The following is a 57,671-nucleotide window of genomic DNA, read 5'->3' on the forward strand; positions in this document are numbered from 1 at the left end:
GATTTGACACAACCATTGCAAGTTGGTTGGGTTTCAACTATCTATCATTTATGGCAATATTCCTAAAGAAAATGAAAAGCAAAAAGTTTAAATGACCTCAATAAATAAAAAAAACACCTGTTCAAATGTATTTCGAACAGAGCTGAAATGTAGTAATAATATGGCCCAAAAACCAAGCATCCCAAAAGGCACCAGAGACTTTAATCCAGAACAAGTTGCCAAACGTAATTATATTTTCAATACCATTCGTAATGCTTTTGAAACTTTTGGATTTCAACCTATTGAGACGCCTAGTTTTGAGAATTCAGATACGCTAATGGGAAAATATGGAGAAGAAGGCGATCGTCTAATTTTTAAGATTTTAAATTCTGGCGATTATTTATCTAAAGCAAATGAGCAGGCTTATCGTGAAAAGGATTCTAATGCTTTAATATCTAGTATTTCTGAAAAAGCCCTGCGCTACGATTTAACCGTTCCCTTTGCCCGTTACGTGGTACAGCATCAAAACGAGATTGAATTTCCTTTTAAACGTTATCAAATACAACCTGTATGGCGTGCCGATAGGCCTCAAAAAGGACGTTTTAGAGAATTCTTCCAATGTGATGCCGATGTAGTGGGAAGTTCTTCGCTTTGGCAAGAGGTTGAATTTATACAACTTTACGACACGGTTTTTTCAGCATTAAAACTAGAAGGGGTTAATATAAAAATCAATAACAGAAAAATATTATCTGGTATTGCAGAGGTTATTGGAGCTTCAGATAAATTGATCGATTTTACGGTGGCACTTGATAAGCTTGATAAAATAGGCGAGGAAAAGGTAAAGGAAGAGATGTTGTCCAAAGGCATTCCTCAATCGGGTATTGATAAATTAAAACCTTTGTTTACATTGTCAGGGTCTTTTGAGTCTCAAATAAACGGTTTAAAAGGTATTTTAGAGGCGTCTGAAGAAGGTCAAAAAGGTATTGAGGAATTGGCTTTTATAAACTCGGCCATTTCAGCTTTAGGACTCACAACGGCAACAGTTCAATTAGATGTTACCTTAGCCCGTGGCTTAAATTATTATACAGGTGCTATTTTTGAAGTTTCTGCCCCAGAATCTGTACAAATGGGCTCCATTGGCGGTGGGGGCCGATACGACGACTTAACGGGTATTTTCGGTATGAAAGATGTAAGCGGTGTAGGGATTAGTTTTGGTCTAGACCGTATTTATTTGGTTTTAGAAGAATTGAACTTATTCCCCGAAGCTGTTAGTAGAAATATTGAGGTGCTTTTTATAAATTTTGGAGATAAAGAAGCACTTTTTAGCTTAAAAGCTATTAAACAACTACGTTTAAAAGGCATTAATGCAGAACTGTATCCCGACGCAGCTAAAATGAAAAAACAAATGAACCATGCTAATAAACGAGCTATTCCTTTTGTAGTTTTAGTAGGTGAGGAGGAGTTGAATTCTAATACCTACACCTTAAAGAATATGGTTTCTGGCGACCAGTTAAACGTGACGTTAGAGGCTTTAGTAGATAAAATAAAAACGTTCTAAAATTTAATTTAGGACGTTTTTTAGAGTGTTATTTTGGAAGGTTTAAAAAAATAAGCCCAACCTAACTAAAAGCAAAATATCATTTTGGATAGCGTTGCTTGATGTTTCTAATCAAATCTTCTAACCCGTTCAATTTTAATTCATACACTTGTTTCAGCATATCGCCTAGCTTTCCTTTAGGGAGTCCTTTGTTATGATACCATACCACATAATATTCTGGCAAATCGATTAAATAACGGTCTTTGTATTTACCAAAAGGCATCTTGGTATGTGCTAAACTTATTAAAAAATCTTTATCGGGGCTCATTCAATTCAAAGGTTTAAATTTTGATGGTTTCTACAACGCATGATTAAACATAACATAACAACGGTTTTTATGTTTAATCACGCTTAATAGAAGCATCTTTTTGTTAAAACTTAAGGATGCAATAGTTTTTATTCTACTTCTACAATGCTTAAATCGTGGTATTTTACTAAATAGACCGAGTCGTTATAATAGCCTCCAAAAGGTTTCTTTTTATACGCAAACTTGTTTTCAACATACTTTGTAAGTGGCGATTGGTTAACAGATAAGTACATGTCATCTGATGTCACTAAGCGCAACACAACATCCATGGTTAGATCAAAACCTTTTACAGCTCTGCTGTTTGGTGTCGAGTTGTACATGCTCTCATATTTTTTTATGAATGAATTGGCTTCTTCAGAATTATACGGTTTTGAAATTGTAGCATAATGAAAACTAAGGCTTGATAAATGGTCATTAGAAATTTCATCACCTTCAAAAGCGCTATTGAAATTGGTTGTTACTAAAACAATGTCAACCTTAGATCTTCCTGTGTTTTTGTTTTCACTCTGAATTAAAGAATTTAAGATACTGGAAACATTGGAGGCTAAACCTTCACTAGCAGTTTCAATAAATACAACGTTTTTTCCAGGTTTTAACGAGCCTCTAATATCTTCTATCATAATGTAATATTGGTCTTTTCCATTTTTATCTTTTCTGGAACGCACTTGTTTGGCTTGGCTAAAATGCTGTAAAATATAACTTGCTGTAGTGGCATGTTTGGTATCGGAAACAATAATAATATTATTTACCGTAGAATCCGATTTCACAAAATTAATAACCTTTTCTTTTAATAGATCGTTTGAGGGTTTGGCTTGAAATACATTATCATAAAGATTTAGGTTTTCACCAATAGGTGAAATTATAGGTGTGTTGGTTTTTTTTAATTCTGAAGCAGCTCGGTTAAAAGTATTAGGCGTTAGGGGGCCGATTACCGCATCCACATCGTCAAAATTATTAGTATTTAAAATAGTCGAAACTTCATTCGCATCATATTTAGTATCGTAAACATCTACCTTTAAAGAAATGCCTAAGGCTTTTAAAGAATCAATGGCTACCAAAACACCTGAATGAAAATCTAAAGAAACATCTAAATAGGGGTCTTTGCTTATTTGGTCGCTTATCCCTAACGAAGAATCCATATCGACACGATTGAGCCTAAAAGGCAGCATAAGCGCAATATGCTTGTTTTTGTAAGTTTTTATTTCTGTAGTTAAATCGACTTTTTTTGCAGTTTCCTCAAGACTTGATGCGACTTTGGAAAAAGGTGTTTTTAACACCATACCTACTTTAAGTCCTGTTTCTTTAAGTTCTGGGTTTAAAGATTCTAAAGTCTCTTGGTCGATGCCCAACTTAAGTTTTAATCTATAAAAGCCTTCTTTGGGCAATACTTTATAATAGCTGTATTTTTCGTCAACTTCTTTCTCTTCTTCTGTTTTTATATTGGGTACTTTTAGCATTTGGCCTTCTCTAAGAGCCTCACCCATATCGGGGTTTAAGTCTTCCAATTCTTTTACAGTAATGCCAAATTTATAAGCTACTCGCCATTTCCCTTCTTTTGATAAGACCTTATACATTTTCGTTGACTCTGTTTTTTTAACAACCTCGGTTATTTTAAAAACAGGAATTTTTAATTTATCTCCTTTTCTAAGCGGATTGGCATATAAAAAGGTGTTGTATTTTTTTATTTCATCCTCCGCAATATCATACTCCTTAGCCAAGCTATAAAGGGTTTCTTTTCTGCCCGTTTTATGGGTTTTAAAACCTTTTAATTCTTTTGTGGTGCTTACTTCTTCTGGTTTTGAGGCCTTGGATAGCGGAATAATTAAAATGGTATTGGGCTTGAGCTCTTTTCTAGCATCTGGATTTAGCTTGTAGATATCGGCAGTGGATATAAAATAACGTTTCGCTATCGCTTCAATGCTTTCTCCTTTTTTTACTTGATGCGTACTGAAGTTTTGTGCCTGGATCGATTGATAACCAAATGCGAAAACCAAAATTAATACTAAAAAAAATCTGTTCATAATGTAGTGGTGTGCTGGATATAAAAATATAAAATACTATGGATTAAACTATATACGTTTTTTTTCTAAGATAAAGATGATTGCTATAGAATTAAACTTCCATTTTTAGTGTTAGCATATAGTATGCCAAAAAAATATTCCAAAAACATCCTGTACTATAATGGACAAGGATGTTTTTGGATTGTTTAAAAAAAGAAAAAAACACGTACTATTTACTCACTTTATTATAAAGCCCTTTTAAGGCTTTTTTTTATAAGGCTTAAAAAGGAACAGGGGCTTATTCCCATTCAATTGTAGCAGGTGGTTTTGAACTAATGTCATAAACCACTCGATTAACGCCTTTTACTTTATTAATGATATCGTTTGATGTTTTTTGTAAGAATTCATACGGTAAATTTACCCAGTCTGCGGTCATGCCATCGGTACTTTCAACAGCTCTCAGTGCCACACATTTTTCGTATGTCCGCTCGTCGCCCATAACGCCTACACTGTTAACAGGGAGCAACATAGCGCCCGCTTGCCACACCTTATCGTATAAGCCCCATGCTTTTAAGCCATTAATAAAAATAGCATCTACTTCTTGTAGGATGCGTACTTTTTCTGCTGTAACGTCACCTAAAATACGAATTCCTAATCCTGGTCCAGGAAAAGGATGACGTCCTAAAAGTTCAGGATCTATTCCTAAAGTAGTTCCTACTCGGCGTACTTCATCTTTAAAAATTGCACGAAGCGGCTCTACGATTTTAAGTTTCATAAAGTCGGGTAAGCCCCCAACGTTGTGATGGCTTTTTATAATGGCAGAAGGGCCTCCCGTTGCCGATACGCTTTCAATAACATCAGGATAAATAGTACCCTGCGCCAACCACTTCACATCTTCTAGCTTATGGGCTTCGTCATCAAATACTTCTATAAATGCATTGCCTATGGCCTTTCTTTTTAATTCGGGGTCTTCGATACCTGCTAGGGCATCTAAAAAACGCTTGGAAGCATCTACCCCTTTTACATTAAGGCCCATCCCTTTGTATTGCTCTAAAACGCTTTCGAATTCATTTTTACGTAGTAAGCCGTTGTTTACAAAAATACAATACAGGTTTTTACCTATGGCTTTATTGAGAAGAACTGCTGCAACGGTAGAATCTACGCCGCCTGAAAGCCCCAATACAACCTTGTCGTTTCCTACTTTTTCTTGAATGGCCTCTACAGTTTCTTCAACAAAAGATAATGGTGTCCAGTCTTGATTTAGGTTCGCGATGTTTACTAAAAAGTTTTTCAACAATTGTTTACCATCTGTGGAATGATATACTTCTGGATGAAATTGAATGGCATAGGTTTCTTCACCTTCAATTTTATAGGCAGCATTTTCAACATCATGTGTACTGGCTATTAAAACACCACCCTCTGGTAAATGCTTGATTGTATCGCTATGGCTCATCCAAACTTGGCTGCCCTCTTTAATGGTATCAAATAGACCCTCGTCTTTTTTAATAAAGGATAAGTTTGTACGGCCATATTCCCTTGTATTGGATGGGGCTACTTCTCCACCCGAAAAATGTGCTAAATATTGTGCTCCATAACAAACCGCAAGCATGGGCTTTTTTTGCCGTATTTCAGATAGGTCTGGATGTAAAGCGTTTTCTCCTCTTACGGAAAACGGACTACCAGAAAGAATTACCGCTTTGTAATCTGCTATGTTTGACGGAATTTTGTTAAATGGATGTATCTCGGAGTAAATGTTGAGTTCCCTAACTCTACGCGCAATAAGCTGTGTATATTGCGATCCGAAGTCTAAAATAAGTACTTTATCATGTTGCATGCGCAAAAATAGCAATTGATTTTAGATAGACGAATGACCACTGCCTGTTTTTTTTGTTTTTTTGTGATTTTTCACATCAAAAGCATAAAAACCCCTTAATTTACAGGATTGGCATCTCGGGGGGGACTTTTCAGAACAATTTGAAAAGATGCTAGTATGCCCAGTTTTTATACTGAGGGTATTGCCATTTAACACCTCTAGTTAAAAGAAGAGGGGTGTTTTGTAATTTTGTTAGAGTTTAATAATAACAAACGCTTGGTTTAAAGGGTTTAAGTTTTCTATAAGGGTGGGGACTAACCGGCTTCCATGTTCGAGGTAAAACTCTGAGAAGTTAGCATTTCGTTCTTGAAGGCTTTGGTTGGGAAACAATTCATTTTGAAGGTCTGTCATTCTTAAAACCTGATCGGACAACTTTCTTTTTTGAGCAGTAAGCAATCGCTTTTCAAGATGTTCTAGTCCCTTTAATTGTTTGGTTTCTTGAGCTTTTACAGCTCCAATAAAAGAGGCATCCGTCTGTTCTGCTAATTCATATATATGGTTAAACTGCTGTTTTAAGTGTGCTTTTTGTTTAGAAAAGTCAATATCGATATTTGAAATTTCTCTTACTTTCTTGTTAATGAAGGCATTGTGCTTTAAAAAGAGGTCTTCGTTGGAAATAGAAAGGTTTTGAAGCTTTTCATTCTGCTTTTTCGTTTCGATTAATGCCGAATTACGTAAAAGCAATACAGGAAAAGGGATTTTTACATTATTAAAATAATCTTTTAATTGAAACCAGTATGCCAACTCACCGCCACCGCCAATATAGCATAGATTAGGTAAAATCACTTCTTGGTACAAAGGCCGCATAATGACATTGGGTGAAAAACGTTCTGGCTTGTCATGAAGGTGTTTTAACATCTCACTCTTGCTCCATGATAGCTTTGTATTGAGAACTTTATAAAAGTTGTCTTCAAAAACAATACGTTCCCTTAAGTGATCATCTAAATAAAACAGATTGATTTCTCTAGGGTTCACTTGTGCTGTATAGCCTTCTTTTAAAAGAGCTTTACTTGTCTCCGTTACGGTATTAAAAGAGGTTTGGTGCAAGAGCTCCTCTTCCATAAACGGTATAAACTGTTTTTTTAGCTCTGGATCATGGGCATCTAGGATAACCAGCCCGTGATCCTGGAACAATTCGTTTGCCAAAAACCGTGTGGCTTCGGCCAGATTATCATGCTCTAAATACGATTTTTTAAATAAGGATTTTATATATTCTGCATTAGCACTACCACCCAAATCTTTCGAAAATAATTCGAAAACAGGTTCTAAATCTTCCGTAGACAAATCGCCAACAGCCCCTTTTGATTTCCTATTCCAACGGATTTTCTTTCCTTTAAAATTAAAGAAATTGATTTCTTCAAAGTCATGGTCTTCCGTAGCCATCCAATATATGGGTACGAAATCAAATTCAGGATGTTCATTTTTTAACGTTTTGGAAAGGTTTATGGTAGAAACTATTTTATAAAGAAAATATAAGGGGCCCGTGAATAAATTTAATTGATGCCCTGTAGTAATGGTAAAGGTGTTCTCCGATTGTAAACGATTAATGTTTTCAAGCGTTAATTTAGAAGCGTCTAGGCTCTGATACTGTTTTGTTAAAACAGAAACTAAGGTTGTGCGGGTTTTGTTTTGAAATGATTGCTTTTTTTCTTCCATCTGAAATTTAAAATTCTCAAGAGAAGGAAAATGGCTATAAAAAGGTTTCAACGGGCTTTTTTCATCTAAATAATCACAGATGAGCGATGAGAAGTATCCGGTTTTCCTAAATGAAATAAAATCTGTAGGCATAGTGCTTTATAAATTTATGTAAAGATAATGCCTTTTATAAAATTTTAGCGTATCAGATTTTTTTAGTATTTTTTTAACTAAAGCGTATTTTAAATAGTTTTGTTTTTCTAAGAAATTATTGGTATCTTACATAGGGTCAGGTTGTTAAAGTGTTGTGTTATGAAAAGCCTATTTGTTAAACAAAATATAAGAATATATTTCTTTTCAATCTGGATATTATGTGTGTTTTTTGGGTACCAAAATATTAACGCTTTGCAGGTGGTTTCTGTACAGGATACCATAACGTTTACAGAATTAAAGGGTACGGTATTAGATGATCAAGACCAAAAACCATTGGTGTATGCCGACTTAAACCTTAAAGGCACGAACATCGGTACGATTACAAATGCTGAAGGGGAGTTTTTATTAAAAATTTTGACTAAACATCTAAATGGTATTCTTGTCATTTCCCATTTGGGCTATCACTCTATTAGTATAAAACTTTCTGAATTAAAGGAGGGTTCTAATACTATATATTTAAAAGAGGCCGTAACTACTTTAGGTGAAATACATTTGGATATCATGAAAGATCCAGAAGCTTTAGTTAGGGAAACTTTGAAGCGTAAAGCGGATAATTATTATAATCATCCAGCTATTATGATGGCATTTTATAGGGAAACCATAAAAAAACGAAATAGAAATGCTTCGCTATCAGAAGCTGTTGTTGAGGTTTATAAAGAACCTATAAAATCGAATAAGGACGATGCTATTAAGCTTATAAAAGCCAGAAAAAAGACCAATTACTCTCGTTTAGATACGCTTGCGTTAAAACTTCAGGGTGGCCCTTTTAGTAACTTATATACGGATATGATAAAGTATCCAGAATATGTTTTTAACCAAAGTAATTTATCAGATTATGTTTTTAAATATGTTCAAACTTTAAAAGCAGGTGCCAACGAAGTTTATGTTATTGATTTTGAGCAACGACCTGAAATAAAATATCCTTTGTATTATGGTAAGATTTATATAGATGCTAAATCCCTGGCTTTAACAAGTGCAATCTATAAACTAAACGTGGCAGATAGAGAATTAAGCAGTGAAATGTTCGTTAAAAAGAAACCCAATCGTGTGGATGCGTATCCTACAGAAGCGTCTTACCGGGTAGATTATAGAATTAAAGATGGCAAATGGTTGTTTGGATATAGCAATATAGCCCTAACTTTTAAAGTAAAATGGAAACGTAAATGGTTTAGCAATACTTACACGTTAAATAGCGAAATGGCTATTACAGATTGGGAACAAAATGTAACTGGAATAGATAAACCCAAAAAACGTTTAAAACCTACTATGATTTTAAGTGATGAAGTTTCAGGTTTTTCAGACCCCGATTTTTGGGGCGAATTTAATATTATAGAACCTGAGGCTTCTATAGAATCTGCTATTAATAAAATAAATAAACGGTTAATAAAAAATGGAACATAATGCCATAAACGTATTTGTAAAGGTTTTTTGTTTTTTTCTGTATGATATATGGTTAAAGAGAGTTGTTTAGCCATACAAAACAAAAGAGCACGAACATTTAAAATAAACAAGAGTGGGTAAGTGCATGATTAAAACAGATTATAAGTAAAGGTTTACAAATTTTTGTGTGTTTTTAAGTAATAAAGAACTGGATTGTAAATGAAAATTATTGAACTTTAAGAGGTCTATTCATTATAAAATTAGAGTAAGCTATTCTTCAATGATATAATGAATAGGCTTAAAGCGACCTCCATTACTATCTTCTGCAGAACAGGCTGTTAAAGCCACCAATAAATCCATTTGCGCTTCAAATTTGATATAGTCCCCACCTTTTGAAGTAGGTGGTAGCACCGATAATTTCCCTTTTTGGTCGAATTGTACATTCATAAAAATATTAAATGCTGTTGGAATGTCGTCCATGCTTAGGCCAAATGGTTTTAAATTGGTATAGAGGTTTTCTAAACAACTGGGGTGGTAGCCTTTATAGTTATACATAATTTCAAAAGTTTCCTTGCTACAAGGTGCCAATAAAAAATCGTTTCTACCATTGGTGTCTTCAATAATTTTAACCATTTTATTAGAACGGTTACTCCATAAGAAATGGCCTTTTGTTAGTAAAATGGATTCTTCGAAATCTAATGATTTTCCTGAAGATAATTTTTCATTTACATCATGGCTGTTAAAAAGCACCATGTCGCTTACTTGTTGTCCCATCGGATCAATAACCGTTAAAAAAGCTCCTTTTTTCAGTTTAAAAGCTTTTCCTGTTTGTTTTTCAATATGATGTATTGCTTTCATCTCAGTTCTGTTTTTTATGGAAAGGGCATTTCCAATCATTTTCTACTTGCCTTCCACTATATTGTTTGGCTTCAGTTTCTTTTCCAAAATCTCTTAATACGGGATTAATGTGCCCTTGAAGTTTTTTATCACGCAATCTAATTCTTTTTTTTACTTTTTCGTAAGCGCCCATATCACGTAATTTTTCAAACTGAAAATGTAAATTAAAAACAATGGTAGGGTAAGGGCTTTGTCTTGCTAATCGTGAACTATTGGGGTGTAGCCCTACAATGTAAAAGGGTTCACCCTTAATACTAAAACTAAAATCAGGGTCATTAGGATTATCACTTACCGTTTGTGCCCACTCACAATCGTCTAGCTCATGTAGCTTTTGAAGTGTATTCCATAGTGCTTTTTCAAACTGTATTTCAGAATCAAAAAAACTGTTTGGAAATACTGCAATAAACGATTCAAATGCATTAGAATCGAAATCATAATGGTTTAAGAACGTTTCTAAATCCTCTAGTAGTGCATGTAAACTTTCTTCTTTTTTAATACTGTCGTATATTTTTAAATGATAATTATCTGTTAGAAATACTGTTTTTGCCATAACACAAGGGTGCTTTTTCTTCAAGATAAAATCTTTATATTCCGCTTTAATAGAATCCATAGCTGGGGGAGCTTTTATGCTTTTCATATTCATAATCACTATATTATAGTTCTAATCCCTGATTTAAGATGTGGGGGTTCATTTTAACTCAAAACATCTTTGTATTAATTTCAAAATTATTAGTCATATACTAAACTTGATTATCCAATTGGTTTTTATTTTGTCTCATTTAAGTATTAAGACAGAAACTGTTTGTATAAGTCAGTATTTCGTTCGTACGGATTAATATGTGCAGTTGTTAAAATATAATTTTACTAACCTAATAATTTTATTATGACTTTACAGGACTCTTTTTGGTTAGTAATATCTGTTTTGGGTATTTATACCATCATCATTATCATAACACGGATTTTTGGCCTGAGAACATTTGCTAAAATGTCTAGTTTCGATTTTGCGTCTACAATTGCAGTGGGGTCGGTATTGGCCGCTATAATTTTAAATAATGATTATTCCTTGTTAAAAGGAGGAATAGTATTAGTTACCATTATAGGTTTTCAAAGTTTATTTACCTTTTTAGTTCGAAAAAACGAGGTTTTAAAAAAGCTTTTTACTAATAAACCACAGATTATTATGTGGGAAGGTAAAATTTTACATGAGCAACTTAAGCATTGCAATGTGGGTGTAGATGATTTATTGGCAAAATTAAGAGAAGCTAATGTACATCGTTTTGAAGAGGTAAAAGCTGTAGTTTTTGAAAGTACTGGCGATGTTTCGGTAATACATAACGATAGCAATAAAGAAATTGAGCAGCAATTACTCTTAGATGTGAATACAGAAAACATATGGGATAAAAGCTTATAAAATGAATAAACAACTTTTTTTTATAGCCCTTATTTGTGTGAAATTATATTATGAAATTTATTTTATGTACACCTGTTTAACAGAGTATTATTCTATGTAATTTTGAAGACATATGCGAATGGAAAAACAATATTTCAATATGTTGTTTTTACAAACAGCAACTAAAGTAAATATAGACTTATATGTTTGTTTCTGCACTGTTGATTATAGTTGGGTTTCTAGGTTTAATTTTTGGTGCTCATTGGCTTGTTGATGGTGCATCGGCTTTAGCTAAAAAGCACCATATTCCCGATTTGATTATTGGTTTAACTATTGTTGCCTTTGGAACTTCAGCTCCAGAATTGGTTGTTAATTTAGTAGCTTCTCTTGATGGATTTTCAGATATCGTTTTAGCCAATATAATTGGTAGTAATAATTTCAACTTGTTTATAATATTGGGTGTTACGGGATTGATATTTCCTATAGCCATACAGGCCTCGACCGCTTGGCGAGAAATTCCTATATCCCTAATAATAACAATAGTTTTATTCGGACTTGCTAATGATTTTTTTATTCATCAGAAATCAGAAATATCAAGACTTGATGGTGGTGTTTTACTTCTATCTTTCATCTGTTTTTTGTTTTATATATTGAAACAGCTGAAAAGGGATGGAATAGAGCCCCTTCATGATATACCAAAGTCAGCTATTAAAATTTGGAGTTTGATTTTAGTCGGGTTTATCGGTCTTCTTATTGGCGGGAAATTAGTAGTGGATAATAGTATAGGAATTGCTACAGATTTAGGGGTTAGCCAAAAAATAATTGGCTTAACCATCATTGCAGCAGGTACCTCATTACCTGAATTAATTACGTCTATTGTAGCTGCCCTTAAAAAGAATAGTGATATAGCCATAGGAAATGTTATTGGTTCTAATATATTTAATATTCTTCTTATACTTTCTATTAGTGCTTTAGTAAAGCCTATCACATATAATCGGATTTTTAATCAAGATTTAGGCATATTGATTGGGGGAACCGTTTTTCTATTAATTGCCATGTTTACAGGTAAGAGAAAAAAACTGGACAGGTGGGAAGCATTACTATTGGTTGGTTTTTATTTGATGTATACCGTTTATTTGGTTTCTAAAGAATTTTAAAGTTTCTTACAGTTAATTAATCAAAAGCTAAATTTGTGAAACCTGTAAAGGACCTCCTTGGGTTTCTAGTAAAAAAAAGCTTTAATGCAATAGTGTAAAACGTACTTCAACCTGTATGTTTTATGCTCCAAAATACCAATTCGCCAAAGAAAAATAGATTAAGACGCCACAAATATCTGCAATAGACGTAATTAATGGTGCGCTTGCTGTTGCAGGATCTAGTTTAAATTTAGTTAAGAGGAAAGGGAGTAGGAGTCCAATAATACTTCCGTTCATAACCGTTAGTACCATGGTAAGGCTTACTACCAAAACAATTTCTGGTGCCCGATAACTTGCAATGGCAGCCACACCTAAAGCCATTGTAATACCCAACAATAAAGACACCAAAATTTCTTTTCCTATTAATTTATACCAGTCCGAAAGTTGTACATCTCCTATCGCAAGTGAGCGTATCATTAAAGTGGCCGATTGCGAGCCTGCGTTTCCACCACTATCAATGAGTAAGGGCAAGAAAAACACCAAGGAAACCATAGATTCGATTACCCCTTCGTAATTGGAGATAGCTGCACCTGAAAATACGTTCATAAATACAAGTGCTACTAGCCAGACAATTCTATTTTTATATAATTTAAAAACCCTTTCTTTTAATGGATTGGCGATGGCTTCCTGAAAAGAACCGAATTTATGAAAATCTTCGGTGGTTTCTCTTTCTTCAACATCCATGATGTCATCAAACGTTACAATACCTAATAAAATCCCTTCTTCACTAACTACAGGTAAGGCAGCGCGATCGTACTTTTTGAATTTTTGAATAGCAGTCTCTTGGTCGTCCATAGCATTTAGCGCTACAAACCGAGAGTCCATTAAATCTTCAATTTTTTGAGATGGAGAGGCTAAAATTAGTTCTTTTATTCTTATGTCATCAACCATTTTCCAGTCTTGGTCTACTATAAAAATAACATTTAAAGTTTCAGAATCTTTGCCGTACTTTCGAATGTGGTCAAAAGCTTCTAAAACTGTAAAACTAGATTGTATCGCTACAAACTCTGGTGTCATTAAGCGTCCAATACTATCCTCTGGATACCCAAGCAATTGATTGGTAATGTCTCGCTCTTCCTCAGAAAGGTGCTGTATTAATTGTTGGGCAATTTTACCAGGGAGTTCTTGAAAGAAAGCCGTTCTGTCGTCTGGTTTTATATCATTAAGTAGCTGTACAATACTTTGGGGTTTATGGGTTAACCCATTGATGATTTCTTCTTTTGTTTCATGTTTTAGGTTCCTGAAGACCCTTGTGGCTAGTTTACGGCTCAGGATTCTAAAAAGAATTATTTTTTGGTCTGTTTCTGGTGCGTTTTCTATAATTTCAGATACTTGGAAAGCATCCTTTTCATTTAAGCTCGTTTTTAATGTTTTCCATTGCTTCGTTTTTACAAGGCTTAGGTAATGAGTTGTTAAGTCCACCATAATTATTGTTTAATTCATGTCCTTCTATAAGCTCCAATAGATTAATTACAGGTGTTTTTAAAGCTTATAAATAAAATGTTTACATACCGTTTAACTGCAAAGGTAGTACTTAATGTAGGATGACACTTAAAAAATAATTTTAATGAAACCTTATCCTTTTTTAAGGAAAGCATTGATTTTAAGCTGAAGGAGGATTACCATCGTTAAGAAAGACACAAGAATGATTAAAACTAAAAAACCTATTTCAGAAGAAAGGGATGACAAATCCCCATCGTAAAAAGCAATTTTTCTAAATCCGCTTAAAAATTGGGTTACAGGAATAAACTGTGCAACACTAGTGATAGCATGAGGAATAGCCGATGTAGGCCATGTAAATCCACTTAATATAAAGGCAGGTGTTGAAATAACCATTAAAAATTCGGTAGCTTTTAATTGACTGGGAATTGCAATAGAAAAAAGCATTCCTATACATATGGATGCTAATGTTAGTAAAATTGTTAAAACCAACATGGGCAGATTAAAAATATCGGCTTCTACTCCAAAAAAAGGAAAAAGTGTACTAACCAATAGCCACATAAAAGGAAGCATTAACAAAAAAGGTGTGGCTTTTAATAGGATGTGGTAAAAAGAGGATTTGTTTTTCTTTACCAATGTACCAAAATAACCATCTTCAAAATCTCTTGAAAAAACTAGTGCCATTGCTAAAAAAATAATTTGCTGCATAATAGCGGCCAATAACCCAGGTAGCATAAAGGTTACGTAATTTCCGGTAGTATTGTACAGTTTATTGAAATTGATTTTAAAGCTTTCGAAAGAAGCCTTTGCTTGCGCCGGGTGAAGGCCTTGTTTTTTTAGTGCTTCTATTTCCATTCCTGCATTAAGTGTCATTAAAACCGTATTAATGTGATTGCTTGCGGTATTGGCATTTAAAATATTTGCCATATTTAAATCTACCCGAATTTCAGGATGTTTTTTTTGTAAAATGCTTTTTTCAAAATGGTTAGGCAGAGTAATTACAGCAGCATATTGTTGTATAGGCATTTCGCTTCGGATAGCAACATCTGTAGTGCGTACATCCATTACAAATAAGCCTTCGTTATCTTCAAAAGCATCGATAATCTTGTCCGATGTGGGGCTTTGGTCTTGGTCTACTATCACAATTGGCAAGTCTTTTACTTTTGCCTGCTGGTACACAAAACCAAATAAAATACCATATCCAATGGGAGCTCCAAAAAAAATAGCCATTAAAACGGAATTCGAAAAAATTCGTTTAAACTCTACTTTAAGTAAGGTTGTAAAATTTTTCATGGTTTAGTGTTTAATTAAAACAGTGGCGTTGATATAAAACGTTTGCTCCGATATTTTTGAAATAGGTACGACTTTTAATTCGTAAATAGATTCCGATAGCTTGTACAGGGGGGCTGTGCTGGTAATATCGGCATATTGGGCAAGCTGTTTAATGGCGACGATTCTAGCCTTAATGTCTTTTTTTGTATAGGGATTGACCAAAATGAGTTCTTTACCTTGTTCAAAATCATAAATCTTGGATTCTGGAATGGTAAATCTAAAATAAACACTGTTGGTTTTATATCCATGGAACAACGTATACCCAGGAGTAAGCAATTCGCCCTCTTCTAAACTTATGGTTTCAATAGACATGTCTGCTGGTGCTATTAAATATTGTTCGTTAAATGCAGACAACACTTCCTCTTTGGCTCCTAAGGCCCGGTCCAATTGTCCTTGTGCTTGTGCTATTTGTTCTGCTCGAACCCCCTTTCTTACCTCATCTTGTTTGGCCTGTAAGCTCGAGACCTGTGCTTTTGCCATGTCGAGTTTCATTTTAACCTCATCAAATTGCTGTTGCGAAACCAAAGAGTCTTGAAACATGGCTTGTAATCTGTTATACGATTGTTGGGCAAATTCTAGTTGTGCCTTACCAGAATTTAACTGCCCGTTAATTTGATTTAATTGCTCTAAAGTAGCGCCATTAAACGCCATGTTTAGCTGTCCTTTGGCTGCGGTAATAGCGCCATCGGCTTGCATAATCTTAGCGGTAACTTCCGGAAGGTTCATTAAAGCAAGCGTATCGCCTTTTTTTACGCTTTGTCCTTCTTCTACGAAAATTTTATCAATTCTTCCAGCCATTTTACTGCTTACCGATAGAGTTTCAAATTTTACTTTTCCTCTATAGGAGGTAATAGGGTCTTTTTTACAAGCATTTAAGACTAGCATTGCAAAACAACTCAAAAGTATAATTCTATATGTTTTCATGTTCTTGTTTTTTTTGTTTCATTAGTATTGGAGTAAGCCTTTAGCGTGAAGTAAACTGGTTACGGCGCGTCGTTCATTAAAGAAGGACTCTTGTAATTTAAACTGAGCTTTCTCCAAATCGTTTAAGGCATTAAGCACATCTGTAATAGACGCTAAGTTGTTTTTGAACTGTTTGTCTACCATCTCATAGGTATCGTTTGCTAATTCAATTTCTTTTTGCACTATTTTTGTGTTTTGTAACGCGGCTTGATAAGTGAGTTCTGCTTTCGAAATTCCTAAGGCAATCATTTCTTCTGCATTTTCTATTTTTTCTTTATATTTCTGAGTTTCCAATTGAAGTTTTTTACTTTTCAATTTAGACTGATTACCATCAAAAACAGTCCACTGTATTCCAGCACCAATAAACCACTTTGGGTCTAAAAGGGATAGGTCGTCTTCTATAAATTCATAATGTCCTTTTACCGCAACTTTAGGGATAAAATGACTTTTTTCCATTTTTGATTGATAGTGTGTGGCTTTTTCAGCTTCTTCCAGAGCTTTAACTTCATTGCGTTTTTCGATATTTAACCCTGTATCTATGGCGAAAGATTGTAGTAACGGGTCGAGCTCTTTTAAACGCGCTCTTGTTTCTCCGGTGAGTTGATGGAGTACTTCTATTAATAGGATGTTATTGTGTTCGAAATCAAGCTTTTTAGCGGCTAATTGCTGTTGTGCCAGTTCAATTTTTTTTCTGCTTATGGGTGTTGTTAAACCATTTTCAATGGCTTTTCTTATGTAAAATTCTTGCTCATTTAGATAGTGTTCTGATGCATCCAATACCTTTCTAGATGCTTTTACAAGGGCTAGTTTATCGTAAGTTTCTATAATTGTTAAAGCGAGTTTGTCTTTTTCGGCCAAACCTGCAAAATTTAAAGAGGCTTCCTTGTGCTTGCTGGCTTTTAAAGCGTTGCTGGCTTCTAATCCACTAAATAGCACCCAATCTAAATCTACAGAGGTTTTTAAAATATTCTTGTCTTGTAAGTTTGGAGCGTCTTGCAAAGGGATATTGTTGGGAAAAGCGGTGTTAAAAGGAAGTCCTATCGCATCTTTAATTATAAGTTTTTGGGTTTCTAATAATAAAGTCTGGGTGTTGTCATCAAACGTAATGTCGTCGTTTAAGCGCGTAAAGCTTCCGTTAAAGGTCACTTTAGGCAGGAATACAGATTTTGCTAACTTTTGGTCCAACTGAGCCTGTTCTGCTTCTATACGATTGTTATTAATAGTGTGGCTCTTATTTAGGCCTTTGTTAATCAATTCCTTTAATATCGGGTCTAGCTGCTGTGCTTTAAGTGATATAGGTATCGATATGATAAGCGCCATCAAGAGAATTGATAGGGGTATTTGGCTTATTTTCATTGTGATTTTTTTTTTTTTAAGATAATGCAAAGATCTTATTAAAAATAAGTTTTTCCTTTGATCTATATCAAAAAGTTAAAACTTTAGAAAACACGCTATAAATATTTTATAACCCGATGCTCTATTTATCAGTACTGTTTTTCCTGATTCGACTTAAAGTTTCTTGTGTCATTCCTAAATAAGACGCCATATGGCCCAAGGGAACATGATGTGCAATGTCTGGAAACTCGGTAAGCATGTAATCATAACGTTCTCTGGCCGTTTGAAACTGGACGGCATTCAGTTTATTAACCACTCGTGTAAGCATTTCGGTAGAAACCAGTCTGCCTAGTTTTTCCATTTTGGGATATTTGGCAAATAAGATGTCTATTTTTTCTTTAGAAATACTATATAAAATAGAATCTTCTAGAACTTCTAAATAGTATAAGCTAGGACTTTGTTGAAAAAAACTATCTACGCTAGACATAAACTTGCCAGTACCAAAAAACCATTGGGTTATTTCTTTTCCGTTCTCTTTAAGGTAGTAACTTCTACCCATGCCTTGCTTTATAAAATACAGGGTTTTGCAAATGTCACCTTGCCGAACCAATTGTTGGTTTTTCGGAACGTGTTCTTCTATAAAATGCGCGCGAATATCCTTTAATTCTATTTCTGTAAAAGGAACGAGATGTATTAGAAAATGAGTGAACTCCATGTTTTTTTAAGCATTCTAGTTTCTAATGCATTTTAATACACGAAATTACTTGAAATATTAGCTAGAAGCAAATTTAATACTATTTCTTAATTAAATGTTCACTATATGTCGAAACAGTCTTGTAATTTTTGAAAATTACAAGACTGTTTGTTATCTAATAAAGACTCTTATTATAAGCGTATTTGGCTACTTATTATCTTTAGGTTACAAATAAATTGCTATTTATTTAGACTTTGAAAAATCTGTTGATAATTTGCATTATTGGGGGCAATTTCTAAAAGTTTTCTGCCTGTATTATAAGCCGAATGGTCGTCTTTTAAATTAATTTCGCCCAGAAGCTTTACGTATAAGAGGTTTTCATTATCATGAAAAATAGTTAAGGCTTTGTTGAGCACTTCAACAGATTTTTTATACATGCCTTCAGCCTGTAGTTTTAAAGCATAATTATAATAAGCTCTTATGTTTTCTGGTTTTTTGTTAGAAGCCTCTCCTAAGTATTTTAAGGCATTTTTTGAATCTCCCAGTTCATTGTACAACAACCCTAACATATAATAAGAGTTACCGTAATCGGGTTCTTGCTCAATAACTTTTAAATAAAGCTCTTTCGCCTCTTCCATTTCGCCTTGTTTATAGAGCAATAAGGCTAAATTCATTCGGGATAAATTAAAAAGATTATCCATTTCAAATGCTTTTCTGTAGGCTTTAATAGCTAAGTCTGTTTCGCCTTTTATTTCATGGTACACCGCAATAGCGTGTTGTCCAGAACCAAAATCGGCTCCCATATCCAATTCTGTTAAGTATTCTTTTTCTGCTTTTTTAAATGCATTGCTATGGCTCATATCTGCCTTAATACTATTAAAATACTTTACTGCAGCTATTCTAACCATACGATTGGGGTCTTGTAATAAAGGTTCGATATCATTATAACGACTGGGGTCGTTTATTTTTTCAAAAGATCGTATGGTCTCACTTCTAACAAGAATTGAAGAATCCTTTAAAAAGCGCCTCAGATCGTTAACTTCATCTGGAGAAAGCGGGTTTTCGGTATAAAGAGACATAGCGGTTGCTCTTGCTAATTCAGGATAATGATCCTCTGATATTAGGGTTTTCCAAGCGCCTTGGTCGCCTTCATAACCTGCCAATAAATAATTTGAAAAATGATCAAGTCGGGTAGTGCCGTAATTTTCATTAACAAAGTCGCTGGCCCAAGTGGCACTTTTATCTGTATGGCAGCCATTACAAGCGTTTGGGGTGCCGTATTTCACAGTTTGATCAGGTCTTGGTACCCTAAAGCTATGGTCGTGTCTGAAATCATTGCCCATATAGAATTTCCCCGTCATGTGGCAGTTGATGCATTGTGCCCCTTGAGTGTTGTTTTCATGGAAATGGTGGGATGGGGTATCGTATTTGGGCTCATGACAGCTCATGCACAAGTTGTTCCCCGTTTTTTTGAGCTTCAAGGAATGTACATCATGGCAATCGTAACAGGCAACACCATGTTGGTACATTTTGCTTTGTACAAAAGATCCGTAAACATAATCTTCGTCTTTTATTTGTCCATCTAATTCATAGGTAGGGTAGGTATATAGGCTAGGGTTGTAATGATCTAAAAAATGACCGGTATAGTCAAATTTTTCTGTGAGCTGGGCTCTTCTGGAGTGGCATCTGGCACATTTTTGAACCAAGTCTTTTGAAGATTCATTGTTGCCCATATATAATTTAGGAGCTTCTGCATGGTCATCTGGATTCTTATAAAATGACACATGTTCACTAGCTGGGCCATGACAAGCTTCGCAACTAACGTTAATTTCACTATAAGTGGTATTGAACGTGCTGGTTTTCGAATCGTAATTTTTTACAAGGTTGGTAGAATGGCAATCGGCACACGCGGTATTCCATCGCATGGCACCCCCTGTCCAATTTATCCACTCGTCATGTGCTAAGTCTAAGTGAGGTTGGAGATGGAACCATTTGTTTTTTTCCGTGTCCCATGCCGTAATCAAACACTGGTAGGCACCATCAGGAAACTTTACAATGTACTGCTGCAAAGGAGCAATACCAAACGTGTAGATTATTTTATAATCCTGGTAGTCACCATTCTTATCTGCGGTATTGACATAAAAATCACCATCTTTTTTAAAGAAAGTGCTTTTTACCCCCATGTGTTCAAAAGTTGAATTATTAAAATCAGCTAAAATACTAGTAGAATCCGCTAATGCCATGGCTAGGTCGTGGTGAGAACCTTTCCAACTGTCGTATTCGGTTTTATGGCAATCGATACACGCCTCTTTTCCAACGAATGTAGCATGAACCTTATTATAGGCTGTTTCTTTTTTTGCTTGATACTTATCCTCTTTACAGGCAAAAGTTAAAAACACTAAAAATATAAAATAAGTGCTTTTTTTTAAAAGGCTAGGAGATTTTTTAATAAAGAGGTTTTTAAAAGAGATTATTAGGAAAAAGCGCATTAATAAGAGATTTATAAATAAAGGTTATTGCATTTTTTAAAAGTATTTGTTTTTTTGTGACTAAAAGCAAATTTTTGTCATGTGTTTTGTCGTTAAATTTTGTATAGTGCGCTATTTACAGCAAATAAACCTGGCCGCGATGTGGTTTTAAAGCATCTCTAATGGGTTTCATGGCAGCTTCATCCACCACTAAAAAAGCGATAGCATGAGAGTTATTTAGCGCTTCAGAACCCGTAATGTTAATATCAAGTTTTTCTAATAAGATATAGTCTTTTAAGTGGATTTCATGATGTTTTGCTATTTTAAGGCCGTCAGGGCCATAAAAATCCCATATAAGTTTTAATTTCCGCATATTTTAATAAGATTTTGATTTTCAAAACGAATGAAGCAAATATAAAGGATTTAGAAAAGGTAGTCGCTTAAATTAGAGCTACAAATGATTAAAAACGGGTATAATTAAATTTATTTTTTTTTCGGTAGTATAAGCAACTTGCATTATAACGAGATATTAGTATTTTTGCAAGAACCCAATAATGCTTTAATAGTTTTACATAAATGGATTTAAAATATATTTTAACATTTTTATTAGTATGCTTTTTGTTGCAAATAAAAGCGCAAACAGTTGATAAAACGGTGCTTTTTACTATTGATGATGCGCCTGTTTATACTTCAGAATTTCTTAGGGTTTACAACAAGAATCTTGATTTAGTACAAGATGAGTCTCAAAAAGATGTAGATGCATACCTAAGCCTTTTTATTAATTATAAATTGAAGTTAAAAGAAGCAAGAACTTTAGGCTTAGATACAAATAGTACGTATTTAAATGAGCTTGAGAGTTATAGAAAGCAATTGGTGAAGAGTTTTTTAACAGACTCTAAGGTAACCGATGCCTTGGTAAAAGAAGCCTATGAGAGGATTTCCCATGAGGTTAACGCTAATCATATTTTGGTTAGAGTTTCAGAAAATGCAAGTCCGAAAGATACATTAGAAGCATATAATAAGGCAATTAAGTTACGGGAACGGGCTTTAAAGGAAGGGTTTGAAGTTGTTAGAAAAGACGTTCACAATGGCCAAACTGTTTTTGGAGAAGTTTTGGGATACTTTAATGGATTTAAAATGGTGTATGAATTTGAAGATGTAGCTTATAATACAGAAGTAGGCGCAATTTCTATGCCTTTTAGAACCCGATTTGGATATCATTTTATAAAAGTATTTGATGTTAGAAAATCCAGGGGAGAAGTTACCGTAGCCCACATTATGATTAACAAGGTACAGGCCGATACTACCGCGGGCACAGCGAAAAGTAGAATTAATGAGATTTATAAAAAAATACAGCAAGGTGAGGATTTTGAGTCTTTGGCTAAACAGTTTTCAGAGGATAAAAACTCTGCCGTTAAAGGAGGTATAATGCCTGCTTTTACAGGCGGACAATTAAGTGCTCCAGAGTTTGAAGATGCTGCTTTTAGCTTGAAAGCGAAAGGAGATGTTTCGGCGCCCGTGCAATCTAAATTTGGGTGGCATATTATTAAGTTATATGATAAAAAGGCCATGCCAGCTTTTGAAAATATGGTTTCGGAACTGGAAACTAAGATAAAGCGCGACGATCGTTCTAAGGTGATAGATAATGCTTTGGTCTCGAAATTAAAAGAGGAATATCAAATACAAGATGTTGGGCCAGATTTGGAGTATTTTGTGTCTATTTTAAATGATGATTATTATAGTAGAACTTGGAAGCTTCCCACAGATTTTGATGGAACAAAACCATTGATTGCAATCAAAGAGAAGCAAGTTACTTATAATGATTTTGCAGAATTTTTGTTAGAAAGTCAAGGGCATATTAAAGCCAAGCTAGACTTTGAGAGACTTGTTGCACAAGAATATAACGCGTTTTTAGAAAAGCGCTTGAAGCAATATAAAGAAGGTAATCTTGAAAAAGAAAATGCAGAATTTGCACATACCTTAAATGAATATAGAGAAGGCCTATTGTTATTCGATTTAATGGAAAGTGCCATTTGGAATGTTTATAAAACAGACTCTATAGCTATTAAGGCGTTTTACGAGAGCCATAAAAAAAACTATCTTTTACCAGAACGGGTGGATGCTGTTATTGCATCTTCTGCCAATAAAAGAGTGGTAAAAAAGATTGGCAAACTTTTAGAGGGACATATGCTTCCAGAACAGATTAAAAATCTTGTTAATGCAGATGATGAAGTCAATGTGGTTTTTACTTCGGGTATTTTTGAAAAAGGACATCAAGCACTGCCTTCAAGATATACGTTTGAAAAAGGCATTTCAAAAGCATATAAACATAATAATGCATTCGTATTGGTTCAGGCAAAAGAGGTTTTTCCAGAAGGCTTAAAAACATTCGATGAAGCTAAAGGTCATGTGATCAGCGATTACCAAACTGCAAAAGAAAACGATTGGATCGAGCGTTTAAAAGAAAAATATAAGATCATTATCAATCAAGATGCTTTAAAACGCGTGAAAGCGCAAATTAAAAAACAATAAGTGCAAATTAAAACACACCTTTTATTATTTTCCTTAGTCTTGGTAACCTCTTGTAATTTTTTTAAGGAAACCGACGATCGTATTCCTGTGGCAAGAGTTAACGAAGCGTATCTCTATTATGATGATATTAAAAACCTGGTTTCAGAAGGAACATCAAAAGAAGATAGCACCTTATTGGTTCAAAATTTTATTAATCGTTGGGCTACTCAGCAACTATTTGTAGATGGGGCATTGCTTAATTTAAATGAAACGAAACAGGAAGCGTTCAATAAGTTGGTAAAACAATATAAAAACGATCTATACACCAAAGCTTATATTGAAGCCTTGGTTAAGAAAAGTATAGATACCTTGGTAACCGATGAAGAAGCAGCAAGGTACTATGAGCATAATAAAGAAGTTTTTAAATTAAATGAAGAGCTTATTAAGTTGCGCTATATTCATGTAAATGAAAATATTATTGATTTTCAGAATATTAAAAAACAATTTGAGCGGTTTAACCCTTCTGATAAGAAACAGTTAGATTCCATTGCTTTACAGTTTAAATCTTATTCTTTAAACGACTCTATTTGGGTTAAAGTGAGCCAAGTCATTAAAAAAATTCCAGCCGTTACTGTTGAAAATAAAAGTGAATTGTTAAAAAAATCTAATTTTATACAACTCAAAGATTCATTAGGAGTATATTTGATGCAAATTAATGATGTTTTATTACGGCACGACACAGCCCCTTTGGAGTATGTTAGAACAACTATAGATCAAATAGTCGTTAATAAAAGGAAGTTAGAACTCATCAGGCGTTTAGAAAAAGACATTACTAAAGATGCCATTAAAAATAAACAATTTGAAATTTACAATTAATTTGAAACAATTCGTAGTTTTTACGCTAACATTACTGTTTGTAAATGTTGCGATAGCCCAAGAAATCATTGAAGCAGCAGCTGTTGAAGAAGTGAAAAAGGCAGTAGATTCGGTGCCAGCTTTTAAGGCAAGAAAAGTAGATGGTGTCGCTGCCGTAGTTGGGGAGTACATTATATTGGAATCGGATATCGACAAAGCTTTTGTACAGTTAGAGGCACAGGGTGTAAATACTTCAGATATTCCACCATGTCAATTGTTTGGGAAGCTTTTGGAAGATAAACTTTATGCGCATCATGCCATTCAAGATAGTATTGTGGTGTCTGATGCTGAAATAAGAAGAAGTGTCGATTATCAAATAGATCAATTTTTGGAACAAGTAGGCAGTATGGAAAAGCTGGTTCAGTTCTATAAAAAGGACGACGAGGCCAGTATGCGGGAGGAAATGACCGAAATAAATAAAGCCCAAATGTTGGCGCAGCGTATGCAAGCCAAAATTGTAGAAGAAGTGGAGGTGACACCAGAAGAAGTTCGGGAGTTTTTTAATCGGATTCCGAAAGATGAGCGTCCTACATTTGGTACAGAATTAAAAGTAGCGCAAATAGTTGCGGAGCCAAAAATATCTGAAGAGGAAAAACAAAAAGTGATAGACCGTTTAAAAAGCTTTAAAGCCGATGTGGTTGAAAATGGTGCCAGTTTCCGTTCTAAGGTTGTGTTATATGGTGAAGATCCAGGGATGAAACAATCGGGGTATAAGTATACTCTAGATAGAAAAAAACCTAAAATGGTTAAAGAATTTAGGCAAGTGGCATTTGCACTTCAAGAAGGTGAAATTTCCGAACCTTTTGAAACCGATTTCGGATTCCATATCATTTATTTAGAAAAAATAAGAGGACAAGAATACGATGTAAGCCACATTCTTTTAAGACCTCGAGTTTCTACAGAAGCTGTGAATGAGGCAAAAGAGCGTTTAAATAAAGTAAGACAACGTATTATAGATGGTGATATTTCATTTGCAGATGCCGCACGCGAAGCCAGTGATGAGAAAGAAACCAGAAATGATGGAGGACAATTGATCAATCCTAAAACACAAGATTATAATTTTGAACTAACACGTATAGACCCCGAATTATATTCTCAAATCCAAAACTTAAAGGATGATGAAGTAAGCCTTGTTTTAAAGGAAGAGGATAGAATGGGAAAGGTGTTGTTTAAAATTTTAAAAGTTACCGATAGAATTGATGAGCATGAAGCAGATTACGCGAAGGATTATCTAAAAATTAAAGAGCAAGCGCTCAACGAGAAGCAGATAAAGGCGGTAGAAAAATGGCAAGCTACAAAAATAATGGATACCTATATTAAAATTAGTGAAGCGCATAGAGATTGCGAATTTTCTAGTAACTGGTTAAAGAATTAGCTTTTTAGAACCTAATAAATAAAAGATTTCTTTAGGTTCTAAAACCGCTTAAACCATTGTGAACACCAACAGATCTTATTCCACCTATCAATAGCAAAATCAAATATTAAAAATATGTCAGACGTCGCTGCGCTTAAACAGTTTGTTGAGAGATATAAAGATTTAAAAAACGAGATTGCTAAAGTTATTATAGGGCAAGATGAAGTGGTTAATCAAATATTGATTTCTGTTTTTTCGGGGGGTCATGCATTGCTTATTGGGGTTCCAGGTTTGGCAAAAACCTTAATGGTAAATACTATTGCTCAAGCTTTAGGTCTCGATTTTAAACGCATACAATTTACTCCCGATTTAATGCCCAGTGATATTCTTGGAAGTGAAATTCTGGATGAAAACCGTCATTTTAAATTTATTAAAGGCCCTGTGTTTGCTAATATAATATTAGCAGACGAAATTAATAGAACACCTCCCAAAACACAGGCAGCTCTTTTAGAGGCTATGCAAGAACGGTCGGTTACAGTTTCCGGACATCAATATAAATTGAATTTACCTTATTTTGTATTGGCCACTCAAAACCCTATTGAGCAAGAAGGAACCTATCCGTTGCCCGAAGCCCAATTGGATCGTTTTATGTTTGCCATCCATTTGGATTACCCCTCATTTGAAGAGGAGGTACAAGTGGTAAAAGCGACTACAAATGACCTGCAAACTACAGTTAAGGCTTTGTTTTCAGCACAGGATATTATAGATTTCCAGCGGGTTATCCGTCGCATTCCCGTAGCAGATAATGTTATAGAATATGCTGTTGCCATGGTTGGAAAAACGCGACCTAATAGCACTAAAGCCCCCAATTTAATAACCGAATATGTTGATTGGGGTGCGGGGCCCAGGGCTTCACAAAATCTTATTTTAGCCGCAAAGACCCATGCAGCAATACATGGAAAGTTTTCTCCAGATATTGAAAATGTACAAGCGGTTGCACATAGTATCCTAAGGCATAGAATTATTAAAAATTATAAAGCAGAGGCAGAAGGAGTTTCAGAAGCATCGATTATTAAAAGTCTGTTTTAGTATTAAAAGGTATTCAGGCTTAGCTCAAGTAAGTAGCTTTCATGAAAAACGATTTTAAAAATTAAAAAGACAGGAATGTATGCGTTATGTCCCTTCTATTTAAAGGCTTTATCATCGTAAGAATGGTTTCTAAAGTTAAAACCTTGCCAAATCGATAATTTTCACCTCAAAATTATATTAAAAAACAAATGATTTTAGCGTTTAATGTAACAATAATAAATTAATAGTCTACCTTACGGTATTACGGGGTTTATTTTAAAACTTTATATTAATTTCGTATTTTGCAATACTTTTAAGAACACAAAAATTAAATTAGAGCATATGGCATTTGACATTGACATGATTAAGGGTGTTTACACCAAAATGGCAGAACGTGTAGATAAAGCACGTGAGATTGTAGGGAAACCACTAACACTTTCTGAAAAAATTCTTTACTCCCACCTTTGGGAAGGTACTCCAACAAAACCATTTGAAAGAGGAAAAGATTATGTGGATTTCGCTCCAGATAGGATTGCATGTCAAGATGCAACTGCTCAAATGGCTCTATTACAGTTTATGCAAGCGGGGAAGCCTAAGGTTGCAGTGCCCACTACAGTGCATTGTGATCACTTAATTCAAGCTAAAGACGGTGCTGTTACCGATTTAAAGCATGCTAATGACGTAAGTAGTGAGGTCTTTAATTTTCTAGAGTCTGTATCTAATAAATATGGTATTGGCTTTTGGAAACCAGGAGCGGGTATTATACATCAAGTAGTTTTAGAAAATTATGCATTTCCAGGTGGAATGATGATCGGTACAGATTCACATACTGTAAATGCAGGTGGTTTAGGTATGGTGGCAATTGGTGTTGGTGGTGCAGATGCTGTCGATGTGATGGCAGGAATGGCTTGGGAATTAAAATTCCCAAAACTCATTGGTGTTAGATTAACAGGAAAACTATCTGGTTGGACAGCTCCAAAAGACGTGATATTGAAAGTAGCAGAAATTCTAACCGTAAAAGGTGGAACTGGTGCTATTGTTGAGTATTTTGGCCCAGGAGCAACGTCTATGTCTTGTACAGGAAAAGGAACTATTTGTAATATGGGTGCCGAAATTGGTGCTACAACATCTACATTTGGTTATGACGATTCTATGGAGCGTTACTTACGTGCCACAGAGAGAGCAGATGTTGCAGATGCTGCTAATGAAGTAAGGGAACACTTAACGGCCGATGCAGAAGTATATGAAAATCCTGAGCAGTATTTCGATCAGGTTATTGATATTGATTTATCTAAATTAGGCCCGCTTTTAAACGGTCCTTTTACACCAGACTTATCTACTACCGTTGGTAAGGAAATGTCTGAAAAAGCAAAAAACAACGATTGGCCACTTGTGGTTGAATGGGGATTAATAGGGTCGTGTACCAACTCGTCTTATGAAGATTTGTCTCGTGCCTCCTCTATAGCGCAACAGGCTTTGGATAAAGGCTTAAAAATGAAAGCAGAGCTTGGTATCAACCCTGGTTCTGAAAAAGTTCGTTATACAGCAGAGCGCGATGGTATTCTTAGCGTATTTGAGAAATTGGATGCAAAAATATTCACCAATGCTTGCGGACCATGTATTGGACAATGGGCAAGATATAGTGACCCTAAAAATGCACCCAAAAATAGTATTGTACACTCGTTCAATAGAAACTTTGCAAAACGTGCCGATGGTAACCCGAATACCCATGCTTTTGTAGCGTCTCCAGAAATTACAGCAGCCATAGCCATTGCAGGTCGTTTGGATTTTAATCCTATGACCGATACGTTGATTAATGAAGAAGGCCAAGAAGTGATGTTTGATGAGCCAACAGGATGGGAACTTCCTCCAAAAGGCTTTGATGTAAAAGATAATGGTTATTTAGCTCCTGAAGCAGATGGTAGCCATGTGAAAGTTTCGGTTAAAGAAGATTCAGAACGCTTACAGTTACTAACACCATTTACACCTATTGGCGACTCCATTACTGGTGCTAAATTATTGATTAAAGCGTTTGGGAAATGTACAACAGACCACATTTCTATGGCAGGTCCTTGGTTGCGCTTCCGTGGGCATTTAGATAACATAGCCAATAATACTTTGATAGGTGCAGTAAATGCGTTTAATCAAAAGACAAATTTTGTTAAAAATCAATTAACAGGAGCGTATGGTGGTGTGCCGGATGTACAACGTGAGTATAAAAAAGCAGGTATCGAAACCATAGTTGTAGGAGATCATAATTACGGTGAAGGGTCTTCTCGTGAGCATGCAGCAATGCAGCCAAGACATTTAGGTGTTGCCGCAGTTATTGTAAAATCGTTTGCACGTATTCACGAAACAAATTTAAAAAAGCAAGGCATGTTAGGATTAACATTTGCCAATGAAGCTGATTATGATTTGATTCAAGAAAATGATACCTTTAATTTCGTAGATTTAAATAAATTCTCTCCTAACGAACCCTTAACTTTAGAAGTGGTTCATGAAGACGGAACTAAGGATATGATTAAGTTGAATCATACGTATAATGCTGCACAAATTAAGTGGTACAAAGAAGGTTCTGCTTTAAATTTAATTAAAAAACAAAATGCAAAATAATCTAAATTAAATAGATTTAGATACAGTTTTAAAAGTCCAGTTCCTAGAACTGGACTTTTTGTTTTATGTCCTGCCTTTTACCCTAAGATATAATTGTATTTTTGCACGATATCCAGTCTTAAATAAAATATAAATACCATGAACTCTAGAGAAAACCAACTGCAAGCTTTTAATCGTTTATTAACTATAATGGATGAGTTGCGCGCACAATGCCCTTGGGATAAAAAACAGACCATGGAAAGCTTGCGCCATTTAACCATAGAAGAAACGTATGAGTTGGGTGATGCGATTTTGGATCAGGATTTAGATGAAGTTAAAAAAGAACTTGGCGATGTGTTATTGCATATCGTGTTCTATTCAAAGATAGGAAGTGAAACCCATGATTTCGATATTGCCGATGTTTGTAACAGCATATGCGAAAAGCTAATAAACCGTCATCCTCATATCTATGGTAATGTAAAAGTGGAAAATGAGGAGGATGTAAAAAGGAATTGGGAAAATATAAAACTGAAAGAAGGTAGAAAAAGTGTTTTGGAGGGAGTGCCCAAAAGCTTACCAGCCTTAGTAAAGGCCAATAGAATACAAGAGAAAGTAGCAGGGGTGGGGTTTGATTGGGAAGCACCAAATCAAGTTTGGGAAAAAGTAGAGGAAGAGCTGCAGGAGTTTAAAGCAGAAGTCGAGGCGGGTAACAAAGATGCCATGGAAAGCGAATTTGGCGATGTTTTATTTTCAATGATTAATTATGCTAGGTTTTTAAATATAAATCCAGAAAATGCCTTGGAGCGAACCAATAAGAAGTTTTCTAAACGTTTTCAATACCTAGAAGAAAAAGCTAAAGCCATTAATAAACCGCTTGAAGCTATGACTTTGGCCGAAATGGATGTGTTTTGGGAGGAAGCCAAGCGTTTTTCTTAAGTCATGATTAGCGTGTTTTTAAAATTAGAAAAAATATAAATTATGACAGCTTGTCAGTATTTATTTGTTGGCATAATGATTGTCTTATACAACACGACATTAAAAATAAACATTCAACAAAATAAAGTATAAATATTATGAGTAAAATAATTGGAATCGATTTAGGAACAACCAACTCTTGCGTGTCCGTAATGGAAGGTAACGAACCAGTTGTAATCCCAAATGCAGAAGGAAAAAGAACAACCCCATCTGTTATTGCGTTTGTAGAAGGTGGCGAAATTAAAGTAGGTGACCCAGCAAAACGTCAAGCAGTAACGAACCCAACAAAAACGGTTTCGTCTATTAAGCGTTTTATGGGTAACAAATATTCTGAATCAAATAACGAAGCAGGGCGTGTACCTTATAAAGTAGTAAAAGGTGATAACGATACCCCACGTGTCGATATTGATGGCCGTTTATATACGCCTCAAGAGTTATCTGCTATGATCCTTCAGAAAATGAAGAAAACTGCTGAAGATTACTTAGGAACCACGGTAACAGAAGCTGTTATTACGGTACCTGCTTATTTTAACGATAGTCAGCGTCAAGCTACTAAAGAAGCTGGTGAGATTGCAGGCTTAAAAGTTAGAAGAATTATTAACGAGCCTACCGCAGCAGCTTTGGCTTATGGTTTGGACAAAAAAGGAACAGATCAAAAAATTGTTGTTTTTGACTTTGGTGGTGGAACGCATGACGTGTCTATACTAGAGTTAGGCGACGGTGTATTTGAAGTGTTGTCTACAGAAGGTGATACCCATTTAGGTGGTGATGATGTGGATGAGAAAATTATCAACTGGTTGGCAGATGAATTTAACGCAGAAGAAGGTATGGATTTACGTAAAGATCCTATGTCGCTTCAACGTTTAAAAGAAGCTGCAGAAAAAGCAAAAATCGAGTTGTCGTCTTCATCACAAACAGAAATTAATTTACCTTATATTACGGCAACTGCAAGCGGGCCTAAGCACTTAGTACGTACGCTTACAAAATCGAAATTCGAACAATTGATTGACGATTTGGTAAAACGTACCATCGCACCTTGTGAATCGGCTTTAAAAGCAGCAGGTTTATCAAAAAGTGATATCGATGAAGTTATTTTGGTAGGTGGATCAACACGTATTCCAGCGGTTCAAGCAGCTGTAGAAAAATTCTTTGGAAAAACACCAAGTAAAGGTGTAAATGCTGACGAAGTAGTCTCTCTAGGAGCAGGAATCCAAGGTGGGGTATTATCTGGAGATGTTAAAGATGTCTTGCTTTTAGATGTTACGCCATTATCACTTGGTATTGAAACTATGGGTAATGTTATGACAAAGCTTATTGAAGCAAACACAACCATTCCTACTAAAAAATCTCAAATTTTCTCTACAGCGGCAGATAATCAACCATCTGTAGAAATCCATGTATTACAAGGAGAGCGTGCCATGGCCGCAGATAATAAGACTATTGGTCGCTTTCATTTAGATGGTATTCCTCCAGCACAACGTGGAACGCCACAAATTGAAGTAACTTTTGATATTGATGCCAATGGTATTATTCATGTTACAGCAGGCGATAAAGCAACAGGTAAAACGCAAGATATTCGTATTGAAGCATCTTCAGGATTAACTGAAGAAGAAATCCAAAAGATGAAAGCAGATGCAGAAGCGAACGCTGAAGCAGATAAATTGGCAAAAGAAAAAGCTGAGAAGTTAAATGCTGCAGATGCCATGATTTTCCAAACGGAAAGCCAACTTAAAGAATTTGGCGACAAATTATCTGATGATAAGAAAAAACCAATTGAAGAGGCTTTAGAAGAACTGAAGAAAGCTTATGAGACTAAGGATATCGCAGTTATTGATCCAGCTTTAGAGAAAATAAACGAAGCGTGGAAAGTTGCAAGCGAAGAGATGTATAAAGCACAAGCCGATGCAGGACAAGGTGGCGCAGGTGCTCCAGGACCTGATGCTGGCGCTAGCCAAAATAATGCTTCTGATAGCAATGACGTAGAAGATGTAGACTTCGAAGAGGTTAAGTAAGCTTGTCCGAAGTAACGGAAAAGCTCCTACATATTAATATAGAATTAAAAATGCAACCTTCCCAATGCTATTGGGAGGTTGCATTTTTTTTTTTGAGGCAAAAAAAATTCAAATAAAGTTACCTTTTTCGTCTGCTTTAATAGCTAAACTTTTTTCATCATTTACTAATCTTATTTTATAAAGTCTTTTGGTAACACCCTTTTCATTATGGTAATTTACATAATAAGTGTTGTTGATAATGGCCCAGTTTGGATACTTTTCCAAAATACCATAAATGACTTTTGAAGGTAATTTTACATTTTTATATTTTTCTTCAGTGCTTAGTAGGGTACCTTCATCATTGTAAGCAGCAATTATTTTTCCTTCTGGAAGACTAAAAGTTACCTGATAAGTTTCACCTCTTTCATATTCAAAACCAGAGTCTTTAATGTTGTATTTTAGAACTTCATTTTCTAATTTTTTAACAGGTAAAGCTACAGACTCAGTGTTTATAACATTAAGATAATTATGATTAGCAACAAGTTCAACTTCGGCTAATGCTATTTCTTGAGTAAACCCTTGGGTGGCAAATCCAAAAACAATTAAACCAAAAACTAAATTTTTCATAATATATAGTTAAGAATTATGATATAAAAATAAAAATTATAAACGCTACTTTACATGATAAAAGTCATGTAGTCAAGCTGTTAGGGTTTTTGACATGTTATGCATGCATAACATATTGACTATCAGGTACTATGCGTGCATAATATTTATTATATTTGTTAAAACCATTTTAAAATGAAACCCCAGCTAGCGGAACTTTTAAACATCAAACACCCCATTATCCAAGCCCCTATGTTTTTGGTATCTAATGTACACATGGTAAAGGAGGCCATGTATTCGGGAATAGCGGGCTGTATCCCAGCCTTAAACTATCGATCATTAGAAGCCTTACGAGAGGCTTTAAAAGAGCTTAAACAAGCAAAAGTGCCAGGGGGTGCTTATGGGTTTAATTTAATTGTGAATAAATCCAATTTAAAATATAAAGATCAATTACAGGTTATTTGCGAAGAAGGATGTGATTTTATCATAACATCTTTGGGAAGTCCTGAAAACACCATAAAAAAAGCGCACAAAGCAGGTATTAAAGTGTTTTGTGATGTGATAGATTTAAAGTTTGCCCAGAAAGTGGAGCGTTTAGGTGCAGATGCTATTATAGCTGTAAACAATGAAGCCGGTGGGCACCGTGGAGATCAATCGCCTAAGCAATTAATCACAACCTTGGTGGAATATTGTAATATCCCTATAATTTCAGCCGGTGGGGTAGGAAAAAAAACAGATATAGATACCATGATAAGCTATGGCGCATCAGGTGTTTCAATAGGGAGCCCCTTTATAGCCTCTGTTGAAGCGACTGTAACAGACGAATATAAACAAGCATGTATAGAATATGGCGCGAAGGATATTGTAATGACCGAACGTATTTCAGGAACACCATGTACCGTAATCAATACTCCTTATGTTCAGAAAATTGGCACAAAAGCCACTTGGTTGGAGTCTGTTTTGAACAAAAACAAAACTCTTAAAAAATGGGTGAAAATGATTCGGTTTTCAATAGGTATGCGCGCTACCGAGAAAGCGGCAAAGCAAGCTACTTATAAAACGGTTTGGGTAGCTGGACCCAGTATAGAGTATACAAAAGAAATTTTGCCTGTAAGAACTATTGTGGAGCGCTTGATTAATTAGTGAGGTGTTTTAACATCCGAACCATGCCTTAGAATATGAATTTTTCTGTATGTTTATAGATTCAATTACAATTTTTAAATTATCAATATTATGTGGTACAAATTATCAGTATTTTTTTGTTTTACGGCTCTCTTTTGTTTTTCATGTAAAGAAAATAAAAAAGCAGCACCTGTAGAAATAACTTCAAAAACAACTCCACCAAGTTTAGAGCTTATTTGGGAAACAGATTCTTTATTAACGACTTGTGAATCTGTTTTATATGATAAGAAATTAGATATTGCTTATGTTTCAAATATCCATAATGATCCTTGGAAAAAGGATGATAATGGTTTTATATCCACGATCAATAGTAAAGGAGAAATTTTAGAGTTAAAATGGATAGAGGGGCTTAGCGCTCCAAAAGGAATGGGTATGTATAATGGTAAACTATATGTTAATGATATTGATGATCTTGTAGAGATTGATATCGAAAAAAGAACAATTTTAAATAAATACACCATTGAAGGGGATCCACAATTAAATGATATTACGGTAAGTCCTGATGGTATTGTTTATAGTTCTGGCTCAAACTCTAATGCGGTTTATAAACTTGAAAAAGGAGAGATTTCTGTAGTTGCAACCGATAGCTCAGGAAGATTGAACGGATTGTTATGGCAAAAAGAAGCACTTTATTTTTTAAATTTTAAAACGCAAAATTTTGGAACGCTAGATTTGAAAACGCAAACATTTAAAACCCTTAACCCAGATATTGGGCAAGGTGATGGTATAGTGCGTTTAGAAAATGGTGATTTTATAACTTCAAGTTGGGAGGGCCAGTTGTTTTATATTCATGCTAAAGACTGGAGTAAAAGCCCGTTGCTCGATACTAGAGAGCAAGGTATTTATGCTGCCGATATCGATTATATACCAGAAACCCAAACCTTGCTTGTCCCTACTTTTTTCCATAACCGGGTGATGGCATATAAACTTAATTTTGAATAAGCATTTCTTAGAGTTTATAAATCGTTTTTAATAAACTTTTAGCACACCTCCTAATTTAACAGGAGATGTGCTTTTTTTTCTAACTTGTTTTGAAATAATTTTAGATTAAAAATTTACGATAAGCCTATTAACTGTTTCGAGCCTCTATAGCTTGTTGCAAATTTGTTGCTGTTTATCTGTTGATTTTCTAAACAACCATACAAAGAGTATTGGTTTTAATATATAATGATATGAAAAACAGAATCCATATAGCATGCTTGGTTCTAAATCTTAATACCAAATCATACCAAAGTTCGTATAATAGCCATGTTAACACGATGTCCACCATCAAAAGGAATTACATGTAAGCGATCACTAAATAGATCGATGGCCTTTTTAGTTTCTTTTGCTAGGTGTTCTGCTGTTAAGTACGGGTCAGATGTTCCATAAATTAAGGTTGTTTTAGTCTTTAAAAACTTAAAATCGTTGGCTTGTAATTCTTTAGGAATACTTCCAGAATGCAATACCAGATGGTCGCAAAGTATCTGCCTTTTAGCAACATAGCGCATGGCGACACTCACGCCTTGAGAGTAGCCAAAAATAATCAGCTTATTGGTTTTAGGAATATTTTCGGCTTCAAAAATGGCATCAAAATAACGCATGATATTTTCGGTTTCTAAAGTTGTATTTTCTTTTGTTAACCAACTACTGCCTACATGTTTAAATTCTGAATTTAAGTAATATTTACTGCTCGCTTGTGGGGCTATGATATAGTGCTCTTCAGGATTTAAATGTTTAAAATACCTGAGAAAATAGCGACTTAAGTATCCGAGACCATGGCATACAAACCAAACCTGCTTCGTTTTATTTGTCAGCTTATTTAAAGTCGAGTATGTATTTGTGTTTTGGTATGATATTTCCCTTTCGGTTGAATTCATTTGTTAAACGGGTTTTGTATTTTTACATAAAATTTAAATTCCTTTTGTTGTCCGATAATTATTGGAACGTTGAGAATGGTTTGATGTTTTGAAAAGTAATGCTTCATGTCACTTAGAGCGCCAGTTAAAAAATCTTCACCCAGATAACCATGCGGTTGGGTGTATTACTATAAAACATAACACGAGCGCTATGCTTTCTAGACATTACAAAACCATAACTTGCAGTAAAAAGTAAGGAATATTATTCAATAAAAATAAAAGTATATGCAATTATCTAAAGCAGATGTTTTGGCTAAAGCGAATAAAGCTTGTAAAAACACGTTAATGGAGACTTTAAATATAGAAATTATAGATTTTGGAGACGATTTTTTGGTTGCTAAAATGCCTGTAAACTCTAGAGTTTATCAACCAGATGGGGTTTTACATGGTGGTGCTACGGCAGCACTTGCAGAAAGTGTGGGCAGTTTTGCTTCCCATATTTTTGTTGATACAGAAGCTTTTTTTGTGCGTGGTATAGAAATTACGGCCAACCACATAAAAAGCGTGAAAGAAGGATTTGTGTATGCTAAAGCTACATTTTTACACAAAGGCAGAACGACGCAATTATTGGATATCCGTGTTACGGATGATCAAGATAATTTGATATCCATTTGTAAATTATCGACCATTTCATTACCTAAAAACAAATAGTTAATGGCCTTGGATTCTTTTTTTAAACGTATAGAAGCGCATTATAGTGCTCAATTGCCTTTTGTCTCTTATAGAAAGCCGAATTCTTTAAAGCTTAACGCAATACTTCAAAACACAGACGAAATTTATGTCACAACAGACTTTAAGGAGAAGGGCTTTGTGTTTTCTCCTTTTGATGATAATGATGATACCATTTTAACACCTATAGAATTTTCAACTTTAATTACATGTTCTGAAGAATTGCCTAGTATTGAAAATCAAGAGGAAGAAGAAAAAAACATTCAAAATGGATCTGTTTTAATAGCTCCCGATGCTCGATTCCATCACCTTGATCTTATAAAAAAAGGGATAGTTGCTATAAAAGACAAGACGTTAGATAAAGTAGTGCTTTCTCGGCAAGAAACCGTACGGCTTTCTACATCTAATCCTATTCCCATATTAAAAAACCTTTTAAACACTTATGCATCTGCATTTGTTTATTGTTGGTACCATCCCAAAATTGGTTTGTGGTTGGGTGCTACCCCAGAAACTTTATTGAAAATTGAAGGCAAACGGTTTTCTATGATGGCATTGGCAGGTACCCAAGATTATAAAGGAACGCTTGATGTGAAATGGGAAGAAAAAGAACGACAGGAACAGCAATTTGTTACAGATTTTATAGTGCAGCACTTAAAGCCATCGGTGGAGCAATTTAGATTATCGGCTGTAGAAACTGTAAAAGCAGGCAATCTAGTACATTTAAAGACCATGATAACTGCAGAGTTAAAACCAGAGACTTTATTGCGACATGTGATTTCAGATTTACATCCCACTCCTGCGGTTTGCGGTGTGCCAAAAAATAAATCTAAGCAGTTTATATTAAAACACGAACCGTATAACCGTGAATTTTATACCGGATTTTTAGGGGAATTGAATCTAGATATTAGTGTTTCCCCAAGGTCTGGACGCCGGAATGTGGAAAACAGGGCGTATGCCATGAAGAAAAGAAGTACACAACTTTATGTAAACTTACGCTGTATGCAGCTTAAAAACGATACAGCTATTTTATATATGGGGGGAGGCATTACTAAAGACTCAAACCCTGAACAGGAGTGGCAAGAAACGGTATCTAAATCTATGGTAATTAAAAATGCTTTGTTATAAGGCTATTTAGCCGTCTATTTCTTATTTTTATACTCAGATTTGAAGTAAATGATACACCCTAAAATTCCGAATGCGCAAACCGTCATTCAGCTTTGTAAAGCAAAAAAGATAAAGCATATTATAATTTCCCCAGGGAGCCGAAGTGCACCATTAACTATTGGTTTCACTAATGATCCGTATTTTAAATGCTACAGTATTGTAGATGAACGTTGTGCCGCTTTTTTTGCTTTAGGTATTGCACAACAATTACAATATCCCGCAGCTTTGGTATGTACATCGGGTAGCGCACTGCTAAACTATTACCCAGCCATTGCGGAGGCTTTTTATAGCGATATTCCTTTAATTGTGCTGTCTGCAGATCGCCCTAAACACCTAATTGGTATTGGCGACGGACAAACTATTAACCAAAACGACGTTTTTGCCAACCATATTTTATATTCAACAAGCCTTAAATTAGATATTAAGGATGAAAAAAATATACCAGAAAATGAGGATTTTCCTATTTTTAAGAACTTAGAGGACCGATTAGAGCGTTTTTTAGGTTTTCAAAAAGATATCCAGACCTTTAATGAAGAAGAAATCAATATAGCTATTAACCAAGCTGTGGCAAGAAAAGGGCCTGTACACATTAATATTCCATTTGATGAACCCCTTTACGAGCGCGATACCAAATTATCTGTTACCCCTAAAGTCTCAGATATTTCTATAAAACCGAAACCTTTAGACAACTATATCATTCAGGAATGTTTTGACACATGGAATGCTTCAGCAAAAAAGATGGTTTTAGTAGGAGTAAACCAGCCTAATGAAATTGGAAAAAAGTGGTTAAATGAGCTGTCTAAAGATGATAGTGTTATAGTGTTAACAGAAACAACCTCTAACTTGCATCATGATAGTTTTTTTCCAAATATCGATCAATTGGTTGGCCCTTTAAGTGTAGACGAACAAAAAGCGCTACAGCCGGATGTGTTGGTAACATTTGGTGGCTTAATTATTTCAAAAAAAATAAAATCCTTTTTAAGAAAGTATCAGCCCAAAGCGCATTGGCATATTGATGAGAAAAATGCCCTAGATACTTTTTTCTGCTTATCCAATCATATAAAAACAACGCCTCATCAGTTTTTAGAAGGCTTGCTTACGCGCATTACACACCACGTTAAAAGCGATTATCATACAATGTGGGAACAAGTAAAACAACAGCGCTTGGAAAAGCATGAACTGTATTTAAAACAGGTTCCTTTTTCCGACTTTAAAGTCTTCGAAATTTTATTACAGGCCATTCCAAATCACTATATTTTACAAGTAGGCAATAGCTCTGCTATACGTTACACACAACTGTTTCAATTAAATAGAACATTAGACGTTTACTGCAATAGAGGTACTAGTGGAATTGATGGGAGTACCAGTACGGCTATCGGCTGTGCAGTAGCGGCAACGAAACCCACGGTTTTGCTAACAGGCGATTTGAGTTTTTTATACGATAGTAATGGACTTTGGAATAATTACATTCCTAAAAACTTTAGGATTATTGTTGTTAATAATGGCGGCGGCGGAATTTTTAGAATTCTGCCTGGACATAAAAACACTGAGAATTTCGACCTTTTTTTCGAAACAAAACACAATTTAACAGCAAAACATCTTTGTAAAATGTATGGACTGGAGTATTCTAGTGCCGATACAGAGTTGCAGTTAAAAAGTAAAATGAAAAGTTTTTATATGGAATCTGAAGCACCTAAACTTTTAGAAATCTTTACACCAAGCATTGTTAATGATGAACAACTTTTAAATTATTTCGACTTTATAAGTTGATTTTTAGCTAAAGAGTCGGATTATGACTTTTTAAGTGTTTAAAAAATAACTATATTTAGAATATTATTAATAAATAAAAACGTTTTATCATGAGTAAAAGAGATGAGTTAATTACAAAGTATGCAGCAGATTTAAAAGATAAATGTGGTGTTGATCCAGATATGGATTTGCTTACTAAAGTGACCATTGGTTGCGGCCCTTCTATTTATAATGCAGATGCTTCAACAGTTTCTGGTTCGGATGCTTCTGAGTTAGCAACCGTGAAAAACAATTTCTTAATAAAAAAATTAGGATTAAAGGATAGCCCAGATCTGGATAAAGGGATTGAGTCTGTTATCGAACAATACGGCAAATCCAATAGAAATAAATATAGAGCAGTGGTATATTATTTATTAACCAAGCACTTTAAAAAAGAATCTGCCTACTAAGGTGTTATTAACATATTGATTTTAAAGAGGCTGTTTATAAAAACAGTCTTTTTTTTTTAATATTATTTTAGAATTTCTGAATTCTTTTAAAATTGATGCCTTTTCTGTAAAGTTTGAAAATCTTGTAAAAAATAATCGTGGAATTGACTACATTTGCACTCGCAAAATACAGGTTCCCTTTTTAGAGGAGCCTTTAAAACTATTTTTTTAATGAAAGCAGGCATCGTAGGATTACCAAACGTAGGAAAATCAACTTTATTTAATTGTTTGTCAAATGCTAAAGCGCAGAGTGCAAATTTTCCATTTTGTACCATTGAGCCCAACATAGGTGTGGTAAATGTACCAGATAAACGTTTGGAGAATCTAGAGGCGTTGGTTAAGCCGGTGCGCGTTCAACCTGCTACAGTAGAAATAGTAGACATTGCCGGATTGGTAAAAGGAGCTAGTAAGGGAGAAGGATTGGGAAACCAATTTTTAGCCAATATACGTGAAACCGATGCTATTTTGCATGTGTTGCGATGTTTTGACAACGATAATATTGTGCATGTTGATGGTAATATAAATCCTATTCGGGATAAAGAAACCATTGATATGGAACTGCAATTAAAAGATTTGGAGACTGTCGATAAAAAGCTTGAAAAAGTTAAGCGTGCTGCAAAAACAGGAAATAAAGAAGCTCAAAAAGAAGAAGCAGTATTGTTGAAGATAAAAGCAGGTCTTGAAGCTGGGATTTCAGTTAGAGCGCTTGAGTTTACAGACGATGAAGATGAGGCTTTTGTAAAACCGTCTCAATTTATTACAGATAAGCCGGTGATGTATGTTTGTAACGTAGACGAAGATTCGGCGGTATCAGGAAACAAATATGTAGATCTGGTTAAAGAAGCGGTAAAAGATGAAAATGCGGAGGTTTTAGTATTGGCAGTTGGAACAGAGGCCGATATTACCGAATTGGATGACTATGAGGAGCGTAAAATGTTTCTTCAAGACATTGGACTAGATGAACCAGGATCTGCTAAATTGATACGTTCTGCCTATAAACTACTAAATCAGCAAACTTACTTTACAGCTGGTGTAAAAGAAGTGCGTGCTTGGACGGTTGATGTTGGGGCTACTGCACCGCAAGCCGCAGGTGTTATCCATACCGATTTTGAAAAAGGCTTTATTCGTGCCGAGGTTATAGCGTATGACGATTTTGCATCCTATGGGAGTGAAGCTAAGGTTAAAGAAGCTGGTAAAATGCGTGTAGAAGGAAAAAACTATATTGTTAAGGACGGCGATGTTATGCATTTCTTGTTTAATGTATAAGTTAGGTAAAGAGATTAAAGTACTGTATCACGAGGTTTCTAAACGCTCTATTTAGCAGCTTTTTTAACTTAAATTTAAATAAGCAGATATACTTTGTTTGTGTTTTAACATGGAATTTTTAATAGACTAACTGCTTTAAATTGTAAGATTTTAATTATATTCGCATCTGAATTATAAGGTAAATGTCATTTGAAATGCCAGTAATAGAAATTCAAACCGAAATTAATTCAAACATTAAAACTTGTTTTGATTTAGCTCGAGATATTGAAGTTCATCAAGAGTCTTTAAAAATATCGGGTGAAAAAGCTATCGCCGGAAAAATATCTGGTCTTATAGAATACGGAGAATGGGTGAGTTGGGAAGCCCAGCATTTAGGATTTGTCCAACATTTTACTTCAAAAATTACTAAATTTGAACCACCTACTTGTTTTGTGGGTGAAATGGTTTTAGGTGTGTTTAAATCTTTTCGTCATGAACATGTGTTTCTTGAAAAAGACTCAAATAGAACCCTGATGATTGATAAGTACTACTTTGAGCCTCCTTATGGTGTTTTGGGAAAAGTTGCCAATCTGCTTTTTATAAAACGGTACATGAAAAAGATTTTAAAAATGAGAAGCGATTTTTTAAAGCATAAAGCAGAAACATTACAATAAAACTTAAATTTTTATTGTACTTGCCAGTAATTAAAATACACGCCATTTAGTATTTTATTAAAAATTTAAAAATGGGTTTGCTATTTTTGAGTAGTATATGCTACTGTTATATTAACGCATTGCATTTGTTTTTTTTTCCTCATAATATGTTAAAATCCGTTTGCTACGTTTTTTTTGGCTTTACACCCTCTATTCTTTTTAATAAAAACACTTTCAGAGCAAGCAATTATTAAGAATAGAAATAAGAGCAACGGTGTTAACTTATTTAATGAGCCTGTTTTTTTTTTTTTTTGGTTAAAACCGATAGGTTGACCCTCAAAATTTGATGTTATGTTATTTATAACTGATGCATAAGCAGGCATCTAAATTTATGTTGTGATCCATTGCGATATAGTTGGTAATTTTAACGTGTTTAGTTTTTTATGGGAAGTCTGTTTATTAGAGTTTCTTATTGCTATTTTTGTAATGGTAATTCTATTTTTTTTAGTGCCGATTCTCATAAAAATAGTCTGCGATTTAAATTTTGCAATTATTAAAGCTATTGCGCCAATTTTAATTAGTGTCCGAATTGCCAATTTTTTTAAACCTTAGCAATTTTGTCGATTTTTCCAGTTTTAATGCTTATTATGGGAATATCATTTAGGGCTTTTAAAAAACAAATGCATTAAATATTTATAATTATAAAAGAATTTTAAAAACGTTTCTATCAAAAAAAAAGAGATAAAAAGAGGAGCTCTAACTTATCAAAAAGTATTGTTAATTACTTTATATGTCTGCTGTTTCTTTTTTTGTTTTGAAGTGCTATATTAGCCTATTATCATGACATTTTACTCAAATCTATGACCGAACCATCTAACTATACCGAAGACAATATACGCTCCTTAGACTGGAAAGAACATATTCGTATGCGACCAGGAATGTACATTGGTAAATTGGGCGATGGGTCCTCTACCGATGATGGTATATATATTCTTATTAAAGAGGTTTTAGACAACTCCATTGACGAGTATGTGATGGGAGCTGGCAAAACTATAGAAATCTCGATCCAGGGCACAAAAGTGACGGTTCGTGATTACGGAAGGGGTATTCCCTTAGGGAAAGTCGTAGATGTGGTTTCTAAAATGAATACCGGTGGAAAATACGATTCTAAAGCCTTTAAAAAATCGGTTGGATTAAATGGAGTTGGTACAAAAGCTGTAAATGCACTATCGTCTTATTTCCGAGTAGAATCTACACGGGATAGTAAAAGTGCTTCTGCAGAATTTGAGCAGGGTAACCTGATCAATCAAGAGCTTTTAGAAGACACCTCGCGCAGAAAAGGAACCAAGGTTTCTTTCGTTCCAGATGAGGTTATTTTTAAAAACTATAAGTTCAGAAACGAGTATATTATTAAAATGCTTAAAAACTATGTGTACTTAAACCCTGGTTTAACTATAGTTTTTAATGGCGAGAAATATTTTAGTGAACATGGACTAAAAGATTTGTTAAGTGAAAACATAAACGAGTCCGATAGGCTTTATCCTATTATACATTTAAGGGGCCATGATATTGAGGTGGCCTTAACCCACAGTAAAACCCAATATAGCGAAGAGTATCATTCGTTTGTAAACGGACAGAACACTACGCAAGGAGGAACGCATTTAAATGCATTTCGAGAGTCTTTGGTAAAAACGATTCGCGAATTTTATGGTAAAAATTTTGATGCATCTGATATTCGAAAATCGGTAGTTTGTGCCATAGCTATTAAAGTTATGGAACCTGTTTTTGAAAGTCAGACTAAAACCAAATTGGGATCTACAGATATGGGGGGCGATTTGCCAACCGTAAGAACTTATGTTAATGATTTTTTAAAAACAGACTTAGATAACTTCTTACATAAAAACCCCGATACAGCCGATAAAATCCAACGTAAGATATTACAGGCAGAACGCGAACGTAAAGAATTATCCGGTATTCGAAAACTAGCGAAAGATCGCGCTAAAAAAGCCAGTCTTCACAATAAAAAATTGCGGGATTGTCGTGTGCATTTTGGAGATATAAAAAATGATAGAAATTTAGAGTCTACCTTGTTTATTACAGAAGGAGATTCGGCCTCTGGAAGTATCACAAAGTCACGGGATGTTAACACTCAGGCTGTATTCAGTTTAAAAGGAAAACCTCTTAACTGTTATGGGTTAACCAAAAAAATCGTTTATGAAAATGAGGAGTTCAATCTACTTCAAGCTGCATTGAATATAGAAGAATCTCTTGAAGATTTACGATATAATAATGTGGTAATTGCTACGGATGCCGATGTGGATGGTATGCATATTCGCTTATTGCTCATTACCTTCTTTTTGCAATTTTTTCCTGAAGTTATTAAGGAAGGGCATCTGTACATTTTACAAACGCCTTTATTCCGTGTTAGAAATAAAAAAGAAACTATTTATTGTTATTCTGAAGAAGAACGTAAAGATGCAATAGAGAAATTAAAGCCCAAACCAGAAATTACCCGATTTAAAGGGTTAGGAGAAATTTCCCCAGACGAGTTTAAGTATTTTATAGGTGAAGACATTCGTTTAGATCCTGTAATGTTAGATAATAATATGTCTATTGATGAATTGCTTAGTTTTTATATGGGGAAAAACACACCAACCAGACAAGACTTTATTATCGATAATTTAAAAGTAGAGTTGGATTTGATTGAATAGATATTCGCGTAACATGTGATACACCGATAACCGATATTTAAATATTCAAAATTAAAATTAACAGTCCCAAATAAAGCTGGGAATGCTTCACAGGAATTTGATAACATGAACGAAGACCAAAACGACGATTTGATTAACAAGCAAGACGAACCCAAAGAAACCATTACCAGGATTTCTGGAATGTATAAAGATTGGTTTCTAGATTATGCTTCGTATGTAATTTTAGAACGTGCGGTTCCCGCAATTGAAGATGGCTTTAAGCCTGTACAGCGCCGTATCATGCATTCTATGAAGGATTTGGATGATGGTCGTTATAATAAAGTCGCAAATATTGTTGGGCACACCATGCAGTACCATCCCCATGGGGATGCCAGTATTGCAGATGCGATGGTTCAAATCGGTCAAAAAGACCTGCTCATCGATACACAAGGGAATTGGGGCAATATTCTAACAGGGGATCGTGCAGCGGCCTCACGTTATATAGAGGCTAGGATTTCGAAGTTTGGGCTGGATGTGGTTTTTAATCCAAAAATAACCGAATGGCAAGCTAGTTACGACGGACGCCGAAAAGAACCTGTAAACCTACCGGTTATGTTCCCTTTGCTTCTGGCACAAGGGGGCGAAGGGATTGCCGTAGGATTGTCAACCAAAATATTATCGCATAATTTCATAGAGCTTATCGATGCGTCTATAAAACACTTAAAAGGAAAGCGGTTTACATTGTTTCCAGATTTTCCAACAGGAGGTATTGCAGACTGTTCAGATTATAACGATGGCCTTAGAGGTGGTAAGGTAAGGGTACGGGCTAAAATTTCCCAGCTTGATAAAAGCACTTTGGTTATTACAGAAATTCCCTCGGGAACGACCACTTCGTCGTTAATTGAGTCTATTTTAAAAGCCAATGAAAAAGGTAAGATAAAAGTTAAAAAAATAGAAGATAATACCGCAGCCGAAGTTGAAATACTCATCCATTTACCGGCAGGGCTATCACCAGATAAAACCATAGATGCCCTGTATGCATTTACCAGCTGCGAGTCGTCCATTTCCCCTTTAGGTTGTGTTATTGAAAATAATAAACCGTTATTTGTGGGTGTTACAGAAATGTTGCGCCGTAGTACGGATAATACAGTGGATTTATTACGTCAGGATTTAGAGATAAAATTAAACGAACTGGAAGAGCAGTGGCACTTTGCTTCTTTAGAACGTATTTTTATTGAAAAGAGGATTTATCGTGATATTGAAGAAGAAGAAACTTGGCAAGGTGTTATCAATGCCATTGATAAGGGATTACAACCGCATATAAAACACTTGAAACGTCCTGTTACGGAAGATGATATTGTGCGCTTAACAGAAATTAGGATCAAGCGCATTTCTAAATTTGATATTGATAAGGCTCAACAGAAGATAGATGCCTTAGAAGATCAAATTGCCCAGATAAAACACCACCTTTTAAACCTTATTGAATATGCTATTGCCTATTTTACAAGATTGAAAAAGGAATACGGTGCTGGACGAGAACGTAAAACAGAACTTAGGGCTTTTGAAGATGTAGATGCTACAAAAGTGGTTATACGAAACACTAAACTCTATGTAAATAGAAAAGAAGGGTTTATTGGCACATCTTTACGTAAGGACGAGTATGTATGCGATTGTAGCGATATTGATGATATTATCATTTTTACAGAAGAAGGTAAAATGATGATCACCAAAGTAGATTCTAAAACATTTATTGGTAAGGACATTCTACATGTGGCTGTTTTTAAAAAGAAAGATAAGCGTACCATTTACAACATGATTTATCGTGATGGAAAAAATGGGCCTTCTTATATTAAACGGTTCGCAGTAACCAGTATTACTCGAGATAGAGAGTACGATTTAACCAATGGAAATAAGCAATCGTCTGTTTTATATTTTTCTGCAAACCCCAACGGGGAAGCCGAAGTTGTAACCGTGCTTTTACGTCAATCTGGAAGCGTTAAAAAATTAAAGTGGGATATCGATTTTGCTGAAATTCTTATAAAAGGTCGTTTATCCAAAGGTAACTTGGTTACTAAGTATAGTATAAAGAAAGTGGAATTAAAAGAAAAAGGGATTTCTACTTTAAAACCTAGAAGAATCTGGTTTGATGAAACCGTTCAGCGCTTAAATGTTGATGAAAGGGGAGCGCTTATAGGAGAGTTTAAAGGAGAGGACCGTCTTTTGGTTATTACGCAATCTGGTACTGTAAAAACTATTTTACCAGAACTAACGGCACATTTTGACGATGATATGATTGTTCTTGAAAAATGGAAGCCAAACAAACCTATTTCGGCCATATATTATGATGGTGAAAAGGAACGCCATTTTGTAAAGCGCTTTTTAATTGAAAATGAGAACAAAGAGGAAGTCTTTATTACCGAACATGAAAAATCGCAATTAGAGATTGTTTCTACCGATTGGAAGCCTATGGTAGAGGTCGTTTTTGGAAAAGAACGTGGCAAGGATCCAAAAGAGAACCTTGAAATCAATCTTGAAGAATTTATTGCTGTTAAGGGCATCAAGGCCATAGGGAATACGCTAACAACTTCTAAAGTAAAACATATTAATGCACTGGATCCTTTGCCTTACGAGACGCCAGAAGAAGTTCATGCCGACGACTTGGATGTGGTAGATGAAACTGAAGTATCTTCGGAAGGGGATGAAGTTAAAGACGAATTAAAACCACTTAAAACAGAAGAAGATTCTGATAGCTCGGAAAAGGATGACAAAGGACAAATAACACTCTTTTAAACAGATTTCTATTTTTTTTGGTTTTAAAAGTCGGTTTTTAGTAAAAGTGGGGGTTTAGCAGTTCTCTTCTATTCGGTTTACGTGCTGTTGTATAGATAAAATGATGTCTTCTAAAGGTGTTTCAAAATCAAACCAAAGGGTTTCTTCATTTTTTTTAAACCAAGTTAATTGGCGTTTTGCAAAGCGTCGGCTATTCTTTTTTATTTCCGAAACAGCAAAATCCAATGACCATGCACCATTTAAATGCTGAAATAACTCTTTGTATCCTACGGTGTTTAAGGCATTTAAATGTTGAAAAGGAAGCAAGGACTTAACCTCTTCTAAAAGGCCGCTTTCTATCATAATATCTACTCGTTGATTGATGCGCTTATAAATAACCTCTCTATCGGCAGTTAACCCTACGGTTATGGTTTTAAAATTACGTTTAACTTTTCCTTTATTTAAAAAAGAGGAGTAGGGCTTTCCCGAACCTATGCAAATTTCCAAAGCTCTAATCACACGATGTGGATTGTCAATGGCTATGGTGTTATAGGTTTGAATGTCTAGCGTTTTTAGTTGGTTTTGTAAAGAAGCAATTCCTTTCGTTTCTAGTTCATTATTTAAAGATTCACGTATGCTGGGATCCATTTCTGGAAAATGATCTAAGCCTGTTGTTACAGCATCCAAATATAAACCAGAACCGCCTACCATAATGGCAGTTGCATTCTCTTTAAAAATAGTTTTTAAGGCTTGCAGGGCCTCTTTTTCAAATGCACCAACATTATACGGGTCGTGTATGGATTTATGGTGAATAAAATGGTGCTTGGCTGCGGCCAATTCAGTTGACGAGGGAACGGCGGTACCAATAGTCATATCGTTATAAAACTGTCGAGAATCTGCCGATACTATTTCCGTATTAAAATGTTTTGCAAGTTTAATGCTTAAAGCCGTTTTTCCAATGGCTGTTGGGCCAACTATAGAAATGAGATATTTAAATTGTAAATTAATAATAGTGTTTATTTAAGAGGTTATCTAAAAATTAAGTGTTTAAAGTATGCCCGCAGTTAGAGCAAAATTCGGCGCCATCTTGATGTTTTTCACTCATGCAGTTTGCACAGGATAGGGTATTAAGGTGTATGCTTGGGGCTTTTTCTGGAGCTCCCAATCTATTTCTTGTAGAGTATTCTGCCGAAACAATACCTGTAGGCACGGCAATAATGCCATAACCTAAAATCATGATAAAGGCAGCTATAATTTGGCCTAAGGGTGTAACAGGGGTGATGTCTCCAAAACCAACAGTTGTAAGGGTAACAATACACCAATATATACTCACAGGAATACTCGTGAAACCACTTTGCTCGCCTTCTACTAAATACATAAGTGTGCCAAAAATTATAGCAAGAATGAGTACCGCAAATAAAAAGACTAAGATTTTAGCACGGCTTGCTTTTAAAGCAGATATCAATAAATTGGAAGCCCCCATATAACGGGCTAATTTTAAGATTCTAAAAATACGAAGTAAGCGCAAAGCGCGTAATGCAGCCAGAGCATGAATCCCTCCTAATATCAACGATATGTATTTTGGAATGGTAGAGAGCAAATCGATAATACCATAAAAACTGGTAATGTATTTTAAAGGTTTTTTTACCGTAACTATTCTAGCAATATATTCTATGGTGAATAAAATGGTAATAATCCATTCTGAAATGTTTAAAAACCTATGGAATCGAGCATCAAAACTTCTTATGCTCTCAAGCATAACCAGTATTATACTAGCTAAAATGGTGATTAATAAAATCACATCAAACAACTTGCCAGCAGGTGTATCTGCTTCATAGATGATGTCGTGAAGTCTAACCTTCCAGTTTTTTTTTGAAATTTTATCCATGCAGCAAAAATAAGAAAGAAAGCTGATTAAAAATCACTTATGGTTAAGCTCAATCGTTTTGAGGCGTTTGTTTCTGCGCAGAAAGCTTTGGATGATATGTTGGGTATCCCTATTGTTTTCCATAGGAGTAATAATGGTTTCCAAAACCTCTATATTACTGATTTGGTAGTTCAAATTAAAAAAGCCCAACCCTTTAAAAACACCATTTTCAATAAGGATAGCAGAGCGCTCATCTACTGCTCTACCAACATCTACTATAACCATGTTTTTGTTTTTATAGCTATTTTTATGAATCAATGCTTCCACACGTTTATTGTAATCTTCAGGAGCTTCTTTCAGAATACATGCGCCTTCGCACATTTTTATGTCGTAATTAAAACAACTGTTTTTAGTTTTATAAATACCTGTTAATTTTTGGCAGAGGCTGTAATCTGTAATAGCTTTTTCGATAAAGCTCTTAGCGCTTTCGCGATTGCTAAAAGTGGTAATGGGGTTTTTTCTACCGTCGACAATATCGATTTTTAAATTTATATAACCGTTATTATCTTTAAAACTGTACAGCGCATGTGTAAAAACAGTTCGCCTTAATGCCCGATTGTATTTCGGTTTGTTTTGTTTTATTTCTTCACTTTCTTTTAAAAGCGCCACCAGTTCGCTACCAGTAGCCTCGTAAGTTACCGCAGCCACTTGATGTTGAATGCGTTTTGATTTATGATTGTTATTGGTAAAGTGTTGGTTGATGCGTTTTTTTATGTTTTTACTTTTACCAATATAAATGATATCTCCTTGGGCATTATGGATGTAATACACGCCGGTAATGGATGGCAGGCTCGCAATAATGTCAATAAGTTTAGGTTCTAATTGTTTTTTTGGATTTAGCCGAATGGATTCTTGAATAATGCTTTTTGTAGAATCTTTGTCGATTAACATTTTGAATAACTTAACCGTAGCAAGAGCGTCGCCAGACGCACGATGCCTATCGCTAACAGGAATGCCTAAAGCCCTTACTAATTTTCCTAAGCTATAAGACGCTTGGTCTGGTATCAGGTTTTTGGATAGTTCTACCGTACAAAGCGATGGGCGTTCATAATCATAACCCAACCTTCTAAATTCAGTACACAAAATTCTATAATCAAAATCGGCATTATGGGCCACTAAAATACAGTCTTCTGTAATTTCTATAATACGTTTTGCTACCTCATAAAACTTAGGGGCGTTGCGCAGCATATTGCTGTTAATTCCAGTAAGATTTACCACAAAAGGCTGGATGTCACGTTCTGGGTTTACAAGGCTTATAAATTGATCTACCACTTCATGGCCGTCGTACTTATATATGGCTATTTCGGTAATGCCCTCTTCATTAAATTTACCCCCCGTGGTTTCTATGTCTAATATTGCGTAAATAAAGCGATGCGTTAAATGTTAAAAAGTAATAAAATGTTTTTTAAGGGATTAGGTTTGCCGCCATTTCAGTATGTTTTTATTCTGAATAATGCCGTTCACCAAAAATACTGCTGCCAACCCTAATCATGGTACTGCCACAGTCTATCGCTAAAGGATAGTCCCCGCTCATGCCCATGGAAATAATTTTGGGGTTAAAGTTAAGGGTTTTAAACGATTCCAACTCATTAAATGTGTTTTTTAAGTATCTAAACTCTTGTTCTATTTGTTGTTCGTTATCTGTAAAGGTGGCCATGCCCATAAGTCCAGTAACCCTTAGGTTTTCTAGTTTTGAAAACGCCTCGGATTGGATGATTTCAAGAGCATCGATTTTGGTCATCCCAAATTTAGAAGCTTCGTTAGCTATTTTTATTTGCAATAAACAATCAATAGTTCTCTCCTGTTTCTTGGCTTGCTTGTTTATTTCCTTCAACAATTTAAAATGATCGACGCCATGTATTAAACTTACAAAAGAGGCCATGTGTTTTACTTTGTTTTTCTGTACATGACCAATCATATGCCATTCAATATCTTTTGGCATGGCCTCATGTTTTTCTACCATTTCCTGAATTTTATTTTCACCAAAAATGCGTTGTCCAGCATGATAAGCCTCCATAATATCGGTAATGGGTTTGGTTTTTGAAACTGCTACCAGCGTAACATGTTTTGGTATGGAGGATTGTATATGGTTTAAATTTTCTTTTATAGGCATATTAACGTACTATATATGGGTTATCAAATTATATATAAATAGAATTAGAGAAAGGGTTGGGCTATGTGTTCTGCTTTCTTGCTGATCGAATAATCATAAAAACCTTCACCCGATTTTATGCCTAACCTTCCAGCCGCCACCATATTAACTAATAATGGGCATGGAGCATATTTGGGGTTTTTAAAACCATTGTACATCACATTTAGTATGGATAAGCACACGTCTAAACCTATAAAGTCTGCTAATTGCAAAGGTCCCATAGGGTGTGCCATGCCTAACTTCATAATGGTATCGATATGCTGCACACCAGCAACCCCGTTATAAAGTGTTTCAATAGACTCGTTAATCATGGGCATTAAAATGCGGTTGGCCACAAAGCCTGGGTAATCCTTTACCTCAATGGGCGTTTTCCCTAATGATTTAGAGACGTCCATAATAGTTTGGACTGTAGCATGGCTCGTGCTATAGCCTTTTATTATTTCTACCAAGGGCATAATCGGTACAGGATTCATAAAATGCATTCCGATAACCTTATCTGGTCTTACAGTAGCAGCAGCAATTTGAGTAATAGAAATAGAGGAGGTGTTGGTTGCTAAAATGGTGTCCTTAGAACAGTTTGCATCCAATTGTTTGAAAAGATCTAATTTTAAATCTCTATTTTCTGTGGCAGCCTCTATAACGAGTACAGCATCTTTAACCCCTTCTTTAAGAGTGTTTGAACATGTGATATTCGAAAGAGTTTCTATCTTTTTTGCTTCGGAAATGGTGTTTTTTAAAACCATTCTGTCCAGATTATTTGTAATGGTAGCAATCCCTTTTGTTAAGGCGCCATTATGGATGTCGATAAGATTGACTTTGTATCCGTTTTGTGCAAACGTATGGGCAATACCATTTCCCATCGTTCCAGCACCTATTACTGCTATATGTTTCATATAAAAAAGATTAATATAATGTACATGGTCAAGCAGCCGAAGATATTCGCGCCTTCATCGACCACCACCTATAACTCAATATGGATATGAATTATTTGTAAATTACCGCTTTATATTTAAAAACAAGCAATAATTTGGGTCGCAATACGCAACGCTTCTGTACCATCGTGAAGCGTTACTACTGGTGTTGTATTGTTGTTAATAGCATCTGCAAAGGTTTCCAATTCGTCGAGAATAGAATTGTTATCGGCTACTTTTGGATTGTCAAAATAAATCTGTTTCTTAACACCTTCGGCATTTTGCAGTACCATATCAAAATCTCCTGGAGTTTCAGGAGCATCTTTCATTTTTACGACCTCACATTTTTTGGTTAGAAAATCTACAGAAATATAAGCGTCTTTTTGGAAAAACCGAGCTTTACGCATTTTCTTTAGTGAAATTCTACTAGCCGTTAAATTGGCAACACAGCCATTTTCAAATTCTAATCGGGCATTAGCAATGTCTGGGGTATCGCTAATAACTGCTACACCACTGGCAGAAATACTCTTTACTTTAGATTTTACAATGCTTAAAATAATATCTATGTCATGAATCATTAAATCCAAAACCACCGGTACATCTGTCCCTCTAGGGTTAAATTCTGCAAGACGATGTGTTTCTATAAACATGGGGGCTTTAATATCGTTCTTTACAGCCAGAAAGGCTGGATTAAAACGTTCTACATGCCCTACTTGGCCGCGTAAATTATGTTTGGCCAAAAGCTCTCGGATGTGTTCCGCTTCTTCAACAGTATTGGTAATGGGTTTTTCAATAAAAATATGCTTGCCTTTGGCTATGGCTTGTTTGGCGCATTCGTAATGAGAAAGTGTAGGGGTAACAATATCTACAACATCTACAGCTTCGATAAGGGATTCAATAGAGTCGAAGTATTTATAGCCAAATTCAGCTTCTACTTTTTGGGCATTCACTTTATCGGCATCATAAAACCCTACTAATTTATATTTCTCAGATTGCTTAAGAAGTCTTAAATGAATTTTTCCTAAGTGTCCAGCACCAAGTACACCAACTTTTAACATATTTTATAACGTTTTGAACAAAAATAACATATTTAAAGTACGAATTCCATATATTTTCAACTAAATTTTATCTGCTTCATTTAAAAAATAATAATCTATTAAACCCTTTTAAGCTATAAAAGGATTGTCTATTTTTAGACGTTGAAAAACGCAATACGAATTGAAAGATACTTTTAAACATAAGGGCTTAAGGCAGCAATTGGTTAATATTTTAATAACCAAAGGGATAAGGGATGAAAAAGTTTTAAATGCGATAGGAAAGGTTCCAAGGCATTTGTTTATGGATTCTAGTTTTTTAGACCATGCATATCAAGATAAAGCATTTCCCATTGCGGCAGACCAAACCATTTCACAACCTTTTACAGTGGCATTCCAAACGGAGTTATTACAAGTTAATAAAACAGACAAGGTTTTAGAAATTGGCACAGGAAGCGGTTACCAAACAGCTGTTTTGTGCGAACTTGGCGTGCATGTATATAGTATTGAGCGCCAGCAGGAACTTTTTAGAAAAACCAGTAATTTTTTACCGAAATTGGGCTATCGTGCTAAGAAGCTTATTTTTGGAGATGGTTATAAAGGTTTAAAAGACGAGGCGCCTTTTGATGGTATTATTGTAACAGCGGGTGCTCCTTTTGTGCCCAAACCCCTTTTAAGTCAGTTGAAAATAGGAGGGAGGCTCGTTATTCCTGTTGGCGATGCTGTGCAAGTGATGACTCTTTTTATTAGAAAAGGTGCTAAAGAATTTGAACAACATGAATTTGGCGAATTCCGTTTCGTTCCGCTTTTAGAAGATAAGAATTGAAACTGTAGTTCCCGTTTTAATCTACAGGCTTAGTTATTATTGAAAATTGCTATAAGTTCTACCTCTTTCTTTGGGTAAATAGACTTGTGGTATAAAATTGCTTTCCGTCTCATGAGCCCAATATATATTTATAATCCACCAACGTTCTTCGTCATTTAATAATTGTACGCTATTTATGCCTCTCATAAAAGGAGTTTCGTCGGTGTGGCTGTAGTAAGTTTCGTAAGTACTAAAAACTTGGGCGATGTTGCCAAACGTGTTTATGGTTCGGGAAACTTCTTTTTGAAAAAAACCTTGTTCCTTTAACCAACTGTCAGATTTTTTTATATAATCATCGGGCGATAGATAACTTACCAAATGTGCCCCTTCGCTATTTCTTCCCGAGGGGATAAGTTTGGCTCCAGGTTTAAATAGATATTTAAAAAGTGTCCAATTTCGGTTGGCGCCTTTTTCCCCCGAAATAACGGCGTAAAACGTCTCTAGGGTACTATCTAGGGTTTGAACCTTATCGGAATAATCTATTAGGGTTTTATCTTGAGCCTGAGCTGAAAAGATTAAAGAAAACAACAAGAGTATGGTTACATATTTTTTCATCTGATTATTTAGATTTTAAAAAAACAATAATATTTTAACGTTAAGGCGGCTTTGTAATTATTTATAACTTTTTTTTATCCTATCCAGGTCGCGTTTATTATCACGATCTTTTATAGCTTCTCGTTTGTCAAATAATTTTTTACCTTTAGCTAAGGCAATACTTAATTTTGCCAAGCCTTTTTCGTTTAGAAATAAGCGTAGAGGCACTATGGTTAAGCCACTGGCTTGCACTTCCTTTAAAAGTTTTTTTAACTCTCGTTTGTTTAAAAGCAGTTTTCTTTCGGCCTTAGGCTTATGGTTGTAATAATTGCCAAAAGCATATTCTTCCACAGTCATATTAATTACAAATAATTCTCCTTTATCATTAAACTCACAAAAACTCTCTGCTATAGAGGCTTTGCTGCTTCTAATGGATTTTATTTCGGTTCCCGATAAGACGATCCCAGCTGTATATTTATCTAATATCTCATATTGGAAACGTGCCTTTTTGTTCTGTATGTTAACCCTGTTTTGCATAAACACAAAATTACATAATTTAAAATTGTTTTGTTTTTTAAATGTGTTTTTTTGAATAAAAAATAAATTAGTGTCTAGCGAACTGTATATACCATAATAACAGCCATTATTGGCTTTTTTTTATTTAATTCCCATAAAACATTTGTATTTTTGATATCAGTTTAAAATCAAAACGTCAATCTTATAATATGAATTCATACGATGTAGCCATTATCGGCTCTGGCCCTGGGGGCTACGTAGCAGCTATACGTTGCGCACAATTGGGAATGAAAACTGCTATCATTGAAAAATATGCGACCCTTGGTGGTACGTGTTTAAATGTAGGCTGTATTCCTAGTAAAGCACTTTTAGATTCTTCACATCATTATGAAGATGCTATAAAGCACTTTGAGGAGCACGGTATTGAGATTCCTGGAGATATTAAGGTGAATCTTGAAAAAATGATAGCCCGTAAACAATCGGTTGTAGACCAAACTACCGGTGGTATCGATTTTTTAATGAAAAAGAACAATATTGATGTTTATCAAGGTTTGGGGCGCTTTAAAGACGCTACCCATATCATGATTTCTGGAGAAGAGTCTATTGAAATTGAAGCGAAAAACACCATTATTGCTACTGGTAGTAAACCCTCTAGCCTTCCCTTTATAAAACTTGATAAAGAGCGCATTGTAACCTCTACTGAAGCCCTGAAATTAAAAGAAATACCAAAGCACTTAATTGTGATTGGTGGTGGCGCTATAGGTTTGGAGCTTGGGCAGGTATATAAAAGACTAGGAGCAGAAGTATCTGTAATCGAATTTATGGATAGGGTTATTCCAACAATGGATGCTGGCTTATCTAAGGAACTTAATAAGGTTTTAAAGAAACAAAAATTTAAAATCAACACCTCTCATAAAGTAAAATCTGTAGAGCGTGTAGGGGACGAGGTTATTGTGAAGGCCGATGATAAAAAAGGAAATGAAGTAGAATTTAAAGGCGATTACTGTTTGGTATCGGTAGGCCGACGTCCATATACAGATGGCTTAAATGCTGAAGCCGCAGGAGTAACGTTAACAGAGCGCGGACAAATTGAGGTAAACGACCAATTACAAACCTCGGCAAAGAATATTTATGCCATTGGTGATGTAGTAAAAGGCGCAATGTTGGCACATAAAGCAGAAGAAGAAGGTGTGTTTGTAGCAGAAACTTTGGCAGGACAAAAACCACATATCGATTACAACTTAATTCCAGGCGTGGTGTATACTTGGCCAGAAGTAGCTGCAGTAGGTAAAACGGAAGAGCAGCTTAAGGAGGCTGATGTGGCATATAAAACAGGGTCTTTCCCTATGCGTGCTTTAGGAAGAAGTAGAGCGAGTATGGATTTGGATGGTTTTGTTAAAATTCTGGCAGATAAAGCTACAGATGAAATTTTAGGTGTGCACATGATTGGTGCTCGTGCTGCAGATATGATTGCAGAAGCGGTTGTGGCAATGGAGTACCGTGCATCTGCAGAAGATATATCAAGAATGTCCCATGCACATCCCACTTACACGGAGGCTATTAAAGAAGCAGCATTAGCAGCCACTGGTGATAGGGCATTACATATTTAAAATGTATAAAGGGATAGAAATCTTATAATACGTTTGTATAAAAAAAGCGACGCTAACTTTAAAATTAGCGTCGCTTTTTGGTATTTGTTCTTATAGATTTTATACACCTCATAGGTTTGAAAAACAGATGAGGTGTTTTTTCTATACAGACAATTCTATTTTTATTGTTTTCTAATCGATTTGATAATATCTAAAGCTGCTTTAACATCTTTCTGAAGCTTTGCATAATCTTTATTGGCGATAATGTCTTTAGAAATCAATTGAGAGCCCATACCAACACAAGTTACACCAGCATTAAACCATCCTGTTAAGTTTTCAACAGTTGGAGATACACCACCAGTAGGCATAATGCTTGTCCAAGGTTGTGGGCCTTTAATGCCTTTTACAAATTGAGGGCCATATATATCACCAGGAAATAATTTAACGATTTCACAGCCTAATTCTTCGGCTCTAGCAATTTCAGTTAACGTTCCACAACCTGGAGACCATAATACTTTTTTACGATTACATGCGATGGCAATATCTTCTCTTAAAACAGGCGTTACTATAAAGTTAGCGCCTAAAGCCATATATAAAGATGCTGCAGCGGCATCGGTTACAGAACCAACACCCATAATCATGCCTGGCAATTCTTTATTCGCATACTTCGTTAATTCACCAAAAACCTCGTGAGCGAAATCACCTCTTGCAGTAAATTCCATTAAACGCGCACCACCATCGTAGCAAGCTTTTAATACGTTTTTACTTAATTCTAAATTGTTGCTAAAAAATAATGGAACCATTCCGGTTTCTTTCATTACTTGAGCGACTTCTAATCTTGAAAATTGTGCCATATTATTGTTTTTTTTAATGATAATGATTTAATTTTCCAATATTTTTTATATTGGAATTTGTAATTCTTTTA

Annotated in this window: 47 protein-coding genes; 23 read left to right on the plus strand and 24 right to left on the minus strand. The window is 35.1% G+C overall.

The genetic code is table 11. The annotated features are described in order from the left end of the window. Positions 1-160 precede the first annotated feature (160 nt). Positions 161-1,537, plus strand: coding sequence for a histidine--tRNA ligase (hisS, locus tag ACFFU9_RS06685; protein WP_379860710.1), 1,377 nt, complete (start codon positions 161-163; stop codon positions 1,535-1,537). A 79-nt stretch (positions 1,538-1,616) separates the two neighbouring features. Here hisS and ACFFU9_RS06690 read toward each other — a convergent pair whose 3' ends face one another. The 4 genes from ACFFU9_RS06690 to bshC form a co-directional block, all read right to left on the minus strand. Continuing rightward, positions 1,617-1,844: a DUF3820 family protein gene (locus ACFFU9_RS06690; RefSeq protein ID WP_379860625.1), complete on the minus strand. Its 228-nt coding sequence runs from the start codon at positions 1,842-1,844 to the stop codon at positions 1,617-1,619. 128 nt (positions 1,845-1,972) lie between these two features. Beyond that, positions 1,973-3,904 carry a LysM peptidoglycan-binding domain-containing protein gene (locus tag ACFFU9_RS06695; RefSeq protein WP_379860626.1) on the minus strand — a complete coding sequence of 644 codons (1,932 nt, stop codon included), beginning with the start codon at positions 3,902-3,904 and terminating at the stop codon, positions 1,973-1,975. Positions 3,905-4,181: 277 nt separating this feature from the next. Beyond that, the gene (gene guaA, locus ACFFU9_RS06700; protein WP_379860711.1) at positions 4,182-5,717 is read right to left on the minus strand and encodes a glutamine-hydrolyzing GMP synthase; all 1,536 of its coding nucleotides are present in this window, start codon (positions 5,715-5,717) and stop codon (positions 4,182-4,184) included. A gap of 231 nt (positions 5,718-5,948) precedes the next feature. Continuing rightward, positions 5,949-7,544, minus strand: a complete 1,596-nt coding sequence (bshC, locus tag ACFFU9_RS06705) for a bacillithiol biosynthesis cysteine-adding enzyme BshC (protein ID WP_379860627.1) — start codon at positions 7,542-7,544, stop codon at positions 5,949-5,951. Positions 7,545-7,703: 159 nt separating this feature from the next. Here bshC and ACFFU9_RS06710 point away from each other — a divergent pair, with 159 nt between their 5' ends. Further along, on the plus strand, positions 7,704-9,005 hold the full coding sequence (locus ACFFU9_RS06710; RefSeq protein WP_379860628.1) for a carboxypeptidase-like regulatory domain-containing protein: 1,302 nt from the start codon (positions 7,704-7,706) through the stop codon (positions 9,003-9,005). Between the two features lie 249 nt (positions 9,006-9,254). Here ACFFU9_RS06710 and ACFFU9_RS06715 read toward each other — a convergent pair whose 3' ends face one another. Continuing rightward, positions 9,255-9,842, minus strand: coding sequence for a DUF1989 domain-containing protein (locus ACFFU9_RS06715; protein ID WP_379860629.1), 588 nt, complete (start codon positions 9,840-9,842; stop codon positions 9,255-9,257). Position 9,843: 1 nt separating this feature from the next. Further along, complete coding sequence (gene gntA / locus ACFFU9_RS06720; RefSeq protein ID WP_379860630.1) at positions 9,844-10,524, minus strand: guanitoxin biosynthesis heme-dependent pre-guanitoxin N-hydroxylase GntA; 681 nt, start codon at positions 10,522-10,524, stop codon at positions 9,844-9,846. 240 nt (positions 10,525-10,764) lie between these two features. Between gntA and ACFFU9_RS06725 the strand changes: the two genes are divergently transcribed. Next, entirely contained in the window at positions 10,765-11,292 is a 528-nt protein-coding gene (locus tag ACFFU9_RS06725) for a DUF421 domain-containing protein (RefSeq protein ID WP_379860631.1), read from the plus strand. A 182-nt stretch (positions 11,293-11,474) separates the two neighbouring features. After that, positions 11,475-12,428, plus strand: coding sequence for a calcium/sodium antiporter (locus ACFFU9_RS06730; protein WP_379860632.1), 954 nt, complete (start codon positions 11,475-11,477; stop codon positions 12,426-12,428). A 120-nt stretch (positions 12,429-12,548) separates the two neighbouring features. Here ACFFU9_RS06730 and mgtE read toward each other — a convergent pair whose 3' ends face one another. From mgtE to ACFFU9_RS06765, 7 genes are all read right to left on the minus strand, one after another. Continuing rightward, positions 12,549-13,892, minus strand: coding sequence for a magnesium transporter (mgtE, locus tag ACFFU9_RS06735; RefSeq protein WP_379860633.1), 1,344 nt, complete (start codon positions 13,890-13,892; stop codon positions 12,549-12,551). A gap of 150 nt (positions 13,893-14,042) precedes the next feature. Continuing rightward, positions 14,043-15,200, minus strand: a complete 1,158-nt coding sequence (locus ACFFU9_RS06740; protein WP_379860634.1) for an ABC transporter permease — start codon at positions 15,198-15,200, stop codon at positions 14,043-14,045. 3 nt (positions 15,201-15,203) lie between these two features. After that, positions 15,204-16,163: an HlyD family secretion protein gene (locus ACFFU9_RS06745; RefSeq protein WP_379860635.1), complete on the minus strand. Its 960-nt coding sequence runs from the start codon at positions 16,161-16,163 to the stop codon at positions 15,204-15,206. Between the two features lie 21 nt (positions 16,164-16,184). Beyond that, positions 16,185-17,558 carry a TolC family protein gene (locus ACFFU9_RS06750; protein WP_379860636.1) on the minus strand — a complete coding sequence of 458 codons (1,374 nt, stop codon included), beginning with the start codon at positions 17,556-17,558 and terminating at the stop codon, positions 16,185-16,187. Positions 17,559-17,679: 121 nt separating this feature from the next. Beyond that, positions 17,680-18,252, minus strand: coding sequence for a Crp/Fnr family transcriptional regulator (locus ACFFU9_RS06755; RefSeq protein WP_379860637.1), 573 nt, complete (start codon positions 18,250-18,252; stop codon positions 17,680-17,682). 218 nt (positions 18,253-18,470) lie between these two features. Beyond that, on the minus strand, positions 18,471-20,720 hold the full coding sequence (locus ACFFU9_RS06760) for a tetratricopeptide repeat protein (RefSeq protein WP_379860638.1): 2,250 nt from the start codon (positions 20,718-20,720) through the stop codon (positions 18,471-18,473). 115 nt (positions 20,721-20,835) lie between these two features. Further along, the gene (locus tag ACFFU9_RS06765) at positions 20,836-21,072 is read right to left on the minus strand and encodes a hypothetical protein (RefSeq protein ID WP_379860639.1); all 237 of its coding nucleotides are present in this window, start codon (positions 21,070-21,072) and stop codon (positions 20,836-20,838) included. A 203-nt stretch (positions 21,073-21,275) separates the two neighbouring features. Here ACFFU9_RS06765 and ACFFU9_RS06770 point away from each other — a divergent pair, with 203 nt between their 5' ends. The 7 genes from ACFFU9_RS06770 (at position 21,276) to dnaK (ending at position 32,126) form a co-directional block, all read left to right on the plus strand. Further along, a complete protein-coding gene (locus ACFFU9_RS06770; protein WP_379860640.1) occupies positions 21,276-23,231 on the plus strand; it encodes a peptidylprolyl isomerase in 1,956 nt (651 codons plus the stop codon). Beyond that, on the plus strand, positions 23,232-24,086 hold the full coding sequence (locus ACFFU9_RS06775; protein WP_379860641.1) for a peptidyl-prolyl cis-trans isomerase: 855 nt from the start codon (positions 23,232-23,234) through the stop codon (positions 24,084-24,086). Continuing rightward, positions 24,049-25,500: a peptidylprolyl isomerase gene (locus ACFFU9_RS06780; protein ID WP_379860642.1), complete on the plus strand. Its 1,452-nt coding sequence runs from the start codon at positions 24,049-24,051 to the stop codon at positions 25,498-25,500. Before ACFFU9_RS06775 ends, ACFFU9_RS06780 begins: the two co-directional genes overlap by 38 nt. Before the next feature lie 114 nt (positions 25,501-25,614). Then, positions 25,615-26,568, plus strand: coding sequence for an AAA family ATPase (locus tag ACFFU9_RS06785; protein ID WP_379860643.1), 954 nt, complete (start codon positions 25,615-25,617; stop codon positions 26,566-26,568). A gap of 321 nt (positions 26,569-26,889) precedes the next feature. Beyond that, positions 26,890-29,160, plus strand: coding sequence for an aconitate hydratase (locus tag ACFFU9_RS06790; protein WP_379860644.1), 2,271 nt, complete (start codon positions 26,890-26,892; stop codon positions 29,158-29,160). Between the two features lie 138 nt (positions 29,161-29,298). After that, positions 29,299-30,075 carry a nucleoside triphosphate pyrophosphohydrolase gene (mazG, locus tag ACFFU9_RS06795; RefSeq protein ID WP_379860645.1) on the plus strand — a complete coding sequence of 259 codons (777 nt, stop codon included), beginning with the start codon at positions 29,299-29,301 and terminating at the stop codon, positions 30,073-30,075. Positions 30,076-30,212: 137 nt separating this feature from the next. After that, positions 30,213-32,126 carry a molecular chaperone DnaK gene (dnaK, locus tag ACFFU9_RS06800; protein WP_379860646.1) on the plus strand — a complete coding sequence of 638 codons (1,914 nt, stop codon included), beginning with the start codon at positions 30,213-30,215 and terminating at the stop codon, positions 32,124-32,126. Between the two features lie 108 nt (positions 32,127-32,234). Here dnaK and ACFFU9_RS06805 read toward each other — a convergent pair whose 3' ends face one another. After that, a complete protein-coding gene (locus ACFFU9_RS06805) occupies positions 32,235-32,732 on the minus strand; it encodes a nicotinate-nucleotide adenylyltransferase (protein ID WP_379860647.1) in 498 nt (165 codons plus the stop codon). A 174-nt stretch (positions 32,733-32,906) separates the two neighbouring features. Between ACFFU9_RS06805 and ACFFU9_RS06810 the strand changes: the two genes are divergently transcribed. Both ACFFU9_RS06810 and ACFFU9_RS06815 read left to right on the plus strand, forming a co-directional pair. Beyond that, positions 32,907-33,854 (plus strand): NAD(P)H-dependent flavin oxidoreductase, encoded by a 948-nt coding sequence (locus ACFFU9_RS06810; protein WP_379860648.1) that lies wholly within the window; start codon positions 32,907-32,909, stop codon positions 33,852-33,854. Between the two features lie 90 nt (positions 33,855-33,944). After that, positions 33,945-34,835, plus strand: coding sequence for an NHL repeat-containing protein (locus ACFFU9_RS06815; protein ID WP_379860649.1), 891 nt, complete (start codon positions 33,945-33,947; stop codon positions 34,833-34,835). Positions 34,836-35,116: 281 nt separating this feature from the next. Here ACFFU9_RS06815 and ACFFU9_RS06820 read toward each other — a convergent pair whose 3' ends face one another. Then, positions 35,117-35,752, minus strand: coding sequence for an alpha/beta hydrolase (locus ACFFU9_RS06820; RefSeq protein ID WP_379860650.1), 636 nt, complete (start codon positions 35,750-35,752; stop codon positions 35,117-35,119). 264 nt (positions 35,753-36,016) lie between these two features. Here ACFFU9_RS06820 and ACFFU9_RS06825 point away from each other — a divergent pair, with 264 nt between their 5' ends. The 8 genes from ACFFU9_RS06825 to ACFFU9_RS06860 all read left to right on the plus strand — a co-directional run bounded on the left by ACFFU9_RS06825 (position 36,017) and on the right by ACFFU9_RS06860 (position 47,239). Then, on the plus strand, positions 36,017-36,442 hold the full coding sequence (locus ACFFU9_RS06825) for a PaaI family thioesterase (RefSeq protein ID WP_379860651.1): 426 nt from the start codon (positions 36,017-36,019) through the stop codon (positions 36,440-36,442). Between the two features lie 3 nt (positions 36,443-36,445). Beyond that, positions 36,446-37,585: a chorismate-binding protein gene (locus ACFFU9_RS06830; RefSeq protein ID WP_379860652.1), complete on the plus strand. Its 1,140-nt coding sequence runs from the start codon at positions 36,446-36,448 to the stop codon at positions 37,583-37,585. Positions 37,586-37,633: 48 nt separating this feature from the next. Beyond that, positions 37,634-39,394: a 2-succinyl-5-enolpyruvyl-6-hydroxy-3-cyclohexene-1-carboxylate synthase gene (gene menD, locus ACFFU9_RS06835; RefSeq protein ID WP_379860653.1), complete on the plus strand. Its 1,761-nt coding sequence runs from the start codon at positions 37,634-37,636 to the stop codon at positions 39,392-39,394. An 89-nt stretch (positions 39,395-39,483) separates the two neighbouring features. Next, positions 39,484-39,822: a DUF2853 family protein gene (locus ACFFU9_RS06840; RefSeq protein WP_379860654.1), complete on the plus strand. Its 339-nt coding sequence runs from the start codon at positions 39,484-39,486 to the stop codon at positions 39,820-39,822. Between the two features lie 210 nt (positions 39,823-40,032). Then, complete coding sequence (gene ychF, locus ACFFU9_RS06845) at positions 40,033-41,127, plus strand: redox-regulated ATPase YchF (RefSeq protein WP_379860655.1); 1,095 nt, start codon at positions 40,033-40,035, stop codon at positions 41,125-41,127. 194 nt (positions 41,128-41,321) lie between these two features. Continuing rightward, positions 41,322-41,780: an SRPBCC family protein gene (locus ACFFU9_RS06850; RefSeq protein ID WP_379860656.1), complete on the plus strand. Its 459-nt coding sequence runs from the start codon at positions 41,322-41,324 to the stop codon at positions 41,778-41,780. Positions 41,781-42,619: 839 nt separating this feature from the next. Beyond that, the gene (locus ACFFU9_RS06855) at positions 42,620-44,470 is read left to right on the plus strand and encodes a DNA topoisomerase IV subunit B (protein ID WP_379860657.1); all 1,851 of its coding nucleotides are present in this window, start codon (positions 42,620-42,622) and stop codon (positions 44,468-44,470) included. A gap of 105 nt (positions 44,471-44,575) precedes the next feature. Further along, positions 44,576-47,239, plus strand: a complete 2,664-nt coding sequence (locus ACFFU9_RS06860; protein WP_379860658.1) for a DNA gyrase/topoisomerase IV subunit A — start codon at positions 44,576-44,578, stop codon at positions 47,237-47,239. Positions 47,240-47,293: 54 nt separating this feature from the next. Here the strand turns inward: ACFFU9_RS06860 and miaA are convergent, their stop codons facing one another. The 6 genes from miaA to ACFFU9_RS06890 all read right to left on the minus strand — a co-directional run bounded on the left by miaA (position 47,294) and on the right by ACFFU9_RS06890 (position 53,266). Next, entirely contained in the window at positions 47,294-48,226 is a 933-nt protein-coding gene (gene miaA / locus ACFFU9_RS06865) for a tRNA (adenosine(37)-N6)-dimethylallyltransferase MiaA (RefSeq protein ID WP_379860712.1), read from the minus strand. A 31-nt stretch (positions 48,227-48,257) separates the two neighbouring features. Continuing rightward, on the minus strand, positions 48,258-49,106 hold the full coding sequence (locus ACFFU9_RS06870; RefSeq protein ID WP_379860659.1) for an ion transporter: 849 nt from the start codon (positions 49,104-49,106) through the stop codon (positions 48,258-48,260). Positions 49,107-49,139: 33 nt separating this feature from the next. Beyond that, positions 49,140-50,510 (minus strand): exonuclease domain-containing protein, encoded by a 1,371-nt coding sequence (locus ACFFU9_RS06875; RefSeq protein WP_379860713.1) that lies wholly within the window; start codon positions 50,508-50,510, stop codon positions 49,140-49,142. A gap of 76 nt (positions 50,511-50,586) precedes the next feature. After that, positions 50,587-51,258, minus strand: a complete 672-nt coding sequence (locus tag ACFFU9_RS06880; RefSeq protein ID WP_379860660.1) for a YggS family pyridoxal phosphate-dependent enzyme — start codon at positions 51,256-51,258, stop codon at positions 50,587-50,589. 44 nt (positions 51,259-51,302) lie between these two features. After that, the gene (locus ACFFU9_RS06885; RefSeq protein ID WP_379860661.1) at positions 51,303-52,190 is read right to left on the minus strand and encodes a 3-hydroxyacyl-CoA dehydrogenase family protein; all 888 of its coding nucleotides are present in this window, start codon (positions 52,188-52,190) and stop codon (positions 51,303-51,305) included. 116 nt (positions 52,191-52,306) lie between these two features. Then, positions 52,307-53,266: a Gfo/Idh/MocA family protein gene (locus ACFFU9_RS06890; RefSeq protein ID WP_379860662.1), complete on the minus strand. Its 960-nt coding sequence runs from the start codon at positions 53,264-53,266 to the stop codon at positions 52,307-52,309. A gap of 160 nt (positions 53,267-53,426) precedes the next feature. On the opposite strand from ACFFU9_RS06890, the gene ACFFU9_RS06895 reads away from it, so the two are divergent. Continuing rightward, positions 53,427-54,068 (plus strand): protein-L-isoaspartate(D-aspartate) O-methyltransferase, encoded by a 642-nt coding sequence (locus ACFFU9_RS06895; RefSeq protein WP_379860663.1) that lies wholly within the window; start codon positions 53,427-53,429, stop codon positions 54,066-54,068. Positions 54,069-54,104: 36 nt separating this feature from the next. Here ACFFU9_RS06895 and ACFFU9_RS06900 read toward each other — a convergent pair whose 3' ends face one another. Further along, the gene (locus tag ACFFU9_RS06900; protein WP_379860664.1) at positions 54,105-54,662 is read right to left on the minus strand and encodes a hypothetical protein; all 558 of its coding nucleotides are present in this window, start codon (positions 54,660-54,662) and stop codon (positions 54,105-54,107) included. Between the two features lie 57 nt (positions 54,663-54,719). Beyond that, positions 54,720-55,178, minus strand: coding sequence for an SsrA-binding protein SmpB (gene smpB, locus ACFFU9_RS06905; protein WP_379860665.1), 459 nt, complete (start codon positions 55,176-55,178; stop codon positions 54,720-54,722). Positions 55,179-55,366: 188 nt separating this feature from the next. On the opposite strand from smpB, the gene lpdA reads away from it, so the two are divergent. Beyond that, positions 55,367-56,767 (plus strand): dihydrolipoyl dehydrogenase, encoded by a 1,401-nt coding sequence (gene lpdA / locus ACFFU9_RS06910; RefSeq protein WP_379860666.1) that lies wholly within the window; start codon positions 55,367-55,369, stop codon positions 56,765-56,767. 161 nt (positions 56,768-56,928) lie between these two features. Here the strand turns inward: lpdA and ACFFU9_RS06915 are convergent, their stop codons facing one another. Beyond that, on the minus strand, positions 56,929-57,600 hold the full coding sequence (locus ACFFU9_RS06915; RefSeq protein WP_379860667.1) for a bifunctional 4-hydroxy-2-oxoglutarate aldolase/2-dehydro-3-deoxy-phosphogluconate aldolase: 672 nt from the start codon (positions 57,598-57,600) through the stop codon (positions 56,929-56,931). Positions 57,601-57,671: the final 71 nt, after the last annotated feature.

It is taken from the genome of Mariniflexile ostreae (assembly GCF_042427585.1).
GTDB lineage: Bacteria > Bacteroidota > Bacteroidia > Flavobacteriales > Flavobacteriaceae > Pseudalgibacter > Pseudalgibacter ostreae.

Bases quoted from the DNA above. Each gene is read 5' to 3' on its own strand.
- hisS (WP_379860710.1), top strand. From the start codon at position 161: ATGGCCCAAAAACCAAGCATCCCAAAAGGCACCAGAGACTTTAATCCA.
- ACFFU9_RS06690 (WP_379860625.1), bottom strand. From the start codon at position 1,844: ATGAGCCCCGATAAAGATTTTTTAATAAGTTTAGCACATACCAAGATG.
- ACFFU9_RS06695 (WP_379860626.1), bottom strand. From the start codon at position 3,904: ATGAACAGATTTTTTTTAGTATTAATTTTGGTTTTCGCATTTGGTTAT.
- guaA (WP_379860711.1), bottom strand. From the start codon at position 5,717: ATGCAACATGATAAAGTACTTATTTTAGACTTCGGATCGCAATATACA.
- bshC (WP_379860627.1), bottom strand. From the start codon at position 7,544: ATGCCTACAGATTTTATTTCATTTAGGAAAACCGGATACTTCTCATCG.
- ACFFU9_RS06710 (WP_379860628.1), top strand. From the start codon at position 7,704: ATGAAAAGCCTATTTGTTAAACAAAATATAAGAATATATTTCTTTTCA.
- ACFFU9_RS06715 (WP_379860629.1), bottom strand. From the start codon at position 9,842: ATGAAAGCAATACATCATATTGAAAAACAAACAGGAAAAGCTTTTAAA.
- gntA (WP_379860630.1), bottom strand. From the start codon at position 10,524: ATGAATATGAAAAGCATAAAAGCTCCCCCAGCTATGGATTCTATTAAA.
- ACFFU9_RS06725 (WP_379860631.1), top strand. From the start codon at position 10,765: ATGACTTTACAGGACTCTTTTTGGTTAGTAATATCTGTTTTGGGTATT.
- ACFFU9_RS06730 (WP_379860632.1), top strand. From the start codon at position 11,475: ATGTTTGTTTCTGCACTGTTGATTATAGTTGGGTTTCTAGGTTTAATT.
- mgtE (WP_379860633.1), bottom strand. From the start codon at position 13,892: ATGGTGGACTTAACAACTCATTACCTAAGCCTTGTAAAAACGAAGCAA.
- ACFFU9_RS06740 (WP_379860634.1), bottom strand. From the start codon at position 15,200: ATGAAAAATTTTACAACCTTACTTAAAGTAGAGTTTAAACGAATTTTT.
- ACFFU9_RS06745 (WP_379860635.1), bottom strand. From the start codon at position 16,163: ATGAAAACATATAGAATTATACTTTTGAGTTGTTTTGCAATGCTAGTC.
- ACFFU9_RS06750 (WP_379860636.1), bottom strand. From the start codon at position 17,558: ATGAAAATAAGCCAAATACCCCTATCAATTCTCTTGATGGCGCTTATC.
- ACFFU9_RS06755 (WP_379860637.1), bottom strand. From the start codon at position 18,252: ATGGAGTTCACTCATTTTCTAATACATCTCGTTCCTTTTACAGAAATA.
- ACFFU9_RS06760 (WP_379860638.1), bottom strand. From the start codon at position 20,720: ATGCGCTTTTTCCTAATAATCTCTTTTAAAAACCTCTTTATTAAAAAA.
- ACFFU9_RS06765 (WP_379860639.1), bottom strand. From the start codon at position 21,072: ATGCGGAAATTAAAACTTATATGGGATTTTTATGGCCCTGACGGCCTT.
- ACFFU9_RS06770 (WP_379860640.1), top strand. From the start codon at position 21,276: ATGGATTTAAAATATATTTTAACATTTTTATTAGTATGCTTTTTGTTG.
- ACFFU9_RS06780 (WP_379860642.1), top strand. From the start codon at position 24,049: ATGCCATTAAAAATAAACAATTTGAAATTTACAATTAATTTGAAACAA.
- ACFFU9_RS06785 (WP_379860643.1), top strand. From the start codon at position 25,615: ATGTCAGACGTCGCTGCGCTTAAACAGTTTGTTGAGAGATATAAAGAT.
- ACFFU9_RS06790 (WP_379860644.1), top strand. From the start codon at position 26,890: ATGGCATTTGACATTGACATGATTAAGGGTGTTTACACCAAAATGGCA.
- mazG (WP_379860645.1), top strand. From the start codon at position 29,299: ATGAACTCTAGAGAAAACCAACTGCAAGCTTTTAATCGTTTATTAACT.
- dnaK (WP_379860646.1), top strand. From the start codon at position 30,213: ATGAGTAAAATAATTGGAATCGATTTAGGAACAACCAACTCTTGCGTG.
- ACFFU9_RS06805 (WP_379860647.1), bottom strand. From the start codon at position 32,732: ATGAAAAATTTAGTTTTTGGTTTAATTGTTTTTGGATTTGCCACCCAA.
- ACFFU9_RS06810 (WP_379860648.1), top strand. From the start codon at position 32,907: ATGAAACCCCAGCTAGCGGAACTTTTAAACATCAAACACCCCATTATC.
- ACFFU9_RS06815 (WP_379860649.1), top strand. From the start codon at position 33,945: ATGTGGTACAAATTATCAGTATTTTTTTGTTTTACGGCTCTCTTTTGT.
- ACFFU9_RS06820 (WP_379860650.1), bottom strand. From the start codon at position 35,752: ATGAATTCAACCGAAAGGGAAATATCATACCAAAACACAAATACATAC.
- ACFFU9_RS06825 (WP_379860651.1), top strand. From the start codon at position 36,017: ATGCAATTATCTAAAGCAGATGTTTTGGCTAAAGCGAATAAAGCTTGT.
- ACFFU9_RS06830 (WP_379860652.1), top strand. From the start codon at position 36,446: ATGGCCTTGGATTCTTTTTTTAAACGTATAGAAGCGCATTATAGTGCT.
- menD (WP_379860653.1), top strand. From the start codon at position 37,634: ATGATACACCCTAAAATTCCGAATGCGCAAACCGTCATTCAGCTTTGT.
- ACFFU9_RS06840 (WP_379860654.1), top strand. From the start codon at position 39,484: ATGAGTAAAAGAGATGAGTTAATTACAAAGTATGCAGCAGATTTAAAA.
- ychF (WP_379860655.1), top strand. From the start codon at position 40,033: ATGAAAGCAGGCATCGTAGGATTACCAAACGTAGGAAAATCAACTTTA.
- ACFFU9_RS06850 (WP_379860656.1), top strand. From the start codon at position 41,322: ATGCCAGTAATAGAAATTCAAACCGAAATTAATTCAAACATTAAAACT.
- ACFFU9_RS06855 (WP_379860657.1), top strand. From the start codon at position 42,620: ATGACCGAACCATCTAACTATACCGAAGACAATATACGCTCCTTAGAC.
- ACFFU9_RS06860 (WP_379860658.1), top strand. From the start codon at position 44,576: ATGAACGAAGACCAAAACGACGATTTGATTAACAAGCAAGACGAACCC.
- ACFFU9_RS06870 (WP_379860659.1), bottom strand. From the start codon at position 49,106: ATGGATAAAATTTCAAAAAAAAACTGGAAGGTTAGACTTCACGACATC.
- ACFFU9_RS06880 (WP_379860660.1), bottom strand. From the start codon at position 51,258: ATGCCTATAAAAGAAAATTTAAACCATATACAATCCTCCATACCAAAA.
- ACFFU9_RS06885 (WP_379860661.1), bottom strand. From the start codon at position 52,190: ATGAAACATATAGCAGTAATAGGTGCTGGAACGATGGGAAATGGTATT.
- ACFFU9_RS06890 (WP_379860662.1), bottom strand. From the start codon at position 53,266: ATGTTAAAAGTTGGTGTACTTGGTGCTGGACACTTAGGAAAAATTCAT.
- ACFFU9_RS06900 (WP_379860664.1), bottom strand. From the start codon at position 54,662: ATGAAAAAATATGTAACCATACTCTTGTTGTTTTCTTTAATCTTTTCA.
- smpB (WP_379860665.1), bottom strand. From the start codon at position 55,178: ATGCAAAACAGGGTTAACATACAGAACAAAAAGGCACGTTTCCAATAT.
- lpdA (WP_379860666.1), top strand. From the start codon at position 55,367: ATGAATTCATACGATGTAGCCATTATCGGCTCTGGCCCTGGGGGCTAC.
- ACFFU9_RS06915 (WP_379860667.1), bottom strand. From the start codon at position 57,600: ATGGCACAATTTTCAAGATTAGAAGTCGCTCAAGTAATGAAAGAAACC.